Raw genomic sequence first — 57,671 nt, 5'->3', positions numbered from 1 at the left:
CGGGGATGTCCGCTGGGTCTTTGTTGGACTCCGCTGCCTGGCCTGTGGTGGGCTTGGCATCTACGAGGACTGGAAGATCAGTTATGGCCCAAGCGCGTTCCTGCTTGACCGGGCCTGAGACTCTTCCGTTGCTTGCGAATCTGTCAGCGCGGAATCGGCGGGCAGAGTCCGACTACGGGAGCCGCACGTCGTCGTGCGCAACGTCCTTGAAGAGCCGGCCCGAGCATGCCGTGACGATCGCGGGGGTGGTCGGCCGTCGTCGAGGGCGGGGCGATCGCTGCCGCGCCGCTTCGCGGCTTGCCACCGGAGTACGTAGTCCAGACGCGCGGTGACCCGGCGCCACGGCAAGCCGCCCCGGCCCGAAGGCCGGGGCGGAAAGCCGTACGACGCCGGCCGGCCGCGCCCTCCGAGCCGGGCCATTCACGGGCCATAAGCCGGTGCCGTAGACGGTCACCAGCGGGCAGGAGCGGTCACCACTACCCCGCCGCCGACCAGGCACTCCGGACAGATCCGGGCAGCCGGAAACGATCTTCCCAACTGACGGTGCGAGTTCGATTCTCGTCGCCCGCTCCATGCTTTGCCTGCTCAAGGCAATGTTGATCTTATGGTCGATCGCTTCTGATGATCGTTTGGTAGGGATCTTGGCAGGGATTGAAGAAGAGGCGGCCCTCCCCGCTCCCTCAAACCTCGCCCGCGCCTGGCTGCACGTGATCTGGCGCTGCTGGCAAGACGGCGTAGCCTACGACCCCACCCGCCACCGAGCCCTGCAGGCTGTTCTCGCCTCCGCCACTTGACACAGGGCTACTCATGCCGCAGGCGGGGCACGCCGATGTCGTGGTGGCCGTCACTCTGGGTAGCTGCCGACTGGGGCGCATCCAGGTGCGAGGGGTTCGGATCCGCCGATGCCAGTGCATCCGATCTTGGAAATTCGGCGGGACGGTGCGCTGGCAAGATGAGCAGGGTGACGGTGCAGCGCAAGGATCTCCTGGCCGCGATTCTGGTGCTCGCCGTGCTTTGGGTGCCGCCCATCGTCGCCGCCGGTGGCTGGGCCCGGACCTGCGCCGGGATCGTGCTGGCCGCCCTCACCGGCGCCGCGCTCGTCCTCAACGCGCGAGCGCCCGTCGCGACAACCGCGGCGGCCGCGGTCACGACCCTGACGGGTGTCGCCGCTGGCGTTTGCCAAGATCCGATGCTGGCCACCGCCTGGTGTCTCTACGCGGTGGCCGTACGACGCGGTCCGTACGCCAGGCCGCTGGTGATCGCGCTGGTCGGCATACTCGCCGGGCTCGCTGCGGTGACCGGGGTTTCGCCCGGCGTTGGCACGCGGGTGGTCACGGCCACGGCCGCGTTGTGCTCGGCGTGGTTGGTCGGCACCGCCGTCGGCCGACAGATCGCGTCCGCGCAGGAGGCGGAGCGGATGCGGGTACATCTGAACGTGGCCCGTGAGATGCACGACGTCGTGGGGCACACGCTCGGGGTGATCGTCGCCGAGGCCGGCGTGACCCGGGGGCTGCCGGATGCTCACGAGGCCGAACTGCGCGGGGCTCTCGCCGACATCGAGTCGCACGCCCGGGGCGCCCTCAAGGAGATGCAGGGCCTCGTGCGTACCCTGCGAGATCCCGGACCCGGGCTGAGCGGGCTGCCCGCGATCATCGCGACCACCCGTGCCGCGGGAGTCAGCGTGCACGCCCGGCTTGAACCGCACGGCCCGGTCGACGCCGAGGTGGGCGCGGCGGTGGTGCGGATCGCGCAGGAGGCGCTGAGCAATGTGGTACGGCACGCTCCGCGGGCGCGCTGCACGGTCGAGCTGTGGGAGGCCGAGGGGACGATCGCCCTACGGGTACGCGACAGCGGCGCGCCCGGAACCTCGCCGGTCTCCCCCGGTACGGGGTACGGCCTGCGCGGCATGCGAGAACGCGCCACGACGCTGGGCGGTACGGTGGCGTGGGGTGGCACTGCGGAGGGTGGCTTCGAGGTCGAGGCGCGGCTACCGGTGCGGAGGGACTCGCGATGGTGATCTCTGTCCTGCTCGCGGACGACGACGCGCGTTTCCGCGGGATCTACCGCAAGCTGTTCGACCGCACCGATGGTTTCCGCATCGCTGGCGAGGCCGCCGACGGTGCGGAGGCCGCCCGGCTGTGCGTCGCGCTGAGGCCCGACGTGGCGCTGCTGGACGTTCAGATGCCCGGCGCCGACGGGTTGGAGGCGGTGCGACGGATCCTGCCGGCCACCGACACCCGGGTGGTCATGCTGACCACGTTTCACCTGGACGAGTACGTGCAGGAGGCGTTGGCGCTGGGCGCCTCGGGGTTCCTACTCAAGAACGCGTCCCCGCAGGAGGTGCTGCGGGCCGTCCGGACCGTGCACGACGGGCACGCGATGCTCGCGCCGGAGGTCACCGCGCGCCTGCTGCACACCTTCGCGGCCCAACGGCCGCAGCGCCGGCACCCATTCGCCGGGCGGATGCTTTCCGAACGGGAGGTGCAGGTCATCCGGTACGTCGCGCGCGGTTACTCGAACCAGCGGATCGCCGACGAGTTATTCCTTAGCCTGGAGACGGTGCGCACCTATCTGCGCCGTACGTTCGCAAAGCTGGACGTGCGGGACCGCACCCAACTGGCCGTGCTCGCCTACGAGGCGGGCCTGCTGCACGAGCAGCGCTGACCCGCGTTGTCCACTTTTGGGGGACGCGACGTTCCGGCCTCGGAGGCAACCCTGGCCGGGTGATCGAGATAGCCAATCTCACCAAGCGCTACGGGGCCAGAGCCGCCGTGGACGACATCAGCTTCAGCGTTCCGCCCGGACGGGTCACCGGCTTCCTGGGGCCGAACGGCGCGGGGAAGTCGACAACCCTGCGCATCCTGCTGGGCCTGGACCGGTCCGACGCCGGGACCGCCCTGATCGATGGCAAGCCGTACCGGAGGCTGCGCTACCCGCTGCACACGGTGGGTGCCCTGCTGGACGGTGCCGGCCCGGTGCCCGAGCGGCGGGCAATCGACCATCTGACCTGGATCGCCCAGTCCAACCGGATCCCGCGCCAACGCGTGTCCGAGGTGCTCGACGCCGTCGGGCTCGGCGGTGTCGCCAAGCGGCAGGTGAAGAAGCTCTCGCTCGGCATGGGTCAGCGGCTCGGCCTGGCCGCGGCGCTGCTCGGTAATCCGGAGATTCTCGTGCTCGACGAGCCGGTCAACGGCCTGGACCCCGACGGGATCCGCTGGGTGCGGACCTTTCTGCGTGACTACGCCGCCCAAGGTCGTACGGTGCTGCTGTCCAGCCACCTGATGACCGAGATGGCCGACACCGCCCACGAGGTGGTCGTGATCGCCCGGGGGCGCATCACCGCGCACGGCCCGCTCGACGAGATCACCGCGGGGCACGCGTCGCTGGAGAGCGCATTCTTCGCGCTCACCGGCGACCAGGGGTCCCGGTGGTGACCGTCGTGCTCGCCGCCACCCGAGCCGAACTCACCAAGATCCTCACGCTGCGCGGTACGTGGATCGTCACCGGCGTCATCCTCGCCCTGCACCTGCTGATCTGTGTGGCGAATCTGCGGCACAACACCGAGGCGGTCAACAACATCACCCGGGACGGCCGCATCGAGCTGTTCGCCGGCGAGCCGCGCCCGGCGCACCAGGCGATCGTCGACCTCCTGGTCGCCTCGTCGTTCCAGATGGGTTTGTTCCTGCCCAGCCTGGCGGCGGTGCTGGCGGGTCAGGAATTCCGGGCGCATCAGCTCGGGCAGTCGGTGCTGGTGGTGCCGCGCCGGGGCGTACTCGTTGTCGCGAAGACCGTCGCGGTCACCGCGTACCTGCTGTTCGTGTCGCTGGTGATCGCCGGCATCAGTACCGCCTTCATGTACGCCGCTGTCGAGGACTGGGATCCGGGAGTCGTCGCCAGTGGCGACGCGCTGCTCGGGCAGGGCCGGTTCCTGGCCTTCGCCGTGCTGTCGGCCCTGGTCGGGTACGCCCTCACGCTCATCGCGCGTAGCACCCTGGTCGGCATCATCGCCACCGTGGCGCTCATCGCGGTCACCATGACCCAGGTGCTCGCCGTGTTCGCGCCCGCGCTGGACGCGCTGTTCCCGCTCAGTGCCGGGCGCAATCTGCTGCTCAACCCCCAGGACAGCCGGCTCACCGCCGGTCCGGCGCACGCCCTGGCGGTACTGGTGTTGTGGCCACTGCTCACCACCGCGGTCGCCGGGTTGCTGCTGAACCGCAGGGACGCCCGGTGAGCGCACTGCTGACCGCAGAACTGACCAAGATCCGTACGCTGCCGGGTGCCTGGATCGCGCTGGCGTCCACGGTGGTCGCGAACACGGTGCTCGGCATCCTCGCCGCCACCGACGTCGTCCGGGTCGCCACCGCAGAGGGCGAAGTGGCCGTCGACCAGTTCGGCACGCTGATGCTCGCCCCGGCGTACGGGTTCATCGCGATCACGGTCTTCGCGGCCGGCACCGAGTACCGCGGTGGCCAGCTCCGGGTCAGCCTGGCCGCCGTGCCGGACCGGACCCGATGGTTCGGCTCCAAGCTGGCCGTGAGCGCCGCGGTCGCCCTGGTGGCCGCGATCCCCGCCGTGCTGCCCGGCCTGCTCGTCCAGCACATCGCAGCGGGCGATCTTGCCTCGGGCCGCACCGCCACCGAGCTGCTCGGGCTGCTGACCGGCTACCTGCTGCTGAGCCTGGTCGGCTTCGGCTTCGCGTTCCTCGCCCGCGGCGTCGTCACGCCGCTGGCTGTCCTGTTCATCCTGCCGGTGCTGGTGTCGACGACGCTCGGCGGCCTGTTCCCGCAGGTCGTCAAGTTCCTGCCGCACGAGGCGACGCTGAGCCTCCTCGGCCGGGCCGACAACCCGGCGACCACCCTGGGCCGGCCAGCCGGCCTGCTCGTGCTCGCCGGCTGGGCGCTGCTGTTCGTCGGTACCGCCTGGGCCCTGATCGTGCGCCGTGACACCTGACGGACCCCCGCGGCACCGGACGGCGGGTCGCGCCTGCCTCTGTTGCTGCGCCTTGAGGTTGTGCGCCGGGATCCGGCGAGCCCAACGCACACATCGGCCCCGTCCTTGCCCCCGGCCGGGAACCGATCCGCCTCGGTCGACTCCCGCGACCGGAGCGACGACTCAGCCCTCGACGAGCGCTGCGAAGCGTTCGCCGCGGTTGAGTCGGTCGACGAGGTCGAGCACGGCACGCCCTCCGCCGTGCGCTTCGGCCCACTGGTACACCCGGCAGGCGGCCTTGGCGTACACCTGCTCGTCCGTCCGGGCGACGCGCAGCCATGCGTTCAGCGTCCGTGGCAGCGGCTCCGACGAGGCGTTGCGGCAGCGGTCCGGGGCGGTCGGCGGCAACAGATACCGCGCGTCGTCCGAGACCAGGACGGCAAGTCCCTCGTCGAACCACTGGGGAATCTGATCACGTCGGGACCCGAGGCGCACATGGAACTCGACATGCGAGAGCTCGTGTGCGGCGATCACCGGGTCGATACCGCGCGGCGAGAGCATCACCGCCTGGTCGCGTACCGCGATCCCCCGTTCGTCGCCGCCACCGACCCGCTTGTAACAGCCGGGTGTGAAGCATGCGAGTACGGTCGGTCGGCTCTCGCGCCCCTCGTAGAAGCCGTCGATCCGCTGATTCGCGTCGCGGTACACCTCGATGAGCCGTTGCCGGTCGGCATTCGATAGGCCGCGTTCGGTATAAAGTCCGTTCTGTACCGGTACTAGTCCGTAGCAGCGGGGACAGGTGGTCGCGGCAACCGACGGGAACGCCAGGACCGGCACCGCGGCCGTGGCCAGCGTCAAGACGACCAGGCCGGCCGCCCACCATGGCCAGCGTCGGGGTCGACGCGGTCGTGTGCTCATTCGATCTCCTCTTCGGTCCTTGGATTGTCGACGCGCGGCGGCACCGGTCCGGGGGCGGCCGTGAGCACTGGGGCCGGAGGCCTGTCGAACGGTCGGGTTCCTCCGGGCGTCTCAACCGCTCAGGTGTCCGCCGCCCACGGCTGCCCTGGCGCCGGCCAGGATCAGGGCCGCGCGACCCGGAGCATCAGAAGGCATCCGAGCCTCGCTGGAGCTGACGGATCGCGACCGCTTCAGCCTCGGGTAAGTGCGGGGTCACGCGCGTCACCCGAAAGTGGACAACCGCCTGGGACGAGCGCTGCTGCCGCGGCGGACCCACCTCTTCCGCGACCCGCCTCTAGCGACGAGCGGGCGCTGGAGCGTTGGAATCCCGACGACTTCGCGGGCGACGCTCACCAGTCCGGAGCCATGGGCGGGCCGGATCTGCCCAGGGTCATGTAATCCGTAATGCTGTGCAGATGGGTAGTCCTGTCATCGCCGCTGCACGACGACACTCGTTGGGGCTGTGTGCCGATGGCACCGTGGTTGCCGCCGGCACGGGAGCGTCTGGTGAGTGTCGAGTCGAGGATTGGGTCCAGGTGGTCGCCGTGGCGGCGGGCAACGTGCATACGGCGTCGAACACTGGACGGTCCCACAGCGTCGGCCTCCGCGCGGACGGCACTGTAATGGCGACGGGCTGGAACGGCGACGGGCAGTGTGACGTCGCGTCATGGCGCGACGTGACCCTTGTCGCCGCAGGCTGGCGCCGCACCTTGGGGCTCGTTGGTGACGGCACCGTGCTGGTTGCGGGACGACACCGCGAGGGAGGATGCGACGTGAGCCGATGGCGGGAGATTGTCGCGTTGGCGTGTGGCGACTGGCATTCGGTGGGCCTCAGAGCCGATGGGACCACCGTTGCCGTGGGGAACGATCGCCGTGGGCAGTGCGCGGTCGACATGTGGCGTGACGTTGGCGCCGTCGCCGCCGGCTACCTTCACACGGTCGGTCTCACCAACGACGGACGCGTCCTCGCGGTCGGGGATCAATCGACGGGCGCATGTGACGTCAGTGCTTGGAGGGACGTTGTGGCAGTGGCGGCTGGGAGCTACCACACCGTCGGAGTCACCGCGGCTGGCCGAGTCGTGGCCGTAGGCAGCAACGATTCCGGCCAGTGCAACGTAGCCGACTGGCACGGGATCGTCGCGGTGGCGGCCGGATCCACCCACACTCTCGGACTACGCGCGGACGGAAGAGTTGTCGCCGCCGGGAACAACGAGCACGGTCAGTGCGACATCACCGGCTGGAACGCCATCCGGTCGCCTGACTAGCTGCTGCACGGAGGGTTGCCCTGCTGCCGGTCCTGGGTCAACATCCTCATTGCCGCGAAGCGTTCACGCTGCCTTGTAGGACGGGCTGTCGCCGATCGCCCGCCAGGACAGGGCCCTCGCACCGGTAGGCGCAGGATGGCCTGCACCGTGGGATCATGCGGAATCGCCAGACACCGGCCGGCGGGGGTCTGGACGACGGTAGGGATCTTGGTAGGGAACCGTCCGTGATTCCCCGGCCGGCCCCGGGACGTGCCGAAACGAGGCTGAGACGGAACAGCAGGTCAACGGCATCGTGCGGGACCGGCCGGCGCCACCCGGGATGACCGACTGGTTGCTTCCAAACTGACGGTGCGAGTTCGATTCTCGTCGCCCGCTCTACGTTTTGCCTGTTCAAGGGTATGTTGATCTTATGGTCCGTCGCTTGTGGATGATCGTTTGGTAGGGATCTTGGCAGGGATTGAAGCAAGAGATGCCCCTCCCCGGTCCCCCAGACCCTTCACGAAGCCTTTTTGAATATCCCGGTGAGGGCGACAAGGCAGCCCGAAAGGGATGATTCGCCGTCGGATGCCGGGCTCAGTAATAGGCCGGACACGCCGCAACCCTGCCAAGACCGGGCGCTTCAGAGCGGAAAACTGACGGCCAGGCCATCGCACCGAAGGAGCCCCCAGCGCGGCTCCACCGCCGGACCACGCAACCCGACGCGGCGCCGCCGCCCGCAGGCGCAGCCGGCCGCCAAGCCCGCAACGGAGGGCTGTCGGCACTGGTCTGGCGGGATGTCGACCGCTCCCGCAGCACGCGGCGGCGAACCACTCCGCGACCGAAGAGATACCACTCCCCCCACACGGAGCGTCCGCTCATAGCCGATGAGCGTGAAGCCGTACCGTTGCCGTCTGTGCGCAGGAGCTTGGCGGCCCGCATATCGTGACAACGGTGCTCGCCGCCGCTGCCGGGAGGGGTTGTCCCATGAAGTATCTGATGCTGATTTATGGCAACGAGGACGTTTGGAACACGCTCGCGCCGGCCGACCTCGCCGCGCTCATCAGCGAGGTCGACGCGTTCAACGATGCGCTGGCCGAGTCTGGGGAGTTGGTCAGCGCGGAAGGGTTGGTACCGCAGGCCCGCTCGGTCCGGATGGCGCATGGCGGTCCGGTCGTCACGGACGGGCCGTACCTGGAGGCGAAGGAGTACGTGGGCTCCTTCTTTGTGGTGGATGTCGACGTCGACCAGCGGGCCCTGGACATCGCCCAGTCCTATCCAGGGCTGCGTTACGGTGGCAGCGTCGAGGTGTGGCCGTTCATGCGGGGCGGCTGGATCCAGCGTTGAGGGTCGACGCGTCGGTCGAGGGACTGCTGCGGACGCTCGCTGCCCCGGTGCTCGGTGCGCTCGTACGCCGCTACGGCGACTTCTATCGGTGTGAGGACGCGGTACAGGAGGCGTTGATCTCCGCCGTCAGCACGTGGCCGCGCACCGGCGTCCCAGCGCAGCCGCTGGGGTGGCTGAAGACGGTCGCCGCGCGTCGCTACCTGGATCAACTGCGCGCTGACACTGCCCGGGAGCGTCGGGAGCGTGCCGCTCTGGAGGCCACCCCGCGCGATGCGCTGGTCGCCCCGCCGCCGGACCTGGAGCCAGTGCGCGACGACCTGCTTGAGTTGTTGTTCCTGTGCTGCCATCCGGCCCTGACCCCTTCCGCACAGGTGGCACTGACGCTGCGGGCGGTCGGCGGACTGAGCACGGCCGAGATAGCCGCGGCCTTCCTCGTGCCGGAGAAGACGATGGGCCAGCGGATCTCACGGGCGAAACAGCGACTGCGGGACGCCGATGCCCGATTCGAGCTGCCGCCGCAGCCCGAGCGCGGGCCCCGGCTGCAGGCCGTGTTGCACGTGTTGTACCTGCTGTTCAACGAGGGCTACAGCGCCAGTTCCGGGCCGGTGCTGCAGCGGACCGACCTGACCCGGCAGGCATTGTGGCTGGCGCGTCGGCTACACGACCGGCTGCCCGAATCAGGCGAAACCGTAGGGCTGCTGGCGCTGATGGTGTTGACGGAGGCGCGCAGCGCGGCGCGCACCGGACCCGGTGGCGACCTCGTCCCGCTCAACGAGCAAGACCGGTCGCGGTGGGACCGGGCCGCGATCGCGGAAGGCATCGCTCTGGTCACCCACAGTCTCGCCATCCGGCCTCTCGGTCCGTACCAGATACAAGCGGCCATCGCGGCCGTGCACGCCGAGGCACCATCGACTGAGGCCACGGACTGGCCCCAGATTCTCGCGCTGTACCAGGTCCTCGATCGGCTGGCGCCCAATCCCGTCGCCACGCTCAACCGGGCGGTCGCTTTGGCGATGGTGCGGAGCCCGGAGGCTGGGCTGGCGCTGCTCGGCGAGTTGGAGTCCGGGCCACTCGCCGGGAATCACCGGCTGCTGGCGGTCCGGGCCCACCTGCTCGAGCAGGCCGGGGAACGGGCCGACGCGGCTGCGGCGTACCGGGAGGCCGCACGCCTGGCTGGAAGCCGGGCCGAGCAGCGGTTTCTCGTGCAGCAGGCCGTCCGCTGCACCGATTGAGCCCGTTCGTCGCGGCACGCGTGTAGAAATCAACCTTGCGGCTCCGATCTCTAGGTGAGCAGCCCGAACCCAGGGCGCGAGAGAGCGGAGCGAGGACGATGACCAAGGTGACAGCGCAGATGTCGCTTTCACTCGACGGGTACTACGCCGGCCCTCAGGACAGCGGCGACGGCGGCTGGATGGAATCGGCAGAGGCCGCTGGATTCTTCCGGATCACCCGTTGGGTGACCGACGCGATGGCTTGGCGGGAGCGGTTGGGCTTCGCCGGCGGGGAGCAAGACAGGAACTCGGAGATCCTGGCCGAGACGTTCGAGGCAGCCGGCGCGTACGTCATGGGCAGGCGGATGGCCGACGGCGGTGAGGTGCCGTGGGGCGAGGAACCCCCGTTCCGCGCGCCGGTCTTCGTCGTGACGCACCGTCCACGCGAGACCCTGGTACGCAAGGGTGGAACGAGCTTCACGTACGTCACCGAGGGTGTCGCCAGCGCGATCGAGCAGGCACGTGCGGCGGCGAACGGCAAGAACATCGCCGTCGCCGGCGGTGGCAACCTGCTGCGACAGGTACTCGAAGCCGGCCTGCTGGACGAGCTAGAGATCCACATCGCCCCGGTGGTGCTCGGCGCAGGGATGCGCCTGCTCGACGGCGGCCTCGACCTCGGCGACTTCGAGGCGATCGAGCTCGCACCCACCAGGGTCGTGCACACGCCGCGGGTCACGCACATCCGGTACACCGTCAACGGGCGCGCCCCACTCGTGCTCGACGACCGCGGGAGCGGCGGCGGTCTGACCGAAGCCGCAATCTCGCCCGCCGCCTGAAACCAACGCCACGACCGCACCCGGGCACCGCACCCGGTGCCCGGGTGCCCCTAACTCCAATGCCTCAGCAACGGATTCCGCTCACCACACGGGCGGATGAAGACCAATTGCACGCCAAGCGGCCCTGGCTGCCCCGCCCGAGCCTGCTCGTTCTGCGAGCTTCGGGAGGCCGGCCCGGGATGAGTCGAGACGAGGCAGGGATCTTGGCCGCGTACCATCGGAGTGGTCGGGTCTGGCACGGGATCAGCCGGCACGATGGTAGGGATCTTGGTAGGGAACCGTCCGCGAGCGCCCGTCCGGCCCCGGAACATACCGGGACCAGGCTGAAATGAATCAGCAGGTCAGCAGCACTGTCCGGGACGGGGCGAGATCACGCCGGATGATCGACTGATTGCTTCCAAACTGACGGTGCGAGTTCGATTCTCGTCGCCCGCTCCATCCGTTCCGGCCCAGGTCAACGGCACTTCCGCCGAGCCTGGGCCGTACTGTTTCCAGCTCTTTCTGATCTTGAAGGGCCGGCCTCACTCCATACCGGTTCGGAGTGTCTGCGGGAACACGGCGGCGTGAGGTCCGGGCGCCGCCTCGGGGCGGCACATGGGGAGTCGCTGTTACCGGCCGAAGACCCACAAGGCCGCCCGCCGCCCCGCACATGGGCGTGTCTCGTGGCGGCCGGCTCCACCCAGCGGGGTGTGCTGGCCAAACTGCTCCTGCGCCGCCCACAGGTCCACTTGCTCGGCAGGGGTCAGGTACACGCTCAGGAGGTAGCCCGGGACGGATCAGGTGGAAAGACCGACAGCAGGGAGGCACGGACGAGGATCTGTGCCTGGTCGCCCGACCGGCCGTCCTGACAGATCTTCACGCCCTCCAGCCACACCCACTCGTGCTGCTCCGGCCGACTCGTCACCAGGCGCACTCCGGTCACCCACAGGACCACGGGACCATCGGTTGGACGGAACCAAATCCGCAATGCCGATCCGGATCACCTCACCAAGCAGTTCCAGGGCTGTGTCGGTGATCTGTATGAGTGCAGGTCAGAGCGGATACCTCCGGCGGGCCCTCCGGTTCCGGGAAGGCGATGCGAGGGAGCTGGTGATCAACTGGGTGACGATCGAGATGCACACGGCCGGACTTGAGTGGACGACGACGGACGCTGCGGCCTGTTTCGTAGTGTAGGTGCGCAGGTAGAACACCCTTGATCGTTGTCTGGGGGCGACGGGTCTTCCTGCGGAGCTCGCGGCGCCGTAGCATGCGCGCGTGTCAGATGATCCTGTCTTCACAGCAGTGCTCGACAGCCTGCTTGGGTGCCTGGCGTTCTTCGAGCTGTGTGACGACGAGACGCTCCACCCGGACATTGCCGTCCAACAGCTCGAAGATGTGGTGTCGTGCCTGGGCGGACTAGAGCCTGCCGAGCGGGCGCGTCTAGCCGCAGCCATCGCAGCCAGAGCGGAGCACTTCCGACCGCCACTCCGTCAGATCGTCGAGGAAACGCCGGAGGCGCTCGGCCTCCTGGAAGAGGACGACTGACCCGAGCGCCGCCGCCTGGCTGTCGACAGCAAACGGTCACAGCAATGAACTCGGACATGGACAGCCGTCCATAAGCCGTCGTGGACGGCTGCCCGAGGCAGGAGCCGGGCACGGACGCCAGCGGCCGAGGCGCGCAATTTCTTGTAAGTGAGACGTCACGACCGTGGCAGCACCGCTTCCCAGCGTGTTCCCAGCGTGCCCGTCGCATGCCCGATGCCGACAGTAGGGAGACGCGGACGAGGATCTGCGCCTGGTCGCCCGACCGGCCGTCCTGACTGATCCACCTTTTCCCAGCCACACCCACTCGTGCTGCTCCGGACGGTTCGTCTCCAGACGGATCCCGCGGACGATCCTCCAGTCGATCAGGTCACCGACGAGGGTCAGTTCGACCAACGCATCGCACTCTCTGAGCGAAACTGGTCCGCTCTCGCCAATCCCCCAGCGGACCACCCCGCGAACGACGTCCGGCCGGGTTGTCACTTCCAGCGCGAGTGGCCACCTAACGGACCGCCCCGAGAGCGAATCCTGAGCCAACTCGTGCAGGTCTGCGGTCAGGTCCCGGTCCGCCGATAGATCACAACTCATCCAGCCGATGCCGTCACTGGTAGGCACGGCAAACACTGCCGGATCTCGGCCTTGGACCGACGACACCAAGCGCGGAAGAACGTGGTGGGCGACGGGATCACCAACACGGGCGAAGAGAGTCAGTTGGTAGGCCAGGCCGTCCTCCTCGCCCTGGCCGTGCACCGGCCTGCCGGCGGCCTCAGGACGGCATCGGCCGCGCGCGGCCGAGCGGCCTCACTAGGCCCGAGATTCATTGATCGCCGCCTCGACCCGCAGCCCGATTCCCGTCAGCGTAAGGAGGATCGCGAAGATATGCGGTTCGGCCGACCCGCCGTCGCTCCCCATTGTGAACAGCGAGATCAGGAGTCCCGTCACCATTGCCATAGTTCCGAGTACACGTTTGCCGGCCGCTCGCTCAGATCGGAGGTCCACGGCGGGACGGTACTCGAGAACCCGCATCGACACTGGCCGCCCGGAGCGATCGCTGCCGCGCCGCTTCGCGGCTTGCCAGCGGAGTGCGTGGGCCAGACGCGCGATGATCCGGCGCCACGGCAAGCCGTCCGACCCTAAGGCCGGGGCGGGAAGCGGTACGACGCGGGCCGGCCGCGCCCGGGGCCAGGCGGGCTGGGTGCCCTTGTGCTCCCGCTCCCCTGGCCAGCACACTTCGCCTCGACGAAGGGACCAGAGGTGCACCGTCTTGAGATCGACCCAGCCGGAAGGGATTTGGCTGCACGCCTACGCACCATGCCCGAGCCTGTCCGACGAGCGTTTTGCGTGGCTGTTTGTGAGGCCGCGCTATCTCATGCTGGCGTCACACATCCGGGACTTCGTGACGCCATCGCAGAGATCGGTTCGGGTCAGCTGTCGAAGTCGCGACGTGAAGCAGTCTGCGCCATCGTCTACGAACTCGATGTCCTCGCGTGGGATCTGGCCGCCGACGGCGGAGAGGCGTACTCGGCTGCCTTTCGGCGTGCCCGTGCCGCTGCCGCAGTCGAGGCGGCGTGTGGAGGGTCAGCAAGCGCCGCCGAGGAGGCAGCGTACGAGGCACATCACGCAGGGCTCGCCCTTGCCGAAATCGAGCGACTGACGGTCGGCATGGAGCCCCAAGCCACCGAGTAGCACCCGGACCAGCGCCGTCCCGCGTACGGGAAGCGAGGCGTGCCAGCCAACCATCTGATCTGCGCCGCAGCCCCGGATGCGCGCCGAGCACGTCGACGACCCTCGCCAGGGAGCCTCGTCCACGAGGTTTGCTGGCCAGCAGCAGTTTCAAGCACGCTGGAAACGGACGAGGGTGATCTTTCCGGATGGCGGGAGGATGGCCGGGGTATCGGTCAAGTATGCCCAGCTCAGGATTCCATCAATGTTTTCGGTCAATCACCTGTCACCTGTAGAAGCGGTCCGGTTTCTACGGCGCGGGTCTATTGGTACGAGCGGTCTTCCATTTACGATCCTCGATGTCAGGTCTCGTTCATCGGCTGTTCACCACCCCGACACCCGGTCTTCGAGGTATCACCCCACGCCTCGGGCTCAGACCAGCCCGCCCCCAGGCCCGCCCGCATGGAGGAACCGAACCGCCATGAAAGCAACCGCACGCAGAACCGCCGTCCTCGTCGGACTCACGACCGCCCTGCTGACCGGCCCGCTCGCCGTCGCCGCCGTCGCCGCTCCGACCGCCACGATCACCCTCAACGGATCCAGCGCGAGCGTCTCCGGCAGCAACGTCACCGTCTCCGGCAGCGCCGTCACCATCACCGCCCCCGGCTCGTACGAGATCAGGGGCACGCTGAACAGCGGCTACGTCAACGTGGACAGCGCCGCCACCGGCACCGTGGAGCTCATCCTCGCCGGCGCCTCGATCACCAACACGACATCTTCTCCGCTGTACGTGACCAACGCCAGCGCGGTCACCGTCACGCTGGCCGCCGGCACCAGCAACAGCCTCACCGACGCGACGACGTACACCAACACCGGCGAGCCGGACTCGGCTCTGTTCAGTGCCGCCGACCTGACCATTGCCGGCACCGGCTCGCTGACCGTACGCGCCAACGCCGCCGACGGCATCGTCAGCAAGGACGACCTGGTCATCCAGTCCGGCACCATCACCGTGAACGCGGTGGACGACGCGATCCGTGGCAAGAACTCGCTCACCATCAACGGCGGCACGATCAACGTGACCTCGTCCGGCGGTGACGGGATCAAGTCGAACGACACCGAGGCTGGTAGGGGCGTCCTCACCATCACCAACGGCACGATCACGGCCTCGGTCGCCGACGACGCCATCAAGGGCGAGAACGTACTGAACATTTCCGGCGGCACCATCAACGTCACCCGGTCGTACGAGGCGCTGGAAGGGCTGCAGACCACGATCAGCGGCGGCAACATCAACGTCGTGTCCAGCGACGACGCGGTCAACGCCGCAGAGGAGGGCCTGGGTCACATGCAGCCCTCCTCGATCGCGTTCATCAGGGTCACCGGTGGCACGGTGGTGGCCACCGGCGGCACGGACGGCTTCGACTCGAACGGGTCGCTCACCTTCGCCGGTGGCACGGTGGCGGCCAGGGGCTCCAGCACCCGAGGCGGCGGCGAGGGCGCGATCGACGCCGACGGGCCGATCGCCTTCACCGGTGGCACGGTGGTGGGCGCCGCGCTGACCTCGTTGGCCGTGTTCCAAGCGGTGCCGAACACCGGCCAGGGCTGGGTGGCCCCCCGGTTCAACTCCAACCTGGCCGCCAACACCATCGTGCACGTCGTGTCCGGCAGCACGGTGCTGGGTTCGTACCGGGCGTCGGGCACCACGCGGGAGGTCGTCTTCTCGTCGAACAGGATCACCAACGGCCAGAGGTACGACATCTACACCGGCGGCAGCGTGAGCGGCACCAGCACCGGTGGTCTGTACACCAGCGGCAGCATCACCGGCGCCACCCGGGTGCTGACCGGCGTCACCGCCGGCCAGTACGGCCGCTTCTGAGCCTTCTGAGCCTGGTCGGGGCCAGCCAGCCCTGGCCAGGCTTCCCCTGTGGCGGACGGCCGTACGACGCCATTCGACGCCAGACGGCCTCGCCGAGCCCGAGCGCGTGCCAGCCATGTGCCATAGCCCGTTGCATGCCAGATGCCCGCGGCGCTGCCGCCCAGTCGACCGCCCGGCGGAAGTTCCCGGTCCGCAGCATTGCCCCCTTGTCGCCGGTGAACACCAGCGCGTCCAACTCTCCCCGAACTCGGCCAACTGCGCGGCGAGCACGGAGGGGGCCGCCGCCGGGAGCGTGACGGTCCGGTTGCTGGCCTTTGACCTGGCTGCGCCGAGCGCCATTCGGTTGCGCACTGCCGCCATCTCGCGAGGTACCCGCACCGTGCCGGCCGCCAGGTCGATATCGGACCGGCACAGCGGCGTCAACTCGTCCCAGTGGAGCCCAGAGAACGCGGCGACGATGATCGGCACGGAGAACCGGGCCGGCATCCGGTCGGCGAGCGCGAGGACCTGGGGCGACAGTCACCACCGAACAACGGAATCGCCTCACCCAACCGACCCGCCGCCCGATAGGCGTAGGCGAGGTTGTTCCGCGACCTCAGGGTGAACGGATGTTCGGCTCCCGACGCCCGAGCAGCAATGGCGGACACCCGCTCGGCATGATCGATGGCAGCCGGGTACGAGCTACGCGCGCTCAGGGCGTGTCACCGGGATACGTGGTCCAGGCGTGCGGCGAGCCGCCGCCACCAGGGTGACGTGCCGGTGCCAGCCGGTCCAGAATCGGCCTCGAAGCGGTCCAGGCCGAAAGGCCGGTCTTCAGCTCAGGGTAGTCGTGTTCATTCTTCGCCTGCTGTAGTCCTCCGCCAGCGTGATTGGAACCGGTGTGGTGTTGCCGGTGAAGCCGTAGGTCAGGCGTTTAGAGGATGCGGCATGCCAAGACCCAACAGCGACTGTCCCAGATTTCCCAAGATCTGGCGTTGGTCGCCCGGCGATCCATCCCAACTGGTCTGAGCCGACGAACCTGATGACGAGAATTTGACAGCAGCGCCTCCCGGTCAAGGCGCGCCCCTCCTCTCACTCCCCGGCAACTACCGGCGCACCGGGGTCAAAACAATGGGTATCGGGCAAATGGATCAGGGATATTGCCCTCGTAGTCGATCAAAGCCTTCAGGTACCGCTCTTGCTCGGCAAACTGCTGACAGTTACCCTCGATTGACTGTCGCAACGTGAGGTCGGTGAGGTGATCCGACATAAGCCCACCACCCGGTAACAGTCGACGAGAGGCCCCACGGTCGGCTGCCGACGATTTCAAGTTCATCGGTCGAAAATGGTTGATCGATGACATTCGTCGATGGGTCCGATCGGATGGCCAGCTCATGCTTCTCACAGGGCATCCGGGCACCGGAAAAACCGCCGTGGTCGACCATCTGTGGGGTAGCGGGTCCAAGCTTGCTCTTCCTGCTGCCGCCGCCTACTACTGCAGGGCCGACGAGCCTGCGACATGCGACCCCGTCCGTTTCACCGAGTCACTTGCCGAGCAGTTGAGCGTCTCGGTTCCAGGTTTCGCCGAGGCGCTCAAGCAGGAGGTCTTCGATCCGGTCGGCCGAACGAGCCAAATCCACCTCCAAGGATCAGCCTCCGTACAGACGGCGCATCCTGGCGCAAGCGTTATCGGTCTTCGGGTGACGATCAATGCCGTCTCGCCGGACGAGGCATTGGACCGGCTGGTGCGTCGACCCTTCGAACGACTAGGCCTGACCCACCGAGCACTGATAGTCGTCGATGCGCTGGATGAGGCAATGACGTACCGGACGTCCCGAACTCTTGCCGAGTTAGTGCTCCAGCAGGTCGTCCGGCTACCTGTCCGCCTCTTCATCACCTCGCGCCCCGACGAACGACTCGTCGAGACGTGCGCGAGACTGCCGAAGAGCAGGCGGGTCGACCTAATCGACGACGCCCCGCAGAACGCCTCCGACCTGACCGACTACGCAATGTACCGGTTGCGTCGGAAAGTTCGAGATCTGAAGCGACGCCGCCGCCTCGCGCAGCAACTGGCGCGCGAGGGGAGCGGCAACTATCTGTACGTCTATCACCTCACCGAGGACATCCGCCGCGGTGCACGCAGCCTATCGCTCGTTGATGAGGTCAACGACTTTCCACAGGGTCTCGAAGAGCTCTATCGTCAGTTCATCGAGCGGGAGATTCGTCCTATCGGAAACGCTTCCGGCGAGCGGTACTGGCGAGAGGAAATAAGGCCCCTGCTCGCTGTGCTCGTCGCGGCCATGGAGGGTGGATTCTCTGCCACACAACTCGCCGAGATCCTAGAAAGCACCGAGATGGCGGTACGCGACGTTGTCCGCGTGCTCGGGCAGTATCTCATCGGTGGACCCCGCGGTCCCTGGCGGCTATACCACCGTTCCTTTGCGGATTTCCTGCACCGGGGACCCGATCCCTACCTCGACTACGGAGAAGGGCATCGACGGATTGCCAGGTTCGCTTGTGCCGAGTGGCGGGATGACTGGGGCTCCTGTGTCGACTCGTACTACCTCCGGTACCTGCCCAGCCACCTGATGCTGGCACTGGACAGCCCGACCGTGACCCGCGCGCAGGCCCGCGTCCTTCGTGACGACCTCTACAATCTGGCGAGGTCCCCGGCGTTCCTTGATGCCCAGCGCGCGGTCGCGGCCGGCGTTGAACTCCACCTGTCGACCATCAGGCTGGCCATCCGGTCGTCGCTGGCGGCCAACGCGTACGAACGTGCCGCCGTGCTTGGGATCGCCCTGATCTACGGGCGTGCCGGGGCGGACGCGGTGTCGCCTACACAGGCCGCCCTCAGTTGGGGAGTAGCGGCCGGTACCGCGAAGGCGGAGACCTATCCCGCGCAACATTCCTTGATCTGGCACCTGCTCATGCTGGCGTCCTTCGTGGAGCATGGACGCTCAACCGAAGTGCGAGAAATCGTCACCATCATCGGACGCGACTTCCGGCGGATCAGCCCCGAATGGTCCGTGCCGGCGGCAGCGATTGTGGCACCAATCGTGCCACTCCTCGACGAGGACGAACTTCGCGGCATTTTACAGCTCGCGGGCGACCGGATGCTCGGCTATCTGGCGTTCTTCATACTCGAAGGTCCGCATCCCGATTGGGCGATGGTGCCCGCTGTTTGGATCATTGACGACGGCACCCGGGCCAGAGCGACGACGGAAATCCTGTCCCGCCTCGCCTATGCGAAGGACTATCGCCAGTTGCTGCCTAGAATGGCGTCCTGGGTCACCGCCGCCTATCTACAGGGGCATCGTCGCGATCGAAAGCCTACTCGCAGGGCACTGGCCCGGGTACTCAAAGACGAGATCTACAGCGAGATCCGAGAATCGATCCTCCTTGCGGAGGCGGCCCAGGGTAATTCAGACAAGACAAGCGAATTTCTGCAGGTCAGAATCATCGCGGCCCTGATGAATGGCGGGAACGACGACGGGCAGCTCCGACACGATGCCGAGAAGCTTCTCAGGTCACGTTCATCGGATGAGCTGTCGTGCCTTCGCTGCGCCGACTACCTGTTCAGCCAGGGATCGACCGAACCCGCCGCGGCATTACTCGACCGGGTTATCGAACTCACACATGCGGAGCGCTTCAAGGCGGAGTGGGAATACTACGGTGGGCACGAAGACGCTTTCCACGGTCCGTGCGACGTGGGTCTACGGCTCGCCCTGATTCGCTCCCTCTGTGCCCAGGGCCGGCTCACAGACGCCCTAGCGGAGGCAGAACGCTTCCGCAACGATGCGCCTTCCGAACTGATACGAGCGCTGTCCTACCTGGCGGCGTCGGACCCCGACACGAATCAGCCCGTCGTGGCCATGGCCCGGCAGGTTGCCGCCGATGCCCAGACGGATCTCGACGCACAGGCGATGCTCGTGCTGGCCGACGGGGATCGCGAAGCATTTCTGACCCGGGTTGCCGGAGCGTTGGGCCGAGAACGGACCGGGGCCACCGCGGAACATCTGGCGGCACGCGCCGCCTTGGCGTGGGCAGCGAACCGACGCGGCGACAGTGAGCCGTCGGCGGCATTGGCCCGCGATGTCGCCGACGGCTACGCCAGGCTGCCAAAGCAGCGCCGGTACACGGAGTTGACGACGCGGGTCGTCCGGAATCTGCTCCGGGCCGGACAGCCAGATGCCGCTGTTGGCGTGCTCCGGGCGGGAAGTGAAGGCTCAGCGGTTCCTCGACCAGGATCCTGGAAAACTCTATCCATCGACGAACTGCTTGCGATGGACGGAGAGATCCCCGAATTGCGTTTGCTGCTGCTTCGACCAGATTCCCCTGCATCTGGTCACCCAGCGGCTGCCGCGCTGTTGCGCGACCCCCAATGCCGTAATCCCGACGACCTGCTGGGTTCCCCGCGCAGTACGCCTTTGGCGGAACTCGCCTTATTGATATCCGTCGCCAGAGCAGTGGGGAATACAACAGTCGTGTCGCGAGTGGAGAAGCTTCTCCGCGATCGCATACGAAACGAGCTCGAAGTCGCCCTGCAGGAGACGATAGCGGTCCGTGACGGCAAGACGACGCTGTTCAGTTTCTGGCCCAGCAAGGTCCGCTCGGCGGAGTTGGCACTGCGGAGTGCGGAGGTCAACGACGTCGAGTCCTGTGAAAGAGCCCTGTATTCGCTCAGCGTGCTGGGCGCGGAAGCAGAGTTCGCCTGGGGTTTCCGGAGAGCCTTCTGGGGCGTTCCCAGACGCGTTTATGATGAACACGTTCACGAAGAGGACACGGAAACCGTCCGACGTGCGGACTTCCTCGGGCTGCTATCGAACGCCTTTCAACGGGCCGGCAACGAGGCGTACTCCACCAAGTGCTACAAGCAGGCGCTGCTGATTGCCGACCAGATCAAACTGCCCCTGCAGCGATCGGCGGCCTTCCAGGCCATGACCTTGACCGCAGCACGATGCGGTCGCTACGGCGAGCTGCGGCCGTTGTGGGAGGAGGCGATCCGGGTGCACGACGCCGGCATCGCGGCAGTGGCCGAGGTCCTGGTTATGGCAGTGCAACGGGGAGGCGAGGGCGCACCGGCCGCCAGGGAGGCGCTCCACGAGATGCTGATGTCCACCGGATTCGCCAATCTCGACTACCTGGAACTCATCAGCATGCTCGCCGTCCTGGCACCCGAGCCCGGCGCCAAGATTGAAGCCTCGGTCCGAGCCGCGATGCCGAATGAGTGAGGACGGCAAATGCAGATCACGAGCAGTTGGCCGGAGCAGGGGTACGCTTGCGGGCGCTCGGTCGGCCAAAGAAAACCAACATCCGCGTTGCTCAACCGATGCTTTCGACGTCCACACCAATTGCCTGCCCGTCGGGACGGACCGTGTCCGCCGACAGGTGACCGGAGACGGATCCGGTGGCGACCTGTCCGGCGCGTACACCGGCAACGTACCCTTGGACGTCCTTGACCCTAGCCACGCCGGTAACGGTCACCATGTTCGCCGCCTGCGCTTCCCCTTTGAAGACGAGAGGTTGCCCGTACACCACCTCTAGGGCTTTACGCAGGGCGTCCACAAGTGCCAGGATCTGCCGGTTGCCAGAATCGATTTCGTCTACGCCTTGGGCATACTCGGCAAGATCCCGGCGTAGGCCACGCAGTTCCGACTCGAGGGCGTCCACCGCGTCCTGGTTGAGCGCGAGCGGGCCCTCCGGCACGTCGAAGGCATTCCGGGGGACCTCCAGCATGAGTCGCTCCTGGCTGTCCTCAGGAGTGCCGGTCGACCTACGTTCCCGTCGCCGCCTCAGCGCCTCGCCCGCCTGGTCGTACAGGAACCTGACGCCCTCACTCAGCACCAGCGCGCTGACTGCCGCAAGAGTAATTGGATCCGCCACCACTACTCCCTTGTCGACCGGGGACACTGACAGCATCTCAAGTCGGTGCACGTGCGCAACCCCGACCGTACGTCCTGGCGGTCGTCGAACACCCACTCGCCCGGGGTCGCATCCTCGGCGCCCCCGCCCACCTGACTACCGGCTGGGTAACCCAGGCAGCGCGGAACCCGTAATGGACCTCGACGCTTGTGCGGGTCCATACCGATGACCACGCGATCCGAGGCGACACTCACCGCGTCCTCCAACGTGGGCAGCCGAAATGAGGGGGACGGCCCGGGAGCCTGGATCGAAGCCTGGCCAGGGACCACGGTCCTACCTTGATGAGACAAGTGGGCGACCGGCGGATAGAGGGCTTGAACATGCGTTTGCTGCCCACCCGGTTCATGATGCTTTCCTCGTAGGCTGAAGCTCACACGTGACGGGCAGGAGGCTGAGGTGACCGGGACGACGGTAGCCGAGGTGATGACCGAGCTGGCCGCGATCGAGGACCCGAAGACACGCGAGGTGAACAAGAAACACGGCGACGACCACGGTGTGAACCTCAGCATGCTCCGCGCGATCGCGAAGCGGCTGAAGACGCAGCAGGAACTCGCGCGCCAGCTCTGGAAGACGACTGACACCGCGGCAAGACTGCTGGCGATCCTCATCTGCCGCCCGAAGGCGTTCGAGCGTGACGAGTTGGACGTCATGTTGCGCGACGCACGTACTCCCAAGGTGCACGACTGGCTCGTGAACTACGTGGTGAAGAAGAACCCGCACTCCGAGGAGCTGCGCCTGGCCTGGTCCGCCGATCCGGATCCGGTGGTCGCGAGTGCCGGGTGGGCGCTGACCACGGAACGCGTGGCCAGGAAGCCCGAGGGCCTCGACCTCGCGGGACTGCTCGACGTCATCGAGGCGGAGATGAGAGACGCCCCGGATCGCCTGCAGTGGGCGATGAACCACTGCCTGGCTCAGATCGGGATCGAGCACCCCGAGCACCGCGTCCGCGCAATCGGCATCGGCGAGCGCCTCGAAGTGCTCAAGGACTACCCCACTTCTCCAGGCTGCACGTCTCCGTTCGCGCCGATCTGGATCACCGAGATGGTGCGCCGACAGCACGCCAAGTAGGAAGGCCTACGCCCACGCTCGCGCCGCTATCCTCTCGGAGCGCGGCAACCCGATCGACGGACGTCGGCGATCGAGCCGAAGCGCAACGCACCCGGAGACGTACCCACAAGCACCGGAGTAGGGACTCGGACGAGTCGGCGGCCAGGATGGTGGCTTGCCGGTGCCCGCACGTCCGCCCCGACTCAAGCAGGGCTGATGTGCGCCGCGAGTATCCGCCAGCCCCACGCGTCGTCGTAGGTCCAGGTCCGGGTGTACCGAAGCCGGGCCGCGACGGGCGAGCCGTCGAACACCCCGGTCACCCGGCCGAGGAAGAACGTGACCCCGGTGGAGCCCTCGACGACCAAGTCCAACTCCTCCTCCACCAGGTCCTCGATCACCGAGGTCCGGCTGCGGTGGGCGGCCAGGTCGTCCTGCTTGGTGTACCGGCCTCCGTCCGGGCCGATGGCGATCAGGTTGTCGTCGAGCAGCTGGTCCAGTGCGGTGACGTCCCCGGCCCGTTGGGCGGCCTGGAGACGACGCTCCGCATCGAGCAGCGCGGCCTCGCGTTCGGTGTCCGGCATCGTGGCGCCCTCCTGATCCAGGGACCGACGCTATCTCAGGGGACGCCGCTCCGGACGGGTCCTCGGCATTTTCGGCGTTCAGCGTACTGAGGTCGGCGGCCTCCTTGACGGTGCGGACCAGCGAAGCAGTGGCCGTGCCGGACGTGCGGCTCAGGCCGTGGCCGTCTCCCAGTTGGGCCGGAGGTCGGGGAACGAGCCGTCGCCGAACAACACACGTGACGCGGCGGCTCGCCCCGGCACCGTTCGCAGCAGCGTGAACGCGGCGTCGGTAACGGCCGGGGACCGTACACCGGACAGGGCACGACGCATCAGCAGCCGACCCCGGAAACGTGCCCGTAGCGCCGCCCCGTCGTAGTGCCGCAGCACCGACACGTCCCCGGTGCGCAGGTAGTCGTCGGTCACCGCGGCAGCCACCTCCGACAGGCGCAGGCACGGGTCGAGGCCACCGGCGGTGAGCGGTGACACCGCACCGGCCGCGTCGCCGACGAGCAGCCCTTCGGGGCAGACGAGCCGGCGCAGCACACCGCCGACCGGGATCGGTCCGCCACGGCGTCGTACCGGGCCGGTCGGGGCCGGCAACTCGCCGAAGGACTGGCCGAAGGTACGCAGCAGCCGGGGCAGCGGGCCGGCGAGCCGCTCCGGCCGCCCGGCCAGCCCGACGTGGGCGTGTCGCCCGTCGTCGATGACCCAGGCGAGATAGCCGGGGGCGAGCCGGGGATCGATCACACAGTGGAACGTCGGCGGCTCGTCGCCGTCGGCCACCGGGAACACCTCTTCGACGCCCACGATGACATGCTGGTTGACGTCGAGCCCGAGCCGGCGGGCGACCGTCGACCGGGCGCCGTCCGCGCCGATGGTGAAGCGGGCGGCAACGCCGTCCACCGGGTAGGAGACGCCGAGGTGCACCCGCGCACCGGCCTGCCTGACGCGGGCCAGCGCGTGGGCGTAGATGCCGGCCATGTCGGCGACCCGGAACTCGTCGCGCGAGCTGGTCAGCTCGACCGGCCGCCGTAGCGACGGCGGGTAGAGCAGGACCCGGCGGATCGGCGGCCCGAGATGCTCGGCCGGCAGTGCGAAGTCTTCGAGGGTACGGCGGACGAAGATGCCTGTGGTGCGGATACCCGAGTCGAGGGTGCGTCGGCGGTCGACGACGAGCACGTCATGCCCCTGCACTGCCAGTAGCCGTGCGGTGTGCAGACCGGCGAGGCCGGCACCGACGACGAGTACGTCCACGGTCTCCATAGCCGCCGAAGGTAGCGGCGCCAGGGCCGGCAGGCGCCCGCTGTCACAACACCTTCACGCAACTTCCCCAGGTCCTGCCTGGCGTGCACGGCTCTGACACCGCAGGCCAGGGAAGGGCACCTCGCCGTGCGCGCACAGCGGGGTGCCCTTCCCTGCGCTCAGCTCGCGGCGGCGCCGACCGGCGAGCGGTCGTCAGCGGGAAGTTCCTCGTCGCCGGGCACGTCGCCGTGCCCCGGCCACCAGGCCGCGTGGCCCAGCAGCGCGGTCAGACTCGGTACCAGGAACATCGACATCACGAATGCCGAGATGCCGATGCCGATGGCGACCGCGAAGCCCATCTCGGACAGGAACGCGACGCCGCCCAGCATCATCGAGGCGAACGTGCCGGCGAGGATCAACCCGGCCGCGCCGACCGACGGGCCGCCGTGTTCGACGGCCAACTGGGCCGCCGTACGTGGGTCGTTGCCGAGCCGTGCCTCCTCCCGCAGTCGGGCGATCATGAGGATGTTGTAGTCGGTGCCGATCGCCACGACGAACAGGTAGAGGATCGTCGGCAACATGAACGACAGTCCGGGCCGGTCGCCGATGCCCTGGAACATCAGCACCGTCGCGCCCAGCGTGCTGAAGAAGCCCAGCACCACCGTGACCATGAGATAGACCGGCGCGACGATGCTGCGCAGCATCAGCCCGAGGATCAGCGCGATCAGTGCGGCCGCCACGGGAAAGATCACCCGCAGGTCCCGGTCATTGGCGTCCCGGACGTCGGCGAAGATCGAGGTGGCGCCGCCCACCAGTGCCGTGGTGCCCGGCGGAGCCTCGGCATGGGCCACGTCGCGTAGCTTGTCGCCGGCGAGGTCCAGCGCCTCGTTCGAGTACGGGCTGTCCGCGAGCAGCAGGCTGATCTGTGCGGCGGTACCGTCCTGACTCATCCCGGCCGACTCACCGGACTGACCGGCCGGCATGATTCCGCCGACGCCCGGCACCTGCCTGAGGCGCTGGGCGAACCCCTCCACCACCGCCGCGTCGAGCCGCTGGCCGTCGTCGCTGCGGACGTAGACGATGGTCGGGTTGAGCGCTCCGGCTGGGAACCCTGATTGGAGGTCCCGGAAGCCCTGCGAGGATTCGGTGTCCTCCGGCAACTGGGCGGTCTGGTCGTAGTCGGCCTTCATGCCGAAGGAGCCCAACGCGAGTGCCACCATCACGCCGCCGGAGGCGAGCGCCACGACGACGGGGCGCCGCCCCACGAACCGGCCGATGCCCCGGAACGCGCTGCCCTTCGGCGTGCGCTGCCAGGACTTGGACGGCCAGAAGACCTTCGGGCCGAGCAGCGAGACGACCGCCGGCACCAGGGTGACCGCGGCGAACGCCATGACGACCACCGCGATGGCCAGCGCCGGCCCGAGGCTCTTGAAGGCGCCGAAGACCGCCAGCAGCAGCGCCATGAACGCGATGACGATGGCCGCCGCTGCCGAGGCGATGACCTCGCCGACGCGGGCGACGGCGGTGACCAGGCCAGCCTTGCGGTCGTCGCCGTCGCGCAGTCGCTCGCGGTAGCGGAACAGCAGGAACAGGATGTAGTCGGTGCCGATGCCGTACAGGACGATGGTCAGGATGATCTGCAATGACTGGTCGACCTGTAGATCGGTGGCCTTGGCCACCAGCGCGATCAGCCCGGGGGAGATGGCGCTGACCACGCTGACGGTCACGATCGGCAGCAGCGCGGCGATCGGGCTGCGGTAGATGAGCAACAGCAGCGCGATGATCAGGACCACGGTCGCGATGCCGACGATCAGGAAGGCGGTCTCGAAGGCGTCCTGGTTGTCCAGTTGCATGGCGACGTCGCCGGTGACCGAGAGGGTCAGCGGCGTACCGTCGATCGCGGGTTTCGCGACGTCGCGGATCTGCTGGACCGCGTCGAGCACCTTCGGGTCGTCCGGCATGCCCTCGATCCCGGCACTGACCAGCTGCACCTGTTTGTTGGGCGACAGCGCCTGCGGGCCGGTCGCCACCCCGGTGACTCGTTCGATGGTCGCCGACTGGATCTTCTGCGCGAGCGCGCCGACCGTCGTCTGGTCGGAGTCGGTCAACGGTTGGCCGTCGGTGCGCCGGACGACGATCGTGGCACTCGAGTCGTTGGCCTGGGCGAAGGACGTCTCGGCCAACTCCTGCGCCTTGATCGATTCGTAGCTGCCCGGCAGGAAGTTCGCCTGGTCGGTGTTGGTGACGTCGGACAGACTGGGCGCGAAGATGACGATCGCGGCCGCGGCCAGCACCCAACCGATGATGACCTTCCACGGATTGTGGACGACGTAGCGCCCCAACCGTTCGAACATGACTCCCCCTCTGTCGATGCTCCTTACCGTCCGGCAGGTAGACGCCTACCTGCCGGCAGGTAGATACGCTCTGAGAATACGGCCCGTGAGTTTCGGGCACGTGACTTCCCCTGTGGACATCCTGCGGAGGCCGCACTGTGAGCACGCTGAGAAAGCGTTGAGTTCGCGTTAAGATCATCGGCCGCGAGGGAGGGCGGATCGAGCCATGGTCGAGGACACCAAGGAACGGATCAGGGCGGTCGCGCTGGAGCTGTTCACCGCGCACGGCTACGAGCAGACCAGCCTGCGTGAGATCGCCGACCGGGTGGGCATCACCAAGGCCTCGCTGTACTACCACCATCCCTCGAAGCAGGCGCTGCTGGTTGCCATCGTCGAGCCGCTCCTGCGGGACTGGCGGATGATGGTCGAGCGTCTGGAGGCGGTGCCGCACACGCCCGAGCACGTCCGCGACGCGTTGGGCGAGTGCCTGAACACCCTGCTGCGGCACCGAGAGGCCTGTGCCCTCTTCGCGCGGGACGTACCCGCCCTGCTCACCGCCGTCGGGCCGGTCCTGGTGGAGGCGAAGGAACTGGGCACCCGGATGAACGCCTGGCTGGCCGGTCCGGAACCGAGTCAGGCCGACCTGGTCCGGGCGTTCGCCGCCACCGAGGTACTCAACTCGGCGCTCGCCTCCGCGGTCATGCTGCCCAGCGTGCCGCAGGCCGAACTGCGCGCCACACTGCTCGACGCGGCCGCCGCCGTGCTCGGCCTGACACAGGCCGACCCGACCACCGGCACGGCGGGGCGACCGGGGCTCTAGCGGCCGTTCGGGGGTAGCGAAGTCCTTAACACGGAGTGCACGATAGGTGACTCCAGCGGTAGCGTGGCTACCGGCAGTTGATCACAACGCGGATCGGTTAGGTGATGGTGTCCGTCGCCCAGGAGTCGCGCCTGCCAGGTGCACGGTCGCCATGGCCGCCGCGTGCGGCAGTGACGCTGACGCTGGCGACGGTGGGGTTGGGACTGAACCTGAGGGCCTGGATCCTGCTGGGCCCACACCTCCACGAGCGGTTCGACGTCGGGCTCCGGGACTACGTCCTCCTGATGGCGCTGCCGTTACTGGTGGCGGCGCTGGCCCGCCTGCCGGTGGGGGTGCTGACCGACCGGTACGGCGCGCGGGTGATGTTTCCCGTGGTCAGCCTGGCAGGCGCGGCCGCGGTCTTCGGACTCGGGCTCGCCGAGTCGTTGCCGGCCGTCGTCGCCTTCGGCAGCGCGGCCGGGCTCGCGGGCGCCGCGCTGGTCGTGGGTGGATCACTCGTGTCGAGAACAGTTCCGTACGGCCGGCGCGGCCTGGCCCTGGGAGTGTTCAGTCTCGGGACGGTGGTCGCCGTGGTGATCTCCGCCGCGTCCCGGGGCCTCGGCTCCGACGGGCGGCGGGCCGCTCTGGTGCTCGGTGTGTCGCTGGTGGTCTTCGCCGGGCTGGCCGCGCTCGTCTTCCGGGACCCGGTCGCCGCACACCGCGTCCGTTCCCCGTTGAGAACATGCGTCGAGATGACCAGGTTGGCCTCGGCCACCTCGCTGTCGGTGCTGTACGCGCTCGCGCTCGGCGGTGTCGTGGCGATCGCGGTGTATCTGCCGGTGTACCTGGCCACGGCGTTCCACATGGAATGGTTCCACGCCCTGGCGGTCACCGGGGCGATGGTGGGGCTGGGGGCCACCGCGCGGCTGCTTGGCGGATGGTGGACCGATCGGCAACCCACCCCGCAACTGCTGATGGTCTGCTACACCGTTGCCGCCGGCCTGTGTCTCGTCGCGGCGATGAACCCGCAGCGGCTGACGGTGCTGGTGATCGGGGCGATAGCCGTGTGCGACGGCGTGGCCAGCGGGGCGCTGCTCGCATTGATCGGCAAAGCGGCACGGGCGGACAGTGTCGGTGCGGTGATGGGGGCCACCGGCGCTGCGGCGGCCCTCGGGGCACTGGTGCCCGCTGCGCTGATAGCCGGTGCGGAGCGGGTAAGCCAGTCCCACGCCACGGCGTGGATCCTGCTTGCCGCGATGCTGCTCATCGGGGCGCTCTACGTACGGGCGCACGGCCTGCGCATCGGGATGGGACTGGCCGTACGGTTCGAGCCGGAGCCCGGTCCGACGGCGATGACGGTAGCGGTCGTCGGGGAGGCGGAGACCCACCTCGGCGCGGCGGCGGTGGTGGCCCGGCTCGCCGAACTGGCGGCGAGCGACGAACTGGTCGTGGTCTACGGATCCGACGAGCCCGCGCGGCTCTGGCCGAGCGCCAATGTCCTGGTGGTCGGGCTGCGTGACCGCCTGCCCCGGCACAGCGTCGTGGGCGTCGGTGTCGCACCGCACGCCGGGACGCTCGGCTCACTCGCGGCGCCGCTCGGCGAGTCCGTCGAAGCCGGTGAGGTGGCGATCGCCGTCACACCGACGGCGGAGCTGAGTGGTGTCGCCGCCGAGCTTTCCAGCTATCTGCGCGCCGACCGGGTGCTGCGAGTCTCCTACACCCCGGCGGGTGGCGCCGGCCTGCACGAGGTCTGGAACCGCGATCCCGCGGCCACGACCCACTGGTAGCCCTCGTTTGCCGGGCGATTCCGGGAAACGTGCGGATCGCCCGCTCCCGCGTCCACCAGTCGTGAAATTGGCTGCTCGGCGGCGGTGCGCTACGGCATTCTGCTAGCACGGCGTCACCGCTGGTGACCCGGGTCAGGGGGTGCGGCCGGCAATGGCGGTGGAGTTACTGCTGCTCGGCGACGTACGGGCGCGGGTCGACGGCCGATCGGTCGATCTCGGCCACGCGCGGCAACAGTGCGTGCTGGTGGCGCTGCTGGTCGACGCCAACCGGGTCGTACCGGCTGACCGGCTGCTGGACCGGGTGTGGGGCGACCAGCGCCCGCAGCGCGCCCGCAACGCCCTGTCCGGGTACGTGTCCCGGCTGCGTGGGCTGCTCGGACAGAACGGCGACGTGACGATCCTCCGCCGGTCCGACGGCTACCTGCTGACCGTGGACCCGGACGCGGTCGACCTGCACCGGTTCCACCGGCTGCTCACCCGAGCACGGTCGGCAACCCGGGGCGGCGGCACAGGCGGCGGGACGTACCCGGGCGGGGCCGAGAGCCCGGCGGCGTTGCTGGAGCGGGCCCTGTCCCTGTGGCGGGACGAGCCCTTCGGAACGCTCGACACGCCCTGGCTGACCGGAGTCCGTACCGCGCTCGCGGCCGAGCGGTTGGCCGCCGTACTCGATCTGGTGGACCTGGCCCTGGCCGGCGGCCGGCATGCCGAACTCCTCGGCGAGCTGGCCGCGCGGGCCGCCGAGCATCCGTTCGACGAACGGATCGCCGGACAGCTGATGACGGCGCTGTACCGCTGTGGACGGCAGGCCGACGCGCTGCGGCACTACCAGGACGTCCGGTCCCGGCTGGCCGAGGACCTGGGCATGGACCCGGCGGCGGCGCTGCAACGGCTGTACCACCAGATTCTCACCAACGACCCGGCGCTGGAGGCCACGGCGGCGCCGGGCCGGGGGCATGGTCCGGCCGAACCCGCCCCCACGGCCACGACCACACCTCCGTCGGCGTCGGCGCCGCGCCAACTGCCGGCGGCGCCGTCCGCGTTCACCGGTCGGGAGTACGAGCTGACCGAACTGGACGCGCTGCTCGAACCCGGCCCGGATTCCGCTGGTACGACGGTGGTGTCCGGCTCCGCCGGGGTCGGCAAGAGCGCGCTCGCCCTGCATTGGGCACACCGGACGGCCGAGCGCTTCCCCGACGGGCAGCTCTACGTCAACCTGCGCGGCTTCGACCCGGACGGTGTGGTGGTCGGCCCGGCCGAGGCCGTACGCGGGTTCCTGGACGCGTTCGGTGTGCCGGCGCAGCGCGTACCGATCGGGCTCGCCGCGCAGACCGCGCTCTACCGCAGCCTGGTCGCCGGCCGACGGGTCCTCGTCGTACTCGACAACGCCCGCGACGCCGCCCAGGTCCGCCCCCTGCTGCCCGGCGCACCCGGCTGCGCGACGGTGGTGACCAGCCGGAACCAGCTCGGCGGCCTGGTCGCGATCGACGGCGCCCGTGCGGTGACGCTCGACCTGTTCACGTTGCCCGAGGCCCGCCGTTTCCTGGCCCGACGGCTGGGTGCCGACCGGGTGGCGGACGAGAGCGCCGCGATCGACGAGATGGTGGCCCGGTGCGCGCGACTGCCACTCGCGCTGGCGGTGGTGGCCGCCCGCGCCGCCGCCCAGCGGGGCTTCCGCCTCGCCGACCTGGTCGCCGAGCTGCGGACGGCCGGGGGCAGCCTCGACCCGTTCGACGGTGGCGAGCCGGCGGCGGACGTCCGGGCGGTCTTCTCCTGGTCGTACCGGGCGCTCGGCCCGGCCGCCGCGCGGCTGTTCCGGCTGATCGGGCTGCATCCCGGGCCCGAGGTGGGCGTACCGGCCACGGCCAGCATGGCGGGCTCCCCCGCTACGGCGGCGCGCCGGCTGTTGACCGAACTCGCGCAGGCGCACCTGCTCACCGAACGGTCGCCGGGGCGCTACGTCATGCACGACCTGCTGCGGGCGTACGCCACGGAACAGGCCGACGTCGAGGAGGCCGCCCCGGACCGGCGGGCGGCGGCGAACCGGCTGCTCGACCACTACCTGCACACCGCGTACGCCGCCGATCGGCTGCTGTACCCACACCGGGACCCGATCGTGCTGGCCGAGCCCGTACCCGGTGCCGGGCCCGAGCCGCTCGCCGACCGGGCCGAGGCGATGACGTGGCTGCGCACCGAGCACCAGATCCTGCACGCGCTGGTCGACTGGGCGGGCCGTACCGGGTTCGAACGGTACACCTGGGAGCTGGCCTGGAGCCTGACCAGCTTCTTCAACCTGCGCGGGTACTGGCACGACCAGGTGGCCGTGCAACGTACCGCCCTGGAGGCGGCGTGCCGGATCGGTGACGAGGCGGCGCAGGCACACGTACACCGGAACCTGGGCCGTGCCCACACCCAGCTCGGCCAGCTCGACCAGGCCCGCGCCCAGCTCGCTCGGGCGCTGGAGCTGTTCGTCGCGGTCGGCGACCGCGCCAACCAGGCGCAGACGCAGGTGAACATCGCGCGGATCCTGGAGCAGCAGGGTCGGGACATGGAGGCGCTGCACCACGATCAACGCTCGCTCGACCTGTACCGGGACGCGGGGCACCTCACGGGACAGGCCCGCGCGTTGAACAACATCGCCTGCATGCTGACCCGCCTCGGCGACCACGACCAGGCCCGCGCCCTGTGCCGGCAGGCCCTACGGCTCAACGACGAGATCGGCAACCGGCACGGGGCGGCCACGAACTGGCAGAGCCTCGGCTACCTGGAGTACGCCGCCGGCGCGTACCGGGACGCGATCGCCGCCTGCCGGCGCGCGCTGGACCTCTTCGGCGACGTCGGTGACCGGGCCGGCGAGGCCGAGACCCTGACCTGCCTCGGCGAGGCCCTCCGTGCCCGGGGCGAGGTCCGTGCCGCGAACCAGACGTGGAAGCGCGCCCTCACGCTGCTGGACGAGATGGGCCACCCGGACGCCGACCGGGTCCGCCGGCACCTGCTCGACCAGCGGCAGCCCGCCGTCCAGCACGCGCACCCCTGGGTTCGATAGCCGCCTGTTCCGCCAGGCAGGGACTACCGCCTGTTCCGCCAGGCAGCAACGACCGTTGGCCGGTCGGCACCCGCGGGTACCGGCCGGCCAACGGTGATCGAGGGACATCGGGGCCGGTCAGGTGGCGCAGATCGCCTGGGCGACGATGAAGTCCCAATCCTGGCTGACCGGGGTGTTCTCCACCGCGAACGCCTCGACCTCGTCGAGGGCGTTGGACGGGTACACCACCTGCAACGACACCCCGCCCGGCGCGGTGTCGGAGATCGCCGCACCCGCCCCGTGCACGCGCTTGCCGGCCGGGCACTGCGCGAACGCGATCTTCTCCGACTCCGAGTCGCTCTGCGCCGACGGGGTGGTGACCACCTGGTAGCCGGCGGGCTGGTTCACGCAGACCGCGTACGCGTTGACGGTCCAGTTGCCGGCGTAGCCGTCCGCGTCCTCGTGGGCCGCAGCCCGGAAGATGTTGCCGCTGCCGGAGGCCCGGGCCACCTGTAGCGCGACGTCCCGGCCCGGGTTGACGATCCGGGCACCGCCGCCGATGGCCCGCCTGGACCCGCAGTCGGCCTGTGCCTCCACCTCGACCGGCGACGAGGTCGCCGAGTTCAGGGTGGTCACCAGGCTGTACCCGGAGAGGCCGGAGGGGCTGGCGCAGATGGCGTACGCCTGCACCCACCAGTCACCGGTCATCGACGCCGTGGTCTCCGAACCCGTGACCACGAAGCTGTCCCGGGTCCCGTCGGTACGGTGTTCCGGCCGCAACTGGACCAGCGTCACCTTGGCGCTGTCCGCGGCCCCCACCGAGAAGGCCCATCCCCCGCCGCCGGTGACCCATTTGCCCGCCGGGCACTCGGCCCGCGCGGTGTGGGTCGGCTGCGAGTCGATCGCCGACAGCGGCGAGGTCACCTTCTCGATTCCGGTCACGGCGGCGGCCGGGGCGGCGCCAGCAAGCTGGGCCCCGACCTGGGCCGCCAGCACCATCGCGGCGGCACCGGCCAGAGCGAACCACCGTTGTGTTCGGTTCATCGTGAATCCCCTCTCGGTCCGGGCCATCGGGCGGCCCGGCAACTGCTGACCACGGTCGCGGTCGGGGTTTCGGCGATGTTTCGGTGGCGGTGAAATCGCCGCGCCGATGGCATCGACGCGGCTCCTTCGTCCGATGACCGGCAAGGAAAGTCGCTGGTCAGGCTCCCCCCGGGTCGTCGGCCAGGTGACGCAGTTCGAGATGGTGGATGCCCGGCATCGGCAGCGTCAACTCGACCGTCAGCTCACCGTCGGCGGGCTCGACGTACCGGGGCTCCGCCTCGGCCAGCCGGTCCGCCTCGGCCAGCGCCCGCCACTGCTCCTCGTCCGGCCAGTCCGCGTCGCCGCCCAGCTCGCGCCAGCGGGCGGCGACGTTGGAGTGACCGGCGTCCACCTGCCACCGCCGCAGCTCGTACCGTTGGCCGGGCAGTCCGGAGACCCGGACGGTGACCGTCCGGTCCAGCTCGGCGGCACCGTCGGCCCGGGAGTGGTCCAGCGTCCCGTTCCAGCACAGGACACCGACCGTGCCGTCTGCGGCGCGGGCCGCCCACGCCTCGACCAGGCTCCGGGCGCCGTCGCCGACGAGCGTCGCCGGCAGTTCGGTGTCGCCGAGCCGTTGCGCCAGCGCCAGCGCCCAGAACTTCGGCTTGGCGAGGTTGCCGACGGTGAGCAGCCCGAAGCCGCCGTGCAGCAACCGGGGCGGCCGTCCCAACTCCTCGAAGTGGTCGGAGGCGACCCACGGGGCCAGCGCGTCGAGCCGCCCCGAGGCCGAGCGCATGCCCCGGAGCAGGAACGTCGCGGCGAAGACGGTGTCGTTGACGTCGCTGCCGTGGGTCGCGGTGACCCCCCACTCGGTCCAGAGCAGTGGCAGGTCGGTACGGCCGTGCGCGGCGGCGAGCGGACGCAGGTCGAGCGGCGGGCTGCCGTAGACGTGGGTGGAGAGGAAGTCGACAGGTGCGTCGACGGCGAGCTGGTCGTCGATCCAACCGACCGCCGCCGTCGCCGGCCCGCCGACCCGGATCTCCGGATCTACCTCCTTCACCGCCGCCGCGGTGACCCGGTAGAGCCGCCAGTACTCCTCGGGAGAACCGGCCCAGAAGACCGAGAGGTTGGCCTCGTTCCACACCTCGAAGAACCAGTGGACGACCTCGGCGCGGCCGTACCGGTCGACGAGGTGGGTGACGGTGGCGCGGACCAGGTCGCCCCAGCGGTCCCAGTCCTTCGGCGGGGAGATCACCGCCTGGTAGGCGAAGACCGTACGGGACGGGTCGCTGGCGAGGTCACGCGGCATGTAGCCCAACTCGACGACCGGACGCATGCCCAGTTCCAGCACGGTGTCGTAGACCCGGTCGAGCCGGCTGAAGTCGTACCGGGGCTCGCCGTCCACCTCCCGGTAGATCCCGAGGTCGTCGCCGAGGATGGCGTGCGCCCGTACCGAGGAGACGCCGAGTTCGTCGTGTACCCGGCGCAGCGCCTCGCGCAGTTCGGTCCCGATCGGTCGACCGCCGCTCAGGTCGGCGCAGAGCAGGTGGCTGAGGTGTTCCGAGCCGACCATCGCCCGCCAGGGCCGGTGCAGCGGCCCGGTGTCGCCGTCGGCGGCCACCGACACGTGGACAGCCGGCGGCGCGGCACCCGGTTCGGCGGCCACCGAACCACCGGGGACCGGTGGACAGAGTGGACCCATCGCGTTGACGGTGGCGAGCGGCGCCACCGCGTACCAGTACTCCCGGCCGGGCTCCCCGGTCGTGTCGGCGTACGGCGGGTGCGGCACCGCCAGCACGTCCCCGCCACCGTGGTCGACCACCTCATACGGGCCGGTCGCGACGGTGGCGCGGTGCACGGCGTACCCGATGGCGCCGGGCACCGGATCCCAGTCGACGGTGGTCTGGCCCCGGCCGGCGAGGGTGGTCAGCCCGGTCACCGGGGGCAGGTCGGCGGCGACCGCCTCCCCCGACGCCCGGTCCTGCGCCCCACCGGCCCCCATCAGTTCGACCCAGCGCTGCCGCGCCTGCTCTGCGAGGTTGCCCACGCTCATCGTCCCTCCCGGGTGGTCGCCGGTGCGTCGGCCGAGTCCTGCCCGATCGGCAGGTCCTGCCGGGCGGGCACGTTGAAGGTCTCCATCGCCAGCAGCGGCCGGATCGCCCGTTCGAACTGCGGCGTGACGAACGCCTTTCGGACGTCGTCGTCGGCCAGTTCGTTGCCGAGCGCCCCCATGATCATGCCCTGGTCGAGGGCGAGGTACCGGCGGGCGACGGTGCCGCTGCGGACCGCGACCGCGTCGTAGAAGCCGCCGCTGCCGTACACGTCGAAGTCGGCGCGGAGCCGGGCCAGGTTCCGTACCGCCTCCCGGGGTGCGTAGCGCAGCGCCAGGAAGACCGCGTGCGGGGTCACCACCCCGTCGCCGTACGACGGCTGCGGGCCGGCCGGGCGGCACTCGCCGAACCCGGCGTCGTAGTTGGCGCGTTCCACGTCGGAGGCGTAGCCGAGGGTGTCCATGCCCATCGCGTCCACGCCCCACTCCCGGTACCCGCCGAACGGGTCGGATGCGGGCGAGAAGCCCCAGTAGCCGTACCGGGCGTCGGTCATCCCGTGCGCGATCTGGCCGGCGACGGTGGCCGGGTGGTTGCGACCCCAACTGCGCGGCCCCCAGCGGTCTTCCGGCACGAACAGGTCGGGCATCAACGCCTCGAACATGTCCCCGCCCCAGCTCGGCACGAACTGGATGCCCTGGTACCGGTACGCGCCCTCGAAGACCGGTACGCCGAGGTGGGAGGTGTGGAAGCCGACCGGCTTCTGCTCGGCCCAGGACCAGTCGCAGGTGTCCGGCAGGGTGCGCCAGGTCGCGAAGTAGTGCTCCGGCGGGATCTGCCCGAAGGCGATGCCGAGGTAGCTGGCGATCCGTGGTTCGGTGACCGTGATGTCGTAGTGGTTGCAGGTGTACCAGACGTCGGGCCCACGGTCGCGGTAGTTGCCCACCACCGAGCAGCCGGGCGGCGCGGTGTCCCAGAAGCCGCCCCGGATCAGGCCGGGCAGGCCGGCCCCCTTGGCGTCCGGGTTGTAGAAGAAGCCGAAGTCCATCGGTGCGAGCACGGCGTCGACCTCGGCGCGCAGCTCCGGCAGGGCGCTGCGGGCCACCAGCAGGCCGGCGGCGAGCCAGCCGTTGTCCACGCTGGACAGGAACGGGGTGACCGGGTTGCCGTCCTCCGGCCAGACGGTCAGCACGTCGCCGCTGCGCGGGTCGTACCAGTTGTAGAACATGCCCGAGTCGGTGTGCTGGCGCAGCCGGGCCAGCGTCGCCAGGGTGGCCGCCGCCCGTCTCGTCGCCTCCCGGGTCGAGATCAGCCGCAGGTCGCGGGCGACCACCGTCGACCAGAGGTAGCCGCCGATGTTCGTCGGCGAGGTGTAGGTGGAGCGGGTGGCGGCGGCGAGGTCGCCGCCGATGTTGTCGGCCGGCAGGCCGGTGCCCGGGTCGACCATGGCGACCATCGACCGCCAGGTGTCGACGGCGTAGCCGCGCAGCGCACGCTGGTCGGCACCGCCGCCGACCGGAGCGGGGTCGGCGGTGGCCGGGACGGCGCCGGGTAGCAGCAGGACGAGGGCGATGACGGGTACGAGCAGACGTCGCATGACTCTCCTACGGGGGTCCGGTGTCGCGTTACCTGGGTCCGGTCGCGTTACTTGAGTCCGATGGCCTACTTCAGTCCGGTGGTGGCGATGCCGCGAAGGAAGTGCCGTTGCAGCACGAGGAAGACCACCAGTGCCGGCAGGACGACGACGACCGCGCCAGCGAGCAGCAGGCCGAAGTCGATCCGGCCCTGCCCGACGCTGTAGAGCGCGAGCGCCACCGGCAGCGTGTACTTCTCCTCCGTGGTCGCGACGACGAGGGGCCAGAGGAAGTTGTTCCAGGTCGACAGGAAGGTGAGGATGCCGAGCGTCGCCAGCGCCGGGCGGCACAGCGGCAGCACCACCCGCCAGAAGATCCGGAACTCGCCGGCACCGTCCACCCGGGCCGCCTCGATCAGGTCGTCCGGGATGGAGAGCAGGTACTGCCGCATGAGGAAGACGCCGAACGGCCCGGCGAGGAACGGCAGGACCAGCCCGGCGTACGTGTTGACCAGGCCCATGTTGCTGACCAGCACGAACTGCGGCACGAAGGTGACCATCCCGGGCACCATCAGGGTGCCGAGCACCAGCAGGAACAGGGCCCGCCGGCCGGGAAAGCGCAGCTTCGCCAGGGCGTAGCCGAGCAGCGAGCAGAAGAAGAGGTTGCCGACGGTCACCAGGACCGCCACCAGCGCCGAGTTGGCGAAGAACCGGGGGAAGTCGAGCCGGTCGAAGAGTTCGCGGTAGTTGGCCAGGGTGAACGTCTCCGGCAGCCAGGTCGCCGGCACCTGCCGGATCTCCGGCTCGGGTTTCAGCGAGGAGAGCAGCATCCAGAGGAACGGCCCGACGACCGCGAGCAGACCGGCCACGAGTACGGCGTAGAGCACCAGCCGCGCGATCCGGTCGCGCCCGCGCAGTGGTGCCTGGAGGGTGGTCATGGCGGATCAGTCCCTCGAACGGAGTAGCCGGAACTGGAGAACGGAGAGCGCGACGATCGAGACGAAGAGCACGTAGCTCGCCGCCGCCGCGTAGCCGTAGTTGCCGAACCCGAACTGGTTGTAGATGTGGTACGAGACCGAGAGCGTGGACGACAGCGGCCCGCCCCGGGTCATCACGAACGGCTCCTCGAAGAGCTGGAGATAGCCGATGCCGGTGACCACGGCGCCGAAGAGCAGCGTCGGGCGCAACAGCGGCAGGGTGACGTACCGGAACTGGTCCCAGCGGCTCGCTCCGTCGAGGCGGGCGGCCTCGTACAGGTCGGCCGGGATGGTCTGTAGACCGGCCAGGAAGACCACCATCAGGAAGCCGAAGTTGCGCCAGGCCGCCATCACGGTGATCGACGGCAGCGCCAGCCCGCTGTCGCCGAGCCAGTTCGGGCCGTCGACGCCGACCAGCCGCAGGAGTGCGTTGACCAGTCCGGCCTCGGGGTCGAGCACCAGCCGCCAGACCACCGCGATCGCCACGATGCTGGTGACCACCGGCAGGTAGAAGCCGACCCGGAACAGCCCGCGCAGCCGGATCAGCCCCGAGTTGAGCGCGCTGGCCGCGGCGAGCCCGAGCACCATCGTCAACGGCACTCCGACCAGTACGAAGACGCCGGTGTTGAGCGCGGCACGCAGGAACAGGTCGTCCGTGAAGAGCCGGGCGTAGTTCTCCAGGCCGACGAAGTCGACGCGCAGCGGCGTACGCAGGTCGGTCGAGCGCAGGTCGGTCAGGCTCATCACCAGCGACGCGACCACCGGAATCGCCAGGAAGAGCCCGAACAGCACGGTGAACGGTGCGGCGAAGGCCCAGCCGGTCAGTGCCCGACGTCGGCGCTGGCCCCGGGCCGCGGTCGCCGGAGCGGTCCGGCCGGGACGGGACCTGCCGGCCGGCGCGGCCGGTCCCGTCGTCGTCGGCGTCGTCGCAGGAGCCGTCGCCATCGTCAGCTCCCGGTGCCGACGCTGCCGGCTCGCTCCTGCATCGCCTTGACCGCCGCGGCCGGATCCGTGCCGGACTTCGCCACCCGCTCCACCTCGGCGTCGATCACCGCCGCGATCTGCTCCCAGGTGGCCATCGGCGGCGGCGACTTGGCGTCCTTGAGCTGCTCGCCGAAGGCCGACAGGAACGGATCACCGGTCAGGCCCGGGTCCTGCCAGCTCTGCTGCACCGCCGGCAGGTCCTTGACCGTCTGGTACCACTTGACCTGCACCTCCGGGCGGCTGAGCCAGGAGACGAACTTCCAGGCGCCGTCGCGGTTCTTGGCATCGGAGAACACGGCGAGGTCGCTGCCGCCGATGAACGAGGTCGCCGACTTCCGGCGCGGCATCGGCAGCACGCCGAACTTCTCGGTGAAGCCGGGGCCGCCCTGTTCGGCGAGGAGCCCGACGTGCCACGGGCCGGAGATGAACGCGGCGGTCTTGCCGTCGACGAAGCTCTGCTCCAGCGAGCCCTGTAGGCCGAGGTCGGTGGTGGTGGAGAGCTTGTCGACGAAGAACGACCGGTAGTACGCGGCGGCCTCGGTCAGTTCCGGGGTGTCGAGGGTGAGCCGGTCGCCGTCGACCAGGTTGGCCCCGTTGGACCAGGCGAACGGCAGGAACGACTGCCAACTTCCGGTGCCGCCCGGCTGGAGGTAGAGGCCCGACTCGGCGCCGGCCTTCTGCTTCAGTGCCGTGGCGAAGGCGGTCAGTTCCTCCCAACTGCGTGGCAGTTCGGTGATGCCGGCCCGCTGGGCGAGGTCCTTCCGGTAGAAGATCAGCCGGGTCTCGACGTACCAGGGGACGCCGTACGAGGTGCCGTCCACGACGGTGGTGTCCCAGGCGCCGGGGAAGAAGCTGGCGCGGTCGAACAGGTCCGTCGGGGTGGGGTCGAGCGTTCCGGTCTTGGCGAACTCACCCATCCAGGTCGTGCCGATCATCGACACGTCCGGCGTCTGCCTGCCGGCGATGGCGCTGGCGATCTTCTGGTGCGCGGCGTCCCACGGCACCGCCGTCACGGTCACCTTCGCGTCGGGGTTCTCGGTCATGAAGTCCTGGGCGAAGGCACCGAGCTTCTCGCCCTCGGTACCCATGGCCCAGACGGTGATCTCGCCGGTGGCCTTGCCGTCGCTGACGGACCGGGCCCCCTCCTGACCGTCGCTGGAGTCGCGGCCGCAGCCGACGAGCGCGATCACCGTCGCGGCGGCGACCGCCACGGCGAGCCGCCGATGGCTTCTCATCTCGTACCTCCGGGGGTGGTTTCGGGTGGTGGGGGTGTCGCCTCAGGAGGCCGGGCAGCCGCAGCTGCGCCGGACGACGAGGCGGGTGGGCAGGACCCGGCGTCGGGCCGGCACGGGCGTGCCATCCGTGGTTCGCTCGGTGATGCGGTGGTGCAGCCAGCGCGCGGACACCGCGCCCAGGTCGCGCATCGGCTGCCGGACGGTGGTCAGGCCGGTGAACCGGGCGGCGAGCACGTCGTCCCATCCGGTCACCGCCAGGTCCTCCGGTACGCGCAGTCCGGCGGCCTCGGCGGCGAGCCGCGCCCCGAGCGCCACCTCGTCGTTGGCGCAGACGACGGCGTCGGGGCGGTCGGATCCGGCCAGCAGTTCGATGGCGGCTGCCTCGCCGGCCGCCACGTCCAGCGCGCACCGCACCGCCGCCGGTTCGGGCAGGCCGGCGGCGCGCAGGCCGGTACGGAGTCCGGCGAGCCGACCGGCGACATCGGACGAGCGGTCCGGGTCGCCGAGGAAGGTGATCCGCCGGTGGCCGTGCGCGGCGAGGTGCGCGGCGAGTTCGGCGGCGGTCCGGTCGTTGCGGGTCCGGATCGTGTCGATGCCCCGGACCGGCTGGCGGGCCAGCAGCACCACGGGTAACCCGGTGGCGGCGATGTCGGTCACGACGTCGTCCGGCACGGCGTTGGCGATGATCGCCATGCCGTCGACCCGGCGGGCGAGGTCGAGCACGGCGGCGGTGGCGTCGCGGCGCCCGGAGGTGGCCAGGATCAGCACGCTCCGGCCGAGTTCGGAGGCGACCTCCTCGTAGCCGAGGACGACCTCGGCGTAGTAGGGACCGACCAGGTCCGGGAAGACGATCCCGTTGGCCGCGTGCCGGCCCTCGGCGAGGGATCGGCCGAGCTGGTTCGGGGTGAAGTTCAGCTCCTCGACCGCCGCCCTGACCCGGGCCCGGGTCGCCTCGGTGACCAGAGTGGAGTCGCGCAGCGCGCGGGAGACCGTCGCGATCGAGACGCCGGCGTGCCGGGCCACCTCGTAGATGGTGACCGGCTTTGGCTTTGAAAGCGCTTTCATTGCCACGCCGGGCGCCTTACCCCACGCCGATCGACCACAAACGATGGCGATCCCGCTTTTCCTCATCCGCGCCTTCGGGCATTCGACCCGGCGCTCCCCCAATCGGGGATTCGGCCGTACGCCGGGCCGGCGACGATCACCGCGTCAATCGATATCCATCTATTCTAAGTACTGTCACCGTGCTTGCCGGGAGGCTCCTCATGCGGATCCAGACTCGTCGCCTCGCCCGCGCCCTCAGCATCGGACTCGTCCTGGCCCTCGCCCCGGTCACCGCCGCTGCCGCCGATCCCGTCACCACGGGCAGCGTCGCCGGAACGCTCGTCGACGGGTCCACCCCCGTCGCCGACACGGCCGTCGAACTACTGGTGCTTCCGTACGGTGTGAGAGTCCGGCAGACCCGCACCGACGCGGCCGGCGCCTTCCGGATCCCCGAGGTGCCGCCCCGGACGTACGTGCTGAGGTTCGCGCTGCCCGGCGGCCTGGTCCAGTTCCATCCGGCCGTACCCGCGCTCGACTCGGCGGCGCAGATCGCCGTGGTCGCCGGTGCGGAGACGACGATCCACGAGTCGGTGATGCCGCACGGCACGCTCGGCGGACACGTCAGCACCGACGCGGGCGACCCCGCGCCCGGTGCCCGGATCGAGTTGCACCGGATCACCGGCGGCGGCCCGCTCGTCACCGTGCTGGCCGACCAGGCCGGCAACTACCTGATCAACTATCCACCGACCGACCAACTCCGGGTCGCCGTGGCCGCCGCCCAACGCGGCGCCACGAACCAGTGGGCGCACCGGCGCCGCAGCTACACCGAGGCCGACCCGGTCACCATCACGCCCGGTCGGCACAGCACCGTGGACGAGCGGCTGTTCCCGTCCGGCGTCGTCACCGGACGGTTCACCCGGGACGGCGCACCGGTGCCAAACGTCGTCGTCTACGCCACCTCCCAGGCCAGCACCGCGGAGTCGGTCTCCAACTGGACCGACGCCGACGGCGTCTTCCGGCTGCGGCCCTACCCGGGCTCGTACAGGCTCAGGTTCGTCGTACCGGCCGGCACCGGGCTGGACCAGTGGCTCGGCGGGGCCGAGTCGGAGAGCGCGACCCGACCGGTGCAGGTCGGTGTCGGCTCCGAGGTGGTCCTGCACGAACAACAGCTGTCTACCGGGCTGGTCAGCGGGCGGCTCACCGACGCCACGGGTCAGCCTTCGGTCCGCAGTGCCGTGATCGTCTACGACACCTCGCGGGGTCGGCAGTTCCAGGCGACCACCGCCGACGACGGCACCTGGTTCAAGACCGTCTGGCCCGGCACGTACTCGGTGCGGTACGAGACCGGCACCCAGGTGCAGTGGGCGACCGGCAAGCAGTCGCCGGAGACGGCGGATCCGGTCGTGGTGGCCGCCGACACCAGGACGGTCGTCGACGACGTCCTGCTCCTGTCGGATTGACGTCGGCGACTACGTAAACCCGGTATCGCCGTCACCCGACGGCGGTAACAGGCGGCGTCGGACGTCGAGGCGCTGCCGGACGACTTCTGGGTGTGTTGACCCGCGTTCCGAGCGCCGGGATCGAGGAGTTCGATCCCGGCGCCGGACGGTTACGGCTTGTCGGCGATGAGTACCTCGGTGGTCAGGAACAGCGCGGCGATCGAGGCGGCGTTCTGCAACGCCGAACGAGTCACCTTGGCCGGTTCGACGATGCCGGCCTTGATCATGTCGACGTACTCGCCCGTGGCGGCATCGAGGCCGTGGCCGGGAGGGAGTGAGCTGACCTTCTCCGCCACCACGGCGCCCTCGAGACCGGCGTTGTCGGCGATCTGCTTGAGCGGCGCGGTCAGCGCGAGTCGCACGATGTTCGCACCGGTGGCCTCGTCATCGGCGAGGTCGAGCTTGTCGAAGGCCGTGACGGCGGCGTTGGCCAGTGCCACGCCACCCCCGGGCAGGAGGCCCTCTTCGATGGCGGCCCGGGCGTTGCGGACGGCGTCCTCGATCCGGTGCTTGCGCTCCTTGAGTTCCACCTCGGTCGCCGCGCCGACCTTGATCACCGCGATGCCACCGGCCAGCTTGGCCAGCCGCTCCTGGAGCTTCTCCCGGTCGTAGTCGGAGTCGCTCCGGTCGATCTCGGTACGGAGTTGGGCGACCCGGCCGGCGATCTGCTCCGCGCCACCGGCACCGTCGACGATGGTCGTCTCGTCCTTGGTGGCGACCACCCGACGGGCCCGGCCGAGCATGTCGAGGGTGACGTTCTCCAGCGTGAGGCCCACCGCGGCGCTGACCACCTGGGCGTCGGTGAGGACGGCGAGGTCGGCCAGCATGGCCGTACGGCGGTCGCCGAAGCCGGGTGCCTTGACGGCCAGCGAGGTGAACGTGCCACGGACCTTGTTGACGATCAGGGTGGCGAGGGCCTCGGCCTCGATGTCCTCGGCGATGATGACCAGCGGCTTGCCGGCCTCGATGACCTTCTCCAGGATCGGGAGCAGGTCGGTCAGGTTCGAGATCCTGTTCTCGACGAGCAGGATGTACGGGTCGTCGAGAACCGCTTCCAGCCGTTCGGTGTCGGTGGCGAAGTAGGGCGAGATGTAGCCCTTGTCGAACCGCATCCCCTCGGTGAGCTCAAGTTCCAGACCGAAGGTGTTGCTCTCCTCGACGGTGACGACACCTTCCTTGCCGACCTTGTCCATCGCCTCCGCGATGAGTTCACCGACGCCGGAGTCGGCGGCGGAGATGGACGCCGTGGCCGCGATCTGCTCCCTGGTCTCGACATCCTGGGCCTGGTTGCGCAGCGCCTCGGTCACTGCGGCCACGGCCTGCTCGATGCCGCGCTTGAGCGCGATCGGGTTCGCCCCGGCGGCGACGTTGCGCAGCCCCTGGTGTACCAGGGCCTGGGCCAGGACCGTGGCCGTGGTGGTGCCGTCGCCGGCCACGTCGTCGGTCTTCTTGGCGACTTCCTTGACCAGTTCGGCGCCGAGCTTCTCGTACGGGTCGTCGAGTTCGATCTCCTTGGCGATGCTGACACCGTCGTTGGTGATCGTGGGCACGCCCCACTTGCTGTCCAGCACGACGTTGCGGCCCTTCGGGCCGAGCGTCACCTTCACCGTGTCGGCGAGGACGTTCATGCCACGTTCGAGCCCGCGACGGGCGTCTTCCCCGAATACGATCAATTTGGCCATCTGCGTCGTCCTCTACTCGTCGTGCCGGAGTCCGGCACTGGTCGGACCGACCTGCGATGACGTACGCGTACGCCCCACCAGAGGGCTCATCCCATTCGGCTGGCACTCGCGAGTGGCGAGTGCTAACTACGGTGTAGCACCCGCCGCCGGAGAGTGCAAGAACACGAAGATCATCTTCCGTCCCGGCCCAGGACAGGACGACCGCCAGCAACGTGTCCCACAACGGCACACTCGGCGCGGGCGCCAGCACGAGCTTCGGCTTCCTCGGGGCCTGGAACGGCACCAACAGCTCCCCACCCTGACCTGTACCGCATCCTGACGACCCGAACCGGATCCGGGCTCGGCCCGCCACACGAGTCGATCATCTGGTGGCGGCGCCCCATATCCTGAAAGGAGGCCGTCGGGGAGATCGGAGGCCACCGTGCCGTCCGACTCGGTCTGCAGCTACTGCAAGGCGGAGGCGGGCCCACCCGACCAGTGGCGGTACGTGACGCTCTGGCGTGAGTGGCCGCACGACCGGCAGCGGATCCCGATCCCGCGCTGCGCGCGCTGGCGGTGTTGTGGCCGCTCTTCCTGGCCGGACGGGGAACCTGGCGCCACGTCTACATCGTGCGGCACTCGAACGCGGCGGACCTGCTGCGCGACGGATGGCGGTGGTCCGAGCAGCCGAGGCACGAGTGACGGGTGATGGCACGCGAGCCCTCACTCGATGGCGGGGACAGCGCTGGGCGGTGAGAGCAGCGGCCCTTGCCAGCCTTCTCGCGGCTCGTCCTCGTCGCGCCGGGGCGGCGGCAGGGCACCATCCGACCACATCGCCGCGCTGCGGTCGACCGCCAGCAGGAACCGGTCCGGGGTGTTGACGATCCCGACCAGTTCCCGGGCGACGGCCGCCGCCAGACCACCCAGCATCGGATCCCTGATCCGGGAACGGCAGACGAGCAGCCCGATCTCGACCCATTCACGGCTGGTCAACCGGACCTTCCGCCATCGCGTGCCACGCCCGGCCTGCCGCGCCGCCTCCCCCAGCCGCCGGTACTGCTCCGCCAACTCGTCCCCCGTCCCGGCCAGCACCTGGACCGACCACCACCAGGATTCGGCCAGTCGGGCGATGTCCACCGGACGCGGGGAGATCTCGGCCAGCAGCAGCTCGTTCTGACCGGTGGCCACCGCGACGTCGACCGCCCCGTCGTCGAGCGCGATGCGGGTCAGCAGCGCCGCGGCGACCGGGATCGCATGCGGCAGGTCCTCGCCGTACTCCCTGGCCGGCATCTCGTCGAGTTGGGCCCGCGCGCCGGCAAGGTCACCGAGTACGTAGTGCAGGGTGGCCCGGAACTCCCGCGAGGCCAGCTCGGGCCTGCCCGCGGCGTCCTCCGCCTCGATCAGCTCGTCACAGGCCGCCAGCAACCGGTCCGGCGCGGCGCCCTGCCGTACCAGCTCCGAGATCTTCCGACGCTTGGCCGTCACCGCCGGGGCGTTCGGGACCTCCGGTGCCGGATACAGCGCCTGGACGGCCAGCAGGCGCTGCTCGGTGCGCCACCAGCGGCCGGCGGCGCAGCCGACGAAGACGCTCTTCCGGAGCGCCTCCGCGAGAAGTTCGTCCGAGCCGGCCCGTCCCGCCCGCTCGGCGAGCAGGCTCCCGAACTCGGCCAGGGCCTCTTCCCAGTAGCCGACCATGGCCAGGTTGGTCGCGAACTCCTCCCGGTAGCGGGCCGCCCGTGGCCGCCCGCCGAGGACCGCCAACAGGTTCTGCAGCCGGTCATGACGGAACCGGTACGTCCCACCGAACTCACGCACCAGGCCCACGGATTCGACAGCGGCCAGGAACTCCAGCAACCGGTACGGCAGCCGACCGGTCGCGGCCAACACCAGCCGGGTGACGACGAACCGGATCCACGCGCTGCCGGACAGGGTCAGGACCCACCACCCGATGCCGACCCCGAGACCCGCGACGGCCTGAGTCTCCAGCGGTACGGCAGGAAGTAGTTCCGACCGGGACAGGACCGTGAACAGGATCACCACCAGGACCACCGCCCTGACCACCTCGGGCAGCACGGCGAGCAGGGCCGCCGACCGGTCCGCCCGGAGCACCCGGATCGGCTCGGTCACCGTGAACGAGTCCGCCGGGGCGGCGAAGTCGACCCGGAGCGCGTTCCGGACGACGACGTAGCCGCAGACGAACAGTCCCACCGTTACCACCACTCGGCTGTCGCTCGACCACGATCCGACCGGCAGGGCGTACGGTTCCAGAAGGGAGACGATGCCCCGGGCCCGCTCGTACAGCTGGAGCGCAGCCCAGAGGGTGCCCGCCACCAGGGCACCGGCGAACGAGCCGTCGAGCAGGCCCCCGCCGAGAGTCCGGAAGCCTCCCCGGAAGGCGATTCGGGCCGGTGGCACCCCCTGATGGCCGGTGAGCTCCTCCAGCAGCGACAGGGTCGCGCCCATCACTCCGGCCATCACCACGATCGACGTTGATCCGTCGCTGAGGGCTCCCAGCGCCTCGCGCAGCCTGGAGTCGTCGCTCGCCGCCGCCATGGCGCGCAGCGCGTCGTCGGCGAGGGCGAGCGTGATCCAGGTGACGACTGCCACGCGTACTCCGTCGAAGAGCATCCAGAGCAGGCGTGGAACCTCACTCGGCAGTCGCCACCAGACGAACTCGCGCTGGTTCTGGGCTTCGAGGTGTCCGGCGAGGAACGACAGGTACTCCCGGGTCGCCGCCGGTGGCCACCGCTTGGACAACCAACTCTCCCGGTACGGCTGGATGGCGATCTCGACGGCGTCGTTGAGCAGTGCCTCCTCCACCGCCTGCCGGCCACCGTCCCGGGCCAGGGTGACGAGAATCCCGGGATCGTCGTCGTCCGGGTCGACCTGGGAAGGATCGACCTGCGTGGGATCGACCTGGGCCGGAGTCTCCCGTTCGTCGAACGCGATCCGCGCCATCGCCACCATCAGCGGCGTGGACAGCGCCTCGGCCAGATCGCTCCGCCCGTCCCGTGTCATCTCCTCGACCACGGGCCGCCACCTGGCGACCTGGCTCAGCGGCGCGGCATCCTGGAGATAGTTGGCGACCTTCGTCGGGTCGAGGGGTTCGATCAGGATCACCGCCGCGCCGCGGAGTTTCTCGCCCTGCTGGAGATAGCGGTTGTAGAAGCCGCTCCGGCAGGTCAGGACGAGCCGCTGTGCCGGCAACTCGTTGAGTCTCCGCAGGCAGAGTGCTGCCCGCTCCTCGGTCATCTCGTCGAGACCGTCGAGAACCGGCAGGATCAGGTTGGCGTTGAGCAGGTCCCGCACCGCCTCCGCCCAGCGCGGGTGGAGCATCGACAACTGGGGGTACCGGTTCGCGATCTGCGAGACGATCCAGTGGTCGAAGCGCAGGTTCGCGGCATCCCAGGACGCGACGTAGAGCAGCAGCGGGATCGGGCCGTCCGACGTACGTTCGGCGATCAGCCGGCGGGCCAGCCGCATGACCATTATGGACTTTCCCGATCCCGCCGAGCCGAGGACCAGCATCCGGCCGGATGGAACCCTCAGGTAGGAGTCGTAGATGGCGCCGTCCCGACCGGACAGGTCGAGCGGCTCCCCCTCGCTGGAGCGGCAGATCGTCCGCCACGACGGCTGGTAGTCCGCCACCGCGTTGGACCAGGACACCGGCAACGGGTACGGCTCTTCGAGGGTCTTGAGCAGCGCCTCGTCGACAGGGCTACGCCGGACGTGTTCGGCCAGTTGCTCGGCCACGGCCCGGCGCCGCACGGCGGGCGCGCCCCGGACGGCGTCCCGGTCCCCCAGGATCTGCCGGACCACGACAAAGGTGCCGACAACTCCGGCGACGACGCCCCAGGTCCAGTTGACCTTCTCGAAGTCGTAACGCCACCAGACCAGCGCGCTCGCTGCGGTGGCGGCGGAAACCACCAGGATGGACAGGACTCTCCGCCACATCCGCCGGGGCATCCGACGATTATCGCCGCTGGCGGTCGTCCGCGGTACGTGGGACGAACGAGCCGTACCGGAGATGGTCGCGCGCCGGACCGCGTTGCCGCGGTCACCGGCGCACGGTCAGCGGCCGCGTCTGGTACCGACCCGGCTTCCGGCGGAGAACGCCGCCGCGCTACGAGGGGTGAGCGAGGTGTCCCCACCCGCGCCACCCTGGCCGGCGGAACGACCCGCCGAACCGGCGGCACCCGACGACGAGGCGGCTCCGCGCCCGCCACGGCCGCCACTCGACCCACGGCCACTCGACCCACGGCCACTCGACGCTCCGGTCGTGGTGCGCCGGTCATCGGTCGCGGTGCGCCGCTCGCCGGTCGCGGCACGGCGGTCGCCGGTCGCCGCGTGGCGGTCGCCGGTCGTGGCGCCCCGACCGCCGGTCGCGGACCGCCGGCCACCGGTCGCGGCACGCCCCGTCGCGGCGCGGCCCCGACCACCGGTCGCGGCCGGCGTCGTCTGCACCGGGGGTGCGGTGAAGCGGCGCTCACCCGGAGCGAGTTCGGCGAGCAGCGAGTCACCCGGACGCAACGGGGTGATCTTCGGGTTGATGCCCGCCTGCCTGGTCAGATCGCGTACGTCGGCCACCTGGTCGTCGGTCATCAGGGTGACGACGATGCCACTCGCTCCGGCGCGGGCGGTCCGCCCCGACCGGTGCAGGTAGGCCTTGTGCTCGGCCGGCGGGTCGGCGTGGATCACCAGTGCCACGTCGTCGACGTGGATCCCGCGCGCGGCGATGTCGGTCGCGACGAGTGTGCCGGCGTGGCCGGACGAGAACGCCGCCAGATTGCGGGTCCGGACGTTCTGCGCCAGGTTGCCGTGCAGTTCGACGGCGGGTACGCCGGAGGCGACCAGTTGGCTGGTCAGCTTCTTCGCACCCCGCTTGGTACGGGTGAACACCAGCGCCCGCCCGGGGGCGGCGGCCAGGTCGATCAGCACCGGCAGCCGGTCGTCGGGACGTACCCGGAGCACGTGGTGGGTCATCGCGGCGACCGGGGACGACGCCGAGTCGACGCTGTGCGTGACCGGGTTGCTGAGGTAGCGACGTACCAGGACGTCGACACCGGAGTCGAGGGTCGCCGAGAAGAGCAGCCGCTGGGAGCCGGCCGGGGTCCGGTCGAGCAGCCGCTTGACCACGGGCAGGAAGCCCAGGTCGGCCATGTGGTCGGCCTCGTCGAGCACCGTGATCTCGATCGCGTCGAGCACGGCGTGACCGGTCGACACGTGGTCGGCGAGCCGACCCGGGCAGGCGATCAGGATGTCCACCCCGGCCCGCAGCGCGCTCACCTGTGGCCGCGCGCCGACCCCGCCGAAGACGGTCAGGGTACGCAGGGACAGCTCGGCGGCCAGCGGCGCGATCGTCGCCTCGATCTGGGTGGCCAGCTCGCGGGTGGGCGCCAGGATCAGCGCGCGCGGCCGGCCGGGACGGCGCGACGCCGGCCTGGCGGCCGCGAGCCGGGCGAGTACCGGGATGGCGAACGCGTAGGTCTTGCCCGAGCCGGTCCGGCCACGGCCGAGCAGGTCACGCCCGGCCAGCGCGTCCGGGAGCGTCGCGGCCTGGATCGGGAACGGCGTGTCGATGCCGACCCGGCCGAGCGCGGCGACGAGCGCGGCGGGCACGCCGAGGTCGGCGAAACCGGCCATCGTCCGGGTCCCGGTCGCAGCCAGGTCTCCGGCAGCAGCCAGGTCTCCGGCCGGAGCCTGGTCCCCGGCTGCCGGCCGGGCGACGGGAGTGGTGGATGGGACAGAAGTCATCTTGCGGGGGCGGCGTGCCGCCATCGAGTCTCCGAACCTGGAAGGGGTCGGCCCGATTCCGGCGCTGACCGTTCGGTCGCAGCGCGTGGTAGCCGACATCAGACGCAGGCCGTGACCGGGGCCAGGGGCTGCGGAACCAAGTCTACCCGCACCCGATCTCCGCCCGTGCACCATAGTCAACCAACGGCTCGGGGTACGCTGACGGGGCGATCGGAACCGACGGTGTCCGGCCACGGCCGGATCCAGCCTGGTCGCTTTCCGCCCCCGTTCGCGTCTGCCGGTGGGTGAGCGGCGCATCCGCGCGAATCTCTGGAGCAGACGCACATCTGGAGCAGACTTTGACCCATGTGACGGCGACGCACTCGAACCCCTTCGTCGACCCGACAGAGGCGGACCCGAGTGACGAACAGCGGCCGACCACCGACGTGAGCCGGGCCGCCATGAGCCGACTCCGTACCCCGTTCGAGGTCGACAACCCCGACCGGGAGCCCCAACAGGGCGAATAGCACCCCTGCACCAGCCCTGTCCGGCGGCCGTCGACGGCGGCGCCGATCCGGGGTCGGCCCGGCGGCCGAGGCAGCAGGACGAGCCGCCGGGCCACCGGTGCGCGCACCGCGACCAGAGCCGAACAGCGAGGTCAGGCCGGTGCGTCGACCGGTTCGCAGGCGGAGTTCGCGGCGCCGGTCACCGGTATCGGGGCGGCGATCATCGCGTCGAGGATCGACCGGGCGGTCGCCAGGTCCGCGAGGGCGCGGTCGACCCGTTCACGGTCGCGGCGCAGCACCGGAAGCAGTTCGGCGCAGCCGGGACCGAGCCGCCCGCCGTCCTCGACCATGCAGGGCAGCAGCTCGGCGATCGTCTCGGTGTTGAGACCGGCCGCGAGCAGCGTACGGATGTGGCGCACCGTCCGCAGGTCGGATTCCTGGTACGCGCGGTAGCCGCTGCTCTGCCGCGCCGGCCGGAGTAGCCCCTGCTGCTCGTAGTAGCGCAGTGACCGCTCGCTCACCCCGGCCCGTCGGGAGAACTCCCCGATTCGCATGTGACCTCCGAAACGGCACGCTGGCTCTGACACCGGTGTCAAGGTTTAACTTAGCCGACATGACGACGCGATCGATCAAGGGCGATCCGGCACCCGTGACGGTGCTCGGCCTGGGCCCGATGGGGCAGGCGCTGGCCGCCGCCTTCCTGGCGGGCGGACACGACACGACGGTGTGGAACCGGACCGCGGCCCGGGCCGAGATTCTCGCCACCCGTGGGGCGGCGGTCGCGGCAACCCCGGCCGAGGCGGTCGGCGCCAGCCCGCTGGTGGTCGTCTGTGTCCGGAACTACGAAGCCGTACGCGCGATCCTGGCCGACGCCGGAGACGTACTCAAGGGTCGGACCCTGGTGAACCTCACCGCCGACGCCCCGGAACGGGCCCGCGAGTTGGCGGACTGGGCCGCCGAGCGGGGCATCGACTACCTGGACGGGTCGATCATGAGTCCGGTCGACACGATCGGCGGTCCCGGCGCGGTGCTGCTGTACAGCGGGCCGGAGGCGGTCTACCAGGCGCACCAACCGAGCCTGGCCAGCCTCGGTGGCACCGCAAGCTACCTCGGTGCGGACCCCGGCCGGGCGGCGGCGTACGACGTGGCCCTGCTCGATCTCTTCTGGACCACCATGAGCGGCTACGTGCACGCCCTGGCCCTGGCCCGTACACAAGGGATCGCCGCGCGTGACCTCGCCGCGTACGCCCAGGGGATCGTGGGGCTGATGGGCGGGATCATCCCCGAGTTCGCGGCCGAAGTGGACGAGGGCCGTCATCCCGGGACCGACGCCACCCTCGCCTCCGCCGCGGCCGGAATGGACCACGTCATCCACGCCGCGCAGGCCCAGCACCTCGACGTCGGCGTGCTGACCGCCGCCCGGGCGGTCGCCGGGCGGGCCCTCGCCGAGGGGCACGGCGAGGACTCCTTCTCACGCCTCACCGACGTACTGCTCCGGTCGGCCGCCAACCGGTGACCGGCCGGGATCGATACTCGGTGAGAGGTACCCGTCGATACTCATCGTGCTCGGTCGATGACCGGTCTACGCTGCCGTTGTGACGGCTTCCGAGATGTCATCCGTGGCCACCCCGAACGTCGCCGCCGGTGCCCTCTTCTTCGACGCCGAGGGCCGCGTGCTCCTCGTACGTCCCGCCTACCGGGAGCACTGGGACATCCCCGGCGGCTGTGCCGAGCCCGGCGAGTCACCGCGCGCCGCCTGCGTACGGGAGATCCAGGAGGAACTCGGCCTCACCGTCGATGTCGGCCCGGTACTGGTGGTCGACTGGGCACCCGACGACGACAAAGAAGACTGGCTGCTCTTCGTCTTCGACGCGGGGCCGCTCGACGGCGACAGCCAACGCCGCATCGCCTTCGTCGACGGCGAGATCACCGAGTGGCGCTTCGTCGCCATCGACGACCTCGACGCGTACGGGCCCGGCCGGCTCGTCCGCCGGATTCTCACCGCCGTGGCGGCGAAGGCCGGAGAACGGTGCAGCTACGCCGAACACGGAACAGCACCGGTTTGACAACCAGCATGGAATCGCGGCGGTAGGGTGCCGGCCATGCCGCCGTCACTCCGCCTGGAGAAGATCACCCCGGACAATGTCCTCGCCGCATGCCAACTGAAGATCCGGCCCGAACAGGAAGGGCTGGTCGCTCCGGTCGCACAGTCACTGGCCGAGGCGTACGCACAACCCGAGATCGCCTGGCCCCGGCTGATCGTCGACGGAGAAGAACCCGTCGGCTTCATCATGGGATTCTTCGAGGTCCGGCTGAATCCGGACAATCCAGAGGACCCGCTCCGCTCCGGGATCTGGCGGTTGAACATCGCCGCCGAGCAGCAGGGCCGGGGGTACGGTCGGTTCGCCGTACTGGCCGTGTGTGAGGAGATCCGACGGCGTGGTGAGAGCCGTGCCACAGTGACCTGGGTCCCCGGTGAGCGCGGGCCCGAGCGGTTCTACCTGCGGCTCGGTTTCCGGTTGACCGGAGAACAGAGCGGCGACGAGGTCGTCGGCGAACGGGACCTGACCGAAGCCTGAGCGGGTGCGTCCTGGCCTGCCGTCACGGCCGGTACGGCGACGTCTCCCCGGTCGCCGCGTACGACGTCGGTGGGACGGCGACAGCGGCGGCGGTCGACCGTCGGCGGCCGTGCCGACGTGAAGTGCCGACGGTCACACCGACCGATGGGAGGTGGCCGGATCGTCCAGGCGCTACCCTCCGGCCACGGACCACCGGCTCGACGCCGGGCTACCACCCACACCGGCTGCGTGTCGGGCCGGTCACCAGGCGTGACGCCCAGCCGTGAACGAAAGGAACGGGCCATGCTTGTCGACTGGCCACTGGACCGGTTGCGCGACTACCTGCCCGATCGGGACGAGCCAACCGACTTCGACGACTTCTGGGCCGACACACTGCACCAGGCGCGGGACGCCGGCAGTCCGGCCGAGTTCCTCCCGTACGACGCCGGCCTGGCCACGGTAGAGGTGTACGACGTCACGTTCTCCGGATTCGCCGGCCAACCCGTACGCGGCTGGTTCCTGCTCCCCCGGCACACCACCGGACCGCTGCCCTGCGTCGTCGACTACATCGGGTACGGCGGCGGGCGCGGCCTGCCGCACGAGTGGCTGACCTGGAGCGCCGCCGGCTACGCCCACCTGGTGATGGACACCCGGGGCCAGGGCAGCAACGGTTACCTGGTCGGTGACACCCCCGACCCGGACCCGGTCGGCCTGCCGCAGACCCCGGGTTTCATGACCCGTGGGCTCACCCACCCCCGGGCGTACTACTACCGCCGGGTCTTCACCGACGCGGTACGGGCCGTGGACACCGCCCGGGCGCATCCCCGGGTCGATCCGGACCGGGTGGTGGTGGGCGGCACCAGCCAGGGCGGCGGGATCAGTATCGCCGTCGCCGGGCTGGTCGACGGGCTCGCGGCGGTACTGCCCAACGTGCCGTTCCTCTGCCACTACCGCCGGGCCACCGAGATCACCGACGCGCTGCCGTACCAGGAACTGGTGACGTACCTGAAGACGCACCGGAACGACGTCGAGCAGGCGTTCCGGACGCTGAGCTACTTCGACGGGGTGAACTTCGCCAGCCGGGCCACCGCCCCGGCGCTCTTCTCCGTCGCCCTGATGGACGCCATCTGCCCGCCGTCGACCGTCTTCGCCGCGTACAACCACTATGCGGCGGAGCAGAAGGACATCACGGTGTGGCCGTACAACGGCCACGAGGGTGGCGCGGGATTCCAGTTCCCCCGGCAGGTCGACCTGCTCCGTCAACTGCTCGGCTGACCCGCTCCGCCTCGGCCGCCACCGGCCCGGTCGCCCCGGACGGTGGCGGCCGGGCCGCGCTCCGGGTCAGGATCGACGCCGACCGTCAGATCCACGTCCGCCACTTCCCTCCGACCCCGGCGGGTAGAAACGATGGTGTGGAAGTCAGGGGAGGGTTCCATGGACCAGGACGATGCTGACCCGGGACGTCCGGCGGGCCCACTACCCGCCGAGTTCGGATCGGCCAAGCAGAACGCGGACGGTGGCGACCGGGCCGGGCCGCTGTCACCGGTGCCCACCTCGCCCAGTCTGGTCACGGACTCGGTGATCGCCCGACCGTTGCAGGAGCGGATGCGGGAGTCGGGCGACGAACCGATCGGCGTCGTGATCGAGTTGCGTACCCGGCACCCCGGCGGAGTGTCCCGGGCGCAGGCCCGGGTCCGGGAACTCATCGTGCAGATCGCGGGCGCCGGCACCCCGGTCTGGCCGATCGGCTCGTACGTGAGCAGCGCCCTGACAGCCGCGCAGATCCGGGCCCTGGTGGCCGCCGACGCCACCGACGCGACCAACGCGGACGCCGACGCGGAGGCGGAGGCGGAGCAGGACGACGGGGCCGGCACCCGGCCGGGGCGGACCGTCGAGGAGGTGTCACCGCCGGCCGTCAGCGGGCCCGCCCAACGCTGGTCCATCCACCGGATCTGGCCCAACTTCGAGGTCCAGCCGCTGATCCACCGCTCGGTGGTGACCACCAAGTGCCAGGCGGCACACCGCGCCTTCAACGCCTACGGCCAGGACCTCGTCTGGGCGGTGCTCGACTCCGGCATCGCCGCCGCCCATCCGCACTTCCACCGACACGACAACCTGGGCCTGGCCGCGCCGCTGGCCCATCGGTCCTTCGTGGGCAGCAGCGACGACGAGGCGATCCTCGACCTCGCCGGCCACGGCACCCACGTGGCCGGGATCCTGGCCGGCGAGCAGATCGTCGACGACTCCGCCCCGCCACTGACGGCCGCCACCTGGTACCAGCCGGACGCCGGTGACACCCGTTGCGAGCGGGTGCACCTGCGGAAGATCAGCGGAATGGCGCCGCGATGCAAGCTGCTGTCCTGCAAGGTCCTCCGGGACGACGGCTCCGGGGACATGGCCGCCGTGCTGGCAGCGCTGGAGTACATCCAGGAACTCAACGACTACGGTCGTGAGCTGCTCGTACACGGGGTGAACCTGTCGGTCGGCTACCCGTTCGACCCGACCTGGTTCGCCACCGGACTCAGCCCGATCTGCCGGGAGGTCGACCGGCTGGTGCAGTCCGGCGTCGTCGTGGTCGTCGCGGCCGGCAACACCGGGTACGGCTACGTCATCGACGCCGGCGGCCGGCGGATGCGGACGGCATTCGACCTGACCATCAACGATCCGGGCAACGCGGAGTTGGCCATCACGGTCGGCGCGACGTCCTGCCGGCCACACGCCTCGGGCGTCTCCTACTTCTCCTCCAAGGGACCCACCGGCGACGGTCGGGCCAAGCCGGACCTGGTGGCGCCGGGCGAACGCGTGATCAGCGCCGGTACCGGCAGGTTGCTGGAGCGGGCCCTCGCCGGCGTCCCCGAGGCGACATATGTGGAGAACTCCGGCACCTCGATGGCCGCCCCGCACGTATCCGGGGTCGCGGCGGCGTTCATGTCGGTGCACCAGGAGTTCATCGGACACCCGCGCCGGGTCAAACGCGCACTGCTCGAGTCCGCGACCAGCCTCGGTCGGGACCGCTCGTTCCAGGGCTACGGACTCGTCGACGCGATGCGTGCCCTTCAGTCGGTCTGATCCATTCGAGCCGGATGGAGCACTGAGAGATGCGGTTGCAGTTCCCGTACGCGGAGGTGGAGATCGAGTCCACCGGCGCGATCCACGACGAGAACCAGCGGCGGGCGGCGTTGGACCTGGTCGCCGCCACCGGGCCGACGGACATCCTGGTCCTCTGCCACGGCTGGAACAACGACATCCCGCGGGCCCGCCGTCTCTACGCCCGGCTGACCGACAACATGGCGGGGGTACGCCCCGCGGTCCCGTCGGCGGCGTCCCGGTCCCTGCTGGTGATCGGCGTGCTCTGGCCCTCGATCCGCTGGTCCGACGAGGACGAGGTGGCCGGTGGCGGAGCCGGGATCGGCGACGAGGCCACCGCGCTGACCGAGGCGATCGCGGAACGGATCGAGGATCCGACCAGGGCGGCGCTGCTCACCCGGCTCGTGCCGAAACTGACCGGATCCGCCCAGGCTCGACGGGAGTTCCTCGACGCCCTGCGTGAGCAGGTCCCGACCGCGCCGGCCGCGCTGACCTCCGGAAGCGGTACCGGAGGCAGCGGTGTGGGGGTGGACGAGGATCCGCCACCCGCGGCATTCCTCGACGGCGACCCGGAGGAGGTCTTCGCGGAGGCGGGTGGGCCCGAGATCGACCTCGGCCTGCCGGAGCGGCTCGGCGGCGCGGCCGGATTCGGCTTCGGCTTCGGCCTCGGCCTCGACGACGTGCTGCGTCGGGCGCGCGGCCTGTTGAACATCACCACCTACTACACGATGAAGGACCGGGCCGGGCAGGTCGGCTCCGGCGGCATCGCCGCGCTGCTGTCCGCGCTGGCCACGGCGGCCCCACGGGCCCGGCTGCACCTGGCCGGTCACTCGTTCGGCGCTCGGGCGGTCTCCGCCGCCGCAGTGCGGCACCCGAGCCTGCACTCGTGCACCCTGTTGCAGGGCGCGTTCAGCCACCACGCCTTCGCCGTCAATTTCAACGGCCGGGGCGACAACGGACTCTTCCGACCGCTGCTGGCCAGCGGAAAGCTGACCGGACCGGTGCTGATCACGCACACGGTCAACGACCGCGCGGTCGGCCTGGCGTACGCCGCCGCCTCCCGGCTGGCCCGGCACGCCGCCGCCGGGCTGGGTGACGAGAACGACCCGTACGGCGGGCTCGGCCGTAACGGCGCGCTGAAGACACCCGAGGCCGTCCAGCCCGGCGAACTCCTGGACGTCGGCGGCGCCTACCGTTTCCAGGCTGGCCGGGTTCACAATCTGCGGGCGGACTCCTTCATCCGGTCGCACGGCGACGTCGGCGGCCGACAGACCGCTTACGCACTGTTCGGCGCGATCAGCAGTGCGTAGTCGTCCGGCTCGGCGGAATCGGCGCCCGATGGAGGGAAAATGGTCGCCGATGCGGGATGGCCTGGCCAGCTTTGATTGACATCGCCACCGGTGGGTACCGTCCGCTGTACCCTGACGGGTCCGGTGACCTTGGAGGCGCCATGACGGATAGTCCGTTGCACGATC

46 protein-coding genes and 1 tRNA gene (1 of these 47 running past the window's edge) are annotated in these 57,671 nt (G+C 69.9%); 28 read left to right on the top strand and 19 right to left on the bottom strand.

Annotation, left to right across the window (positions count from 1 at the left end):
* The 7 genes from ACFP2T_RS41685 to ACFP2T_RS41655 form a co-directional block, all read left to right on the top strand.
* A protein-coding gene (locus ACFP2T_RS41685) for a hypothetical protein (RefSeq protein WP_377432341.1) crosses the window boundary here: on the top strand, positions 1–118 show its 3' portion. It extends 332 nt beyond the left edge of the window; 118 of the gene's 450 nt are visible here — the last part of the coding sequence; its start codon lies off the left edge, out of view; the stop codon is at positions 116–118.
* A 338-nt stretch (positions 119–456) separates the two neighbouring features.
* Positions 457–573, top strand: a tRNA-Ser gene (locus tag ACFP2T_RS41680).
* A gap of 379 nt (positions 574–952) precedes the next feature.
* Complete coding sequence (locus tag ACFP2T_RS41675) at positions 953–2,017, top strand: sensor histidine kinase (RefSeq protein WP_377432339.1); 1,065 nt, start codon at positions 953–955, stop codon at positions 2,015–2,017.
* Positions 2,011–2,664 (top strand): response regulator, encoded by a 654-nt coding sequence (locus tag ACFP2T_RS41670; protein WP_377432338.1) that lies wholly within the window; start codon positions 2,011–2,013, stop codon positions 2,662–2,664. Before ACFP2T_RS41675 ends, ACFP2T_RS41670 begins: the two co-directional genes overlap by 7 nt.
* A gap of 59 nt (positions 2,665–2,723) precedes the next feature.
* The gene (locus ACFP2T_RS41665; RefSeq protein WP_377432336.1) at positions 2,724–3,434 is read left to right on the top strand and encodes an ABC transporter ATP-binding protein; all 711 of its coding nucleotides are present in this window, start codon (positions 2,724–2,726) and stop codon (positions 3,432–3,434) included.
* A complete protein-coding gene (locus ACFP2T_RS41660) occupies positions 3,428–4,231 on the top strand; it encodes a hypothetical protein (RefSeq protein WP_377432335.1) in 804 nt (267 codons plus the stop codon). The genes ACFP2T_RS41665 and ACFP2T_RS41660 overlap by 7 nt, the downstream gene beginning before the upstream one ends.
* Positions 4,228–4,950 carry an ABC transporter permease gene (locus ACFP2T_RS41655; RefSeq protein WP_377432333.1) on the top strand — a complete coding sequence of 241 codons (723 nt, stop codon included), beginning with the start codon at positions 4,228–4,230 and terminating at the stop codon, positions 4,948–4,950. Before ACFP2T_RS41660 ends, ACFP2T_RS41655 begins: the two co-directional genes overlap by 4 nt.
* Before the next feature lie 162 nt (positions 4,951–5,112).
* Here the strand turns inward: ACFP2T_RS41655 and ACFP2T_RS41650 are convergent, their stop codons facing one another.
* Positions 5,113–5,847, bottom strand: a complete 735-nt coding sequence (locus ACFP2T_RS41650; protein WP_377432332.1) for a hypothetical protein — start codon at positions 5,845–5,847, stop codon at positions 5,113–5,115.
* Positions 5,848–6,422: 575 nt separating this feature from the next.
* On the opposite strand from ACFP2T_RS41650, the gene ACFP2T_RS41645 reads away from it, so the two are divergent.
* The 4 genes from ACFP2T_RS41645 to ACFP2T_RS41630 all read left to right on the top strand — a co-directional run bounded on the left by ACFP2T_RS41645 (position 6,423) and on the right by ACFP2T_RS41630 (position 10,521).
* Positions 6,423–7,151 (top strand): RCC1 domain-containing protein, encoded by a 729-nt coding sequence (locus ACFP2T_RS41645; RefSeq protein WP_377432330.1) that lies wholly within the window; start codon positions 6,423–6,425, stop codon positions 7,149–7,151.
* 963 nt (positions 7,152–8,114) lie between these two features.
* Complete coding sequence (locus ACFP2T_RS41640) at positions 8,115–8,474, top strand: YciI family protein (protein WP_377432328.1); 360 nt, start codon at positions 8,115–8,117, stop codon at positions 8,472–8,474.
* Complete coding sequence (locus tag ACFP2T_RS41635) at positions 8,471–9,706, top strand: RNA polymerase sigma factor (protein ID WP_377432327.1); 1,236 nt, start codon at positions 8,471–8,473, stop codon at positions 9,704–9,706. Before ACFP2T_RS41640 ends, ACFP2T_RS41635 begins: the two co-directional genes overlap by 4 nt.
* Before the next feature lie 98 nt (positions 9,707–9,804).
* Positions 9,805–10,521, top strand: a complete 717-nt coding sequence (locus ACFP2T_RS41630) for a dihydrofolate reductase family protein (protein WP_377432325.1) — start codon at positions 9,805–9,807, stop codon at positions 10,519–10,521.
* Positions 10,522–11,275: 754 nt separating this feature from the next.
* On the opposite strand, the gene ACFP2T_RS41625 is transcribed toward ACFP2T_RS41630, so the two are convergent.
* Positions 11,276–11,443, bottom strand: a complete 168-nt coding sequence (locus ACFP2T_RS41625) for a hypothetical protein (RefSeq protein ID WP_377432324.1) — start codon at positions 11,441–11,443, stop codon at positions 11,276–11,278.
* Positions 11,444–11,775: 332 nt separating this feature from the next.
* On the opposite strand from ACFP2T_RS41625, the gene ACFP2T_RS41620 reads away from it, so the two are divergent.
* Entirely contained in the window at positions 11,776–12,045 is a 270-nt protein-coding gene (locus ACFP2T_RS41620; RefSeq protein WP_377432323.1) for a hypothetical protein, read from the top strand.
* An 801-nt stretch (positions 12,046–12,846) separates the two neighbouring features.
* Here ACFP2T_RS41620 and ACFP2T_RS41615 read toward each other — a convergent pair.
* Positions 12,847–12,993: a hypothetical protein gene (locus ACFP2T_RS41615; RefSeq protein ID WP_377432321.1), complete on the bottom strand. Its 147-nt coding sequence runs from the start codon at positions 12,991–12,993 to the stop codon at positions 12,847–12,849.
* Positions 12,994–14,185: 1,192 nt separating this feature from the next.
* Here ACFP2T_RS41615 and ACFP2T_RS41610 point away from each other — a divergent pair.
* Positions 14,186–15,577 carry a carbohydrate-binding domain-containing protein gene (locus ACFP2T_RS41610; RefSeq protein WP_377432320.1) on the top strand — a complete coding sequence of 464 codons (1,392 nt, stop codon included), beginning with the start codon at positions 14,186–14,188 and terminating at the stop codon, positions 15,575–15,577.
* A 419-nt stretch (positions 15,578–15,996) separates the two neighbouring features.
* Here the strand turns inward: ACFP2T_RS41610 and ACFP2T_RS41605 are convergent, their stop codons facing one another.
* The gene (locus tag ACFP2T_RS41605; protein WP_465264295.1) at positions 15,997–16,272 is read right to left on the bottom strand and encodes a tetratricopeptide repeat protein; all 276 of its coding nucleotides are present in this window, start codon (positions 16,270–16,272) and stop codon (positions 15,997–15,999) included.
* Between the two features lie 678 nt (positions 16,273–16,950).
* On the opposite strand from ACFP2T_RS41605, the gene ACFP2T_RS41600 reads away from it, so the two are divergent.
* Positions 16,951–20,787, top strand: a complete 3,837-nt coding sequence (locus tag ACFP2T_RS41600) for an NACHT domain-containing protein (protein WP_377432317.1) — start codon at positions 16,951–16,953, stop codon at positions 20,785–20,787.
* 91 nt (positions 20,788–20,878) lie between these two features.
* Here the strand turns inward: ACFP2T_RS41600 and ACFP2T_RS41595 are convergent, their stop codons facing one another.
* Positions 20,879–21,490: a hypothetical protein gene (locus ACFP2T_RS41595; protein ID WP_377432316.1), complete on the bottom strand. Its 612-nt coding sequence runs from the start codon at positions 21,488–21,490 to the stop codon at positions 20,879–20,881.
* A 411-nt stretch (positions 21,491–21,901) separates the two neighbouring features.
* Here ACFP2T_RS41595 and ACFP2T_RS41590 point away from each other — a divergent pair, with 411 nt between their 5' ends.
* Complete coding sequence (locus ACFP2T_RS41590; protein ID WP_377432416.1) at positions 21,902–22,546, top strand: DNA alkylation repair protein; 645 nt, start codon at positions 21,902–21,904, stop codon at positions 22,544–22,546.
* 182 nt (positions 22,547–22,728) lie between these two features.
* Here the strand turns inward: ACFP2T_RS41590 and ACFP2T_RS41585 are convergent, their stop codons facing one another.
* From ACFP2T_RS41585 to ACFP2T_RS41575, 3 genes are all read right to left on the bottom strand, one after another.
* The gene (locus tag ACFP2T_RS41585) at positions 22,729–23,106 is read right to left on the bottom strand and encodes a nuclear transport factor 2 family protein (RefSeq protein ID WP_377432314.1); all 378 of its coding nucleotides are present in this window, start codon (positions 23,104–23,106) and stop codon (positions 22,729–22,731) included.
* Between the two features lie 150 nt (positions 23,107–23,256).
* Positions 23,257–24,348, bottom strand: a complete 1,092-nt coding sequence (locus tag ACFP2T_RS41580; protein ID WP_377432313.1) for an NAD(P)/FAD-dependent oxidoreductase — start codon at positions 24,346–24,348, stop codon at positions 23,257–23,259.
* A 158-nt stretch (positions 24,349–24,506) separates the two neighbouring features.
* On the bottom strand, positions 24,507–26,681 hold the full coding sequence (locus ACFP2T_RS41575; RefSeq protein ID WP_377432311.1) for an MMPL family transporter: 2,175 nt from the start codon (positions 26,679–26,681) through the stop codon (positions 24,507–24,509).
* Between the two features lie 205 nt (positions 26,682–26,886).
* Between ACFP2T_RS41575 and ACFP2T_RS41570 the strand changes: the two genes are divergently transcribed.
* The 3 genes from ACFP2T_RS41570 (at position 26,887) to ACFP2T_RS41560 (ending at position 32,289) form a co-directional block, all read left to right on the top strand.
* Complete coding sequence (locus tag ACFP2T_RS41570; RefSeq protein ID WP_377432309.1) at positions 26,887–27,480, top strand: TetR/AcrR family transcriptional regulator; 594 nt, start codon at positions 26,887–26,889, stop codon at positions 27,478–27,480.
* Between the two features lie 170 nt (positions 27,481–27,650).
* Positions 27,651–29,246 carry an MFS transporter gene (locus ACFP2T_RS41565; protein WP_377432308.1) on the top strand — a complete coding sequence of 532 codons (1,596 nt, stop codon included), beginning with the start codon at positions 27,651–27,653 and terminating at the stop codon, positions 29,244–29,246.
* A gap of 151 nt (positions 29,247–29,397) precedes the next feature.
* Positions 29,398–32,289, top strand: a complete 2,892-nt coding sequence (locus ACFP2T_RS41560; RefSeq protein ID WP_377432307.1) for an AfsR/SARP family transcriptional regulator — start codon at positions 29,398–29,400, stop codon at positions 32,287–32,289.
* A gap of 117 nt (positions 32,290–32,406) precedes the next feature.
* Here ACFP2T_RS41560 and ACFP2T_RS41555 read toward each other — a convergent pair whose 3' ends face one another.
* From ACFP2T_RS41555 to ACFP2T_RS41525, 7 genes are all read right to left on the bottom strand, one after another.
* Positions 32,407–33,312, bottom strand: a complete 906-nt coding sequence (locus ACFP2T_RS41555) for a hypothetical protein (RefSeq protein ID WP_377432305.1) — start codon at positions 33,310–33,312, stop codon at positions 32,407–32,409.
* 157 nt (positions 33,313–33,469) lie between these two features.
* Entirely contained in the window at positions 33,470–35,344 is a 1,875-nt protein-coding gene (locus tag ACFP2T_RS41550) for a GH39 family glycosyl hydrolase (protein WP_377432303.1), read from the bottom strand.
* The gene (locus ACFP2T_RS41545; RefSeq protein WP_377432301.1) at positions 35,341–36,936 is read right to left on the bottom strand and encodes a glucoamylase family protein; all 1,596 of its coding nucleotides are present in this window, start codon (positions 36,934–36,936) and stop codon (positions 35,341–35,343) included. Before ACFP2T_RS41545 ends, ACFP2T_RS41550 begins: the two co-directional genes overlap by 4 nt.
* Before the next feature lie 65 nt (positions 36,937–37,001).
* Positions 37,002–37,850: a carbohydrate ABC transporter permease gene (locus tag ACFP2T_RS41540; protein WP_377432299.1), complete on the bottom strand. Its 849-nt coding sequence runs from the start codon at positions 37,848–37,850 to the stop codon at positions 37,002–37,004.
* A gap of 6 nt (positions 37,851–37,856) precedes the next feature.
* Positions 37,857–38,834, bottom strand: coding sequence for a carbohydrate ABC transporter permease (locus tag ACFP2T_RS41535; RefSeq protein WP_377432297.1), 978 nt, complete (start codon positions 38,832–38,834; stop codon positions 37,857–37,859).
* Positions 38,835–38,836: 2 nt separating this feature from the next.
* A complete protein-coding gene (locus ACFP2T_RS41530; protein WP_377432295.1) occupies positions 38,837–40,108 on the bottom strand; it encodes a sugar ABC transporter substrate-binding protein in 1,272 nt (423 codons plus the stop codon).
* Between the two features lie 42 nt (positions 40,109–40,150).
* On the bottom strand, positions 40,151–41,173 hold the full coding sequence (locus ACFP2T_RS41525; protein ID WP_377432414.1) for a LacI family DNA-binding transcriptional regulator: 1,023 nt from the start codon (positions 41,171–41,173) through the stop codon (positions 40,151–40,153).
* A gap of 200 nt (positions 41,174–41,373) precedes the next feature.
* On the opposite strand from ACFP2T_RS41525, the gene ACFP2T_RS41520 reads away from it, so the two are divergent.
* On the top strand, positions 41,374–42,612 hold the full coding sequence (locus ACFP2T_RS41520) for a hypothetical protein (RefSeq protein WP_377432294.1): 1,239 nt from the start codon (positions 41,374–41,376) through the stop codon (positions 42,610–42,612).
* Between the two features lie 149 nt (positions 42,613–42,761).
* On the opposite strand, the gene groL is transcribed toward ACFP2T_RS41520, so the two are convergent.
* Positions 42,762–44,333, bottom strand: a complete 1,572-nt coding sequence (groL, locus tag ACFP2T_RS41515) for a chaperonin GroEL (protein WP_377432293.1) — start codon at positions 44,331–44,333, stop codon at positions 42,762–42,764.
* 212 nt (positions 44,334–44,545) lie between these two features.
* Here groL and ACFP2T_RS41510 point away from each other — a divergent pair, with 212 nt between their 5' ends.
* Positions 44,546–44,635, top strand: coding sequence for a hypothetical protein (locus ACFP2T_RS41510; protein WP_377432291.1), 90 nt, complete (start codon positions 44,546–44,548; stop codon positions 44,633–44,635).
* Between the two features lie 202 nt (positions 44,636–44,837).
* Positions 44,838–45,014 (top strand): hypothetical protein, encoded by a 177-nt coding sequence (locus ACFP2T_RS41505; protein WP_377432290.1) that lies wholly within the window; start codon positions 44,838–44,840, stop codon positions 45,012–45,014.
* Between the two features lie 21 nt (positions 45,015–45,035).
* Here ACFP2T_RS41505 and ACFP2T_RS41500 read toward each other — a convergent pair whose 3' ends face one another.
* Positions 45,036–48,278 carry an NACHT domain-containing protein gene (locus tag ACFP2T_RS41500; RefSeq protein ID WP_377432288.1) on the bottom strand — a complete coding sequence of 1,081 codons (3,243 nt, stop codon included), beginning with the start codon at positions 48,276–48,278 and terminating at the stop codon, positions 45,036–45,038.
* A gap of 105 nt (positions 48,279–48,383) precedes the next feature.
* A complete protein-coding gene (locus ACFP2T_RS41495; RefSeq protein WP_377432413.1) occupies positions 48,384–49,955 on the bottom strand; it encodes a DEAD/DEAH box helicase in 1,572 nt (523 codons plus the stop codon).
* Positions 49,956–50,404: 449 nt separating this feature from the next.
* On the opposite strand from ACFP2T_RS41495, the gene ACFP2T_RS41490 reads away from it, so the two are divergent.
* A complete protein-coding gene (locus ACFP2T_RS41490; RefSeq protein WP_377432287.1) occupies positions 50,405–50,572 on the top strand; it encodes a hypothetical protein in 168 nt (55 codons plus the stop codon).
* A gap of 131 nt (positions 50,573–50,703) precedes the next feature.
* Here the strand turns inward: ACFP2T_RS41490 and ACFP2T_RS41485 are convergent, their stop codons facing one another.
* The gene (locus ACFP2T_RS41485) at positions 50,704–51,105 is read right to left on the bottom strand and encodes a MerR family transcriptional regulator (protein WP_377432286.1); all 402 of its coding nucleotides are present in this window, start codon (positions 51,103–51,105) and stop codon (positions 50,704–50,706) included.
* A 59-nt stretch (positions 51,106–51,164) separates the two neighbouring features.
* Between ACFP2T_RS41485 and ACFP2T_RS41480 the strand changes: the two genes are divergently transcribed.
* From ACFP2T_RS41480 to ACFP2T_RS41455, 6 genes are all read left to right on the top strand, one after another.
* Entirely contained in the window at positions 51,165–52,067 is a 903-nt protein-coding gene (locus tag ACFP2T_RS41480) for an NAD(P)-dependent oxidoreductase (protein ID WP_377432285.1), read from the top strand.
* A gap of 79 nt (positions 52,068–52,146) precedes the next feature.
* Positions 52,147–52,617 carry an NUDIX domain-containing protein gene (locus tag ACFP2T_RS41475; protein WP_377432283.1) on the top strand — a complete coding sequence of 157 codons (471 nt, stop codon included), beginning with the start codon at positions 52,147–52,149 and terminating at the stop codon, positions 52,615–52,617.
* A gap of 36 nt (positions 52,618–52,653) precedes the next feature.
* Entirely contained in the window at positions 52,654–53,130 is a 477-nt protein-coding gene (locus tag ACFP2T_RS41470; RefSeq protein ID WP_377432281.1) for a GNAT family N-acetyltransferase, read from the top strand.
* 282 nt (positions 53,131–53,412) lie between these two features.
* The gene (locus tag ACFP2T_RS41465) at positions 53,413–54,384 is read left to right on the top strand and encodes an acetylxylan esterase (protein WP_377432279.1); all 972 of its coding nucleotides are present in this window, start codon (positions 53,413–53,415) and stop codon (positions 54,382–54,384) included.
* Between the two features lie 159 nt (positions 54,385–54,543).
* Positions 54,544–56,178: a S8 family peptidase gene (locus tag ACFP2T_RS41460; RefSeq protein WP_377432277.1), complete on the top strand. Its 1,635-nt coding sequence runs from the start codon at positions 54,544–54,546 to the stop codon at positions 56,176–56,178.
* Positions 56,179–56,207: 29 nt separating this feature from the next.
* Entirely contained in the window at positions 56,208–57,506 is a 1,299-nt protein-coding gene (locus ACFP2T_RS41455) for a hypothetical protein (RefSeq protein ID WP_377432276.1), read from the top strand.
* The last annotated feature ends 165 nt before the right edge of the window (positions 57,507–57,671 follow it).

The organism is Plantactinospora solaniradicis, assembly GCF_042658085.1.
GTDB classification, from domain to species: domain Bacteria; phylum Actinomycetota; class Actinomycetes; order Mycobacteriales; family Micromonosporaceae; genus Plantactinospora; species Plantactinospora solaniradicis.
Note: the sequence above shows the minus strand (reverse complement) of the source record. Positions and strands in the feature narration are given on the sequence as shown.

What these genes read in the sequence shown, in the direction of transcription:
- ACFP2T_RS41580 (WP_377432313.1), bottom strand. Translation starts at nt 24,348, where the DNA reads ATGGAGACCGTGGACGTACTCGTCGTCGGTGCCGGCCTCGCCGGTCTG.
- ACFP2T_RS41590 (WP_377432416.1), top strand. Translation starts at nt 21,902, where the DNA reads ATGACCGAGCTGGCCGCGATCGAGGACCCGAAGACACGCGAGGTGAAC.
- ACFP2T_RS41495 (WP_377432413.1), bottom strand. Translation starts at nt 49,955, where the DNA reads ATGGCCGGTTTCGCCGACCTCGGCGTGCCCGCCGCGCTCGTCGCCGCG.
- ACFP2T_RS41500 (WP_377432288.1), bottom strand. Translation starts at nt 48,278, where the DNA reads ATGCCCCGGCGGATGTGGCGGAGAGTCCTGTCCATCCTGGTGGTTTCC.
- ACFP2T_RS41575 (WP_377432311.1), bottom strand. Translation starts at nt 26,681, where the DNA reads ATGTTCGAACGGTTGGGGCGCTACGTCGTCCACAATCCGTGGAAGGTC.
- ACFP2T_RS41480 (WP_377432285.1), top strand. Translation starts at nt 51,165, where the DNA reads ATGACGACGCGATCGATCAAGGGCGATCCGGCACCCGTGACGGTGCTC.
- ACFP2T_RS41640 (WP_377432328.1), top strand. Translation starts at nt 8,115, where the DNA reads ATGAAGTATCTGATGCTGATTTATGGCAACGAGGACGTTTGGAACACG.
- ACFP2T_RS41610 (WP_377432320.1), top strand. Translation starts at nt 14,186, where the DNA reads ATGAAAGCAACCGCACGCAGAACCGCCGTCCTCGTCGGACTCACGACC.
- ACFP2T_RS41470 (WP_377432281.1), top strand. Translation starts at nt 52,654, where the DNA reads ATGCCGCCGTCACTCCGCCTGGAGAAGATCACCCCGGACAATGTCCTC.
- ACFP2T_RS41560 (WP_377432307.1), top strand. Translation starts at nt 29,398, where the DNA reads ATGGCGGTGGAGTTACTGCTGCTCGGCGACGTACGGGCGCGGGTCGAC.
- ACFP2T_RS41630 (WP_377432325.1), top strand. Translation starts at nt 9,805, where the DNA reads ATGACCAAGGTGACAGCGCAGATGTCGCTTTCACTCGACGGGTACTAC.
- ACFP2T_RS41520 (WP_377432294.1), top strand. Translation starts at nt 41,374, where the DNA reads ATGCGGATCCAGACTCGTCGCCTCGCCCGCGCCCTCAGCATCGGACTC.
- ACFP2T_RS41555 (WP_377432305.1), bottom strand. Translation starts at nt 33,312, where the DNA reads ATGAACCGAACACAACGGTGGTTCGCTCTGGCCGGTGCCGCCGCGATG.
- ACFP2T_RS41585 (WP_377432314.1), bottom strand. Translation starts at nt 23,106, where the DNA reads ATGCCGGACACCGAACGCGAGGCCGCGCTGCTCGATGCGGAGCGTCGT.
- ACFP2T_RS41600 (WP_377432317.1), top strand. Translation starts at nt 16,951, where the DNA reads ATGCTTCTCACAGGGCATCCGGGCACCGGAAAAACCGCCGTGGTCGAC.
- ACFP2T_RS41525 (WP_377432414.1), bottom strand. Translation starts at nt 41,173, where the DNA reads ATGAAAGCGCTTTCAAAGCCAAAGCCGGTCACCATCTACGAGGTGGCC.
- ACFP2T_RS41540 (WP_377432299.1), bottom strand. Translation starts at nt 37,850, where the DNA reads ATGACCACCCTCCAGGCACCACTGCGCGGGCGCGACCGGATCGCGCGG.
- ACFP2T_RS41670 (WP_377432338.1), top strand. Translation starts at nt 2,011, where the DNA reads ATGGTGATCTCTGTCCTGCTCGCGGACGACGACGCGCGTTTCCGCGGG.
- ACFP2T_RS41455 (WP_377432276.1), top strand. Translation starts at nt 56,208, where the DNA reads ATGCGGTTGCAGTTCCCGTACGCGGAGGTGGAGATCGAGTCCACCGGC.
- ACFP2T_RS41615 (WP_377432321.1), bottom strand. Translation starts at nt 12,993, where the DNA reads ATGGCAATGGTGACGGGACTCCTGATCTCGCTGTTCACAATGGGGAGC.
- ACFP2T_RS41550 (WP_377432303.1), bottom strand. Translation starts at nt 35,344, where the DNA reads ATGAGCGTGGGCAACCTCGCAGAGCAGGCGCGGCAGCGCTGGGTCGAA.
- ACFP2T_RS41535 (WP_377432297.1), bottom strand. Translation starts at nt 38,834, where the DNA reads ATGGCGACGGCTCCTGCGACGACGCCGACGACGACGGGACCGGCCGCG.
- ACFP2T_RS41675 (WP_377432339.1), top strand. Translation starts at nt 953, where the DNA reads ATGAGCAGGGTGACGGTGCAGCGCAAGGATCTCCTGGCCGCGATTCTG.
- ACFP2T_RS41545 (WP_377432301.1), bottom strand. Translation starts at nt 36,936, where the DNA reads ATGCGACGTCTGCTCGTACCCGTCATCGCCCTCGTCCTGCTGCTACCC.
- ACFP2T_RS41570 (WP_377432309.1), top strand. Translation starts at nt 26,887, where the DNA reads ATGGTCGAGGACACCAAGGAACGGATCAGGGCGGTCGCGCTGGAGCTG.
- ACFP2T_RS41530 (WP_377432295.1), bottom strand. Translation starts at nt 40,108, where the DNA reads ATGAGAAGCCATCGGCGGCTCGCCGTGGCGGTCGCCGCCGCGACGGTG.
- ACFP2T_RS41650 (WP_377432332.1), bottom strand. Translation starts at nt 5,847, where the DNA reads ATGAGCACACGACCGCGTCGACCCCGACGCTGGCCATGGTGGGCGGCC.
- groL (WP_377432293.1), bottom strand. Translation starts at nt 44,333, where the DNA reads ATGGCCAAATTGATCGTATTCGGGGAAGACGCCCGTCGCGGGCTCGAA.
- ACFP2T_RS41460 (WP_377432277.1), top strand. Translation starts at nt 54,544, where the DNA reads ATGGACCAGGACGATGCTGACCCGGGACGTCCGGCGGGCCCACTACCC.
- ACFP2T_RS41465 (WP_377432279.1), top strand. Translation starts at nt 53,413, where the DNA reads ATGCTTGTCGACTGGCCACTGGACCGGTTGCGCGACTACCTGCCCGAT.
- ACFP2T_RS41485 (WP_377432286.1), bottom strand. Translation starts at nt 51,105, where the DNA reads ATGCGAATCGGGGAGTTCTCCCGACGGGCCGGGGTGAGCGAGCGGTCA.